Source organism: Shimia aestuarii (assembly GCF_022814865.1).
In the GTDB taxonomy this organism is placed as follows: Bacteria; Pseudomonadota; Alphaproteobacteria; order Rhodobacterales; family Rhodobacteraceae; genus Shimia; species Shimia aestuarii_A.
In genome coordinates this window covers 1-56768 of the sequence record NZ_JAKVRD010000009.1, presented here as the reverse complement: position 1 = coordinate 56768, position 56768 = coordinate 1, and the positions used below count along the sequence as shown (strand labels likewise).

General features: G+C 61.8%; 54 protein-coding genes, 4 tRNA genes, 1 other RNA gene and 1 pseudogene (1 of these 60 running past the window's edge). 37 read left to right on the top strand and 23 right to left on the bottom strand.

Annotated features, from left to right (window positions below):
- Positions 1-77 (bottom strand) — tRNA-Ser (locus MK745_RS10915); it reaches 13 nt to the left of the window's first position.
- Positions 78-327: 250 nt separating this feature from the next.
- On the opposite strand from MK745_RS10915, the gene MK745_RS10910 reads away from it, so the two are divergent.
- From MK745_RS10910 to MK745_RS10880, 7 genes are read left to right on the top strand one after another with little or no spacing between them, the layout of a single operon-like run.
- The gene (locus tag MK745_RS10910) at positions 328-1188 is read left to right on the top strand and encodes an SPOR domain-containing protein (RefSeq protein ID WP_243613323.1); all 861 of its coding nucleotides are present in this window, start codon (positions 328-330) and stop codon (positions 1186-1188) included.
- A 21-nt stretch (positions 1189-1209) separates the two neighbouring features.
- Complete coding sequence (locus MK745_RS10905; protein ID WP_243613322.1) at positions 1210-2379, top strand: D-alanyl-D-alanine carboxypeptidase family protein; 1170 nt, start codon at positions 1210-1212, stop codon at positions 2377-2379.
- The gene (tmk, locus tag MK745_RS10900) at positions 2376-3002 is read left to right on the top strand and encodes a dTMP kinase (protein ID WP_243613321.1); all 627 of its coding nucleotides are present in this window, start codon (positions 2376-2378) and stop codon (positions 3000-3002) included. Before MK745_RS10905 ends, tmk begins: the two co-directional genes overlap by 4 nt.
- On the top strand, positions 2999-4126 hold the full coding sequence (locus MK745_RS10895) for a DNA polymerase III subunit delta' (protein ID WP_243613320.1): 1128 nt from the start codon (positions 2999-3001) through the stop codon (positions 4124-4126). Before tmk ends, MK745_RS10895 begins: the two co-directional genes overlap by 4 nt.
- Before the next feature lie 3 nt (positions 4127-4129).
- The gene (locus MK745_RS10890; protein ID WP_243613319.1) at positions 4130-4936 is read left to right on the top strand and encodes a TatD family hydrolase; all 807 of its coding nucleotides are present in this window, start codon (positions 4130-4132) and stop codon (positions 4934-4936) included.
- Positions 4933-5733: an MBL fold metallo-hydrolase gene (locus tag MK745_RS10885; RefSeq protein WP_243613318.1), complete on the top strand. Its 801-nt coding sequence runs from the start codon at positions 4933-4935 to the stop codon at positions 5731-5733. The genes MK745_RS10890 and MK745_RS10885 overlap by 4 nt, the downstream gene beginning before the upstream one ends.
- A 5-nt stretch (positions 5734-5738) precedes the next feature.
- Positions 5739-6668, top strand: coding sequence for an AEC family transporter (locus tag MK745_RS10880; protein WP_243613317.1), 930 nt, complete (start codon positions 5739-5741; stop codon positions 6666-6668).
- Positions 6669-6670: 2 nt separating this feature from the next.
- On the opposite strand, the gene MK745_RS10875 is transcribed toward MK745_RS10880, so the two are convergent.
- From MK745_RS10875 to MK745_RS10865, 3 genes are all read right to left on the bottom strand, one after another.
- A complete protein-coding gene (locus MK745_RS10875) occupies positions 6671-7726 on the bottom strand; it encodes a phosphatase PAP2 family protein (protein ID WP_243613316.1) in 1056 nt (351 codons plus the stop codon).
- Positions 7727-7877: 151 nt separating this feature from the next.
- A tRNA-Leu gene (locus MK745_RS10870) sits at positions 7878-7964 on the bottom strand.
- Between the two features lie 147 nt (positions 7965-8111).
- Positions 8112-9725: a peptidoglycan-binding domain-containing protein gene (locus MK745_RS10865; RefSeq protein ID WP_243613315.1), complete on the bottom strand. Its 1614-nt coding sequence runs from the start codon at positions 9723-9725 to the stop codon at positions 8112-8114.
- Between the two features lie 181 nt (positions 9726-9906).
- Here MK745_RS10865 and lipB point away from each other — a divergent pair, with 181 nt between their 5' ends.
- Positions 9907-10581: a lipoyl(octanoyl) transferase LipB gene (lipB, locus tag MK745_RS10860; RefSeq protein WP_243613314.1), complete on the top strand. Its 675-nt coding sequence runs from the start codon at positions 9907-9909 to the stop codon at positions 10579-10581.
- Here the strand turns inward: lipB and MK745_RS10855 are convergent.
- Positions 10572-11240, bottom strand: a complete 669-nt coding sequence (locus MK745_RS10855; protein WP_243613399.1) for an outer membrane protein — start codon at positions 11238-11240, stop codon at positions 10572-10574. The two genes, lipB and MK745_RS10855, sit on opposite strands and share 10 nt — an antisense overlap.
- 307 nt (positions 11241-11547) lie before the next feature.
- On the opposite strand from MK745_RS10855, the gene MK745_RS10850 reads away from it, so the two are divergent.
- From MK745_RS10850 to MK745_RS10830, 5 genes are all read left to right on the top strand, one after another.
- Positions 11548-11976, top strand: a complete 429-nt coding sequence (locus MK745_RS10850) for a c-type cytochrome (RefSeq protein WP_243613313.1) — start codon at positions 11548-11550, stop codon at positions 11974-11976.
- 260 nt (positions 11977-12236) lie between these two features.
- The gene (locus MK745_RS10845; RefSeq protein ID WP_243613312.1) at positions 12237-13910 is read left to right on the top strand and encodes a cytochrome c oxidase subunit I; all 1674 of its coding nucleotides are present in this window, start codon (positions 12237-12239) and stop codon (positions 13908-13910) included.
- Positions 13911-14025: 115 nt separating this feature from the next.
- On the top strand, positions 14026-14589 hold the full coding sequence (locus MK745_RS10840) for a hypothetical protein (protein WP_243613311.1): 564 nt from the start codon (positions 14026-14028) through the stop codon (positions 14587-14589).
- Entirely contained in the window at positions 14586-15257 is a 672-nt protein-coding gene (locus MK745_RS10835; RefSeq protein ID WP_243613310.1) for a class I SAM-dependent methyltransferase, read from the top strand. Before MK745_RS10840 ends, MK745_RS10835 begins: the two co-directional genes overlap by 4 nt.
- 9 nt (positions 15258-15266) lie before the next feature.
- Positions 15267-15752 (top strand): DUF2244 domain-containing protein, encoded by a 486-nt coding sequence (locus MK745_RS10830; protein WP_243613309.1) that lies wholly within the window; start codon positions 15267-15269, stop codon positions 15750-15752.
- Positions 15753-15845: 93 nt separating this feature from the next.
- On the opposite strand, the gene MK745_RS10825 is transcribed toward MK745_RS10830, so the two are convergent.
- Positions 15846-16919, bottom strand: a complete 1074-nt coding sequence (locus tag MK745_RS10825; protein WP_243613308.1) for an Mrp/NBP35 family ATP-binding protein — start codon at positions 16917-16919, stop codon at positions 15846-15848.
- A 247-nt stretch (positions 16920-17166) separates the two neighbouring features.
- On the opposite strand from MK745_RS10825, the gene MK745_RS10820 reads away from it, so the two are divergent.
- Positions 17167-17382, top strand: a complete 216-nt coding sequence (locus MK745_RS10820; protein ID WP_243613307.1) for a DUF1127 domain-containing protein — start codon at positions 17167-17169, stop codon at positions 17380-17382.
- Between the two features lie 489 nt (positions 17383-17871).
- Here the strand turns inward: MK745_RS10820 and MK745_RS10815 are convergent, their stop codons facing one another.
- Positions 17872-20223 (bottom strand): ATP-dependent helicase, encoded by a 2352-nt coding sequence (locus MK745_RS10815; protein WP_243613306.1) that lies wholly within the window; start codon positions 20221-20223, stop codon positions 17872-17874.
- 119 nt (positions 20224-20342) lie between these two features.
- Here MK745_RS10815 and MK745_RS10810 point away from each other — a divergent pair.
- Positions 20343-21472, top strand: a pseudogene (locus MK745_RS10810) (alpha-hydroxy acid oxidase).
- 175 nt (positions 21473-21647) lie between these two features.
- Complete coding sequence (locus tag MK745_RS10805; RefSeq protein WP_243613305.1) at positions 21648-25088, top strand: pyruvate carboxylase; 3441 nt, start codon at positions 21648-21650, stop codon at positions 25086-25088.
- Positions 25089-25196: 108 nt separating this feature from the next.
- Here the strand turns inward: MK745_RS10805 and MK745_RS10800 are convergent, their stop codons facing one another.
- From MK745_RS10800 to MK745_RS10785, 4 genes are all read right to left on the bottom strand, one after another.
- On the bottom strand, positions 25197-26822 hold the full coding sequence (locus MK745_RS10800) for a Hint domain-containing protein (RefSeq protein ID WP_243613304.1): 1626 nt from the start codon (positions 26820-26822) through the stop codon (positions 25197-25199).
- A 415-nt stretch (positions 26823-27237) separates the two neighbouring features.
- A complete protein-coding gene (locus MK745_RS10795; protein WP_243613303.1) occupies positions 27238-28065 on the bottom strand; it encodes a glycosyltransferase family A protein in 828 nt (275 codons plus the stop codon).
- The gene (locus MK745_RS10790) at positions 28062-28922 is read right to left on the bottom strand and encodes a glycosyltransferase family A protein (RefSeq protein WP_243613302.1); all 861 of its coding nucleotides are present in this window, start codon (positions 28920-28922) and stop codon (positions 28062-28064) included. Before MK745_RS10790 ends, MK745_RS10795 begins: the two co-directional genes overlap by 4 nt.
- A gap of 54 nt (positions 28923-28976) precedes the next feature.
- Positions 28977-29144, bottom strand: coding sequence for a hypothetical protein (locus MK745_RS10785; protein WP_243613301.1), 168 nt, complete (start codon positions 29142-29144; stop codon positions 28977-28979).
- A gap of 161 nt (positions 29145-29305) precedes the next feature.
- Between MK745_RS10785 and MK745_RS10780 the strand changes: the two genes are divergently transcribed.
- Together MK745_RS10780 and MK745_RS10775 are read left to right on the top strand one after the other, a co-directional pair.
- Positions 29306-29380, top strand: a tRNA-Gly gene (locus tag MK745_RS10780).
- Between the two features lie 22 nt (positions 29381-29402).
- Positions 29403-29477, top strand: a tRNA-Gly gene (locus tag MK745_RS10775).
- Between the two features lie 67 nt (positions 29478-29544).
- Here the strand turns inward: MK745_RS10775 and MK745_RS10770 are convergent.
- From MK745_RS10770 to MK745_RS10760, 3 genes are all read right to left on the bottom strand, one after another.
- Positions 29545-30879, bottom strand: a complete 1335-nt coding sequence (locus MK745_RS10770; RefSeq protein WP_243613300.1) for an 8-oxoguanine deaminase — start codon at positions 30877-30879, stop codon at positions 29545-29547.
- A 120-nt stretch (positions 30880-30999) separates the two neighbouring features.
- Complete coding sequence (locus MK745_RS10765) at positions 31000-31794, bottom strand: inositol monophosphatase family protein (protein WP_431978969.1); 795 nt, start codon at positions 31792-31794, stop codon at positions 31000-31002.
- A 58-nt stretch (positions 31795-31852) separates the two neighbouring features.
- A complete protein-coding gene (locus tag MK745_RS10760; RefSeq protein WP_243613299.1) occupies positions 31853-32221 on the bottom strand; it encodes a helix-turn-helix domain-containing protein in 369 nt (122 codons plus the stop codon).
- A 303-nt stretch (positions 32222-32524) separates the two neighbouring features.
- On the opposite strand from MK745_RS10760, the gene MK745_RS10755 reads away from it, so the two are divergent.
- Positions 32525-33487 (top strand): NADPH:quinone oxidoreductase family protein, encoded by a 963-nt coding sequence (locus tag MK745_RS10755; RefSeq protein WP_243613298.1) that lies wholly within the window; start codon positions 32525-32527, stop codon positions 33485-33487.
- Here MK745_RS10755 and MK745_RS10750 read toward each other — a convergent pair.
- A complete protein-coding gene (locus tag MK745_RS10750; RefSeq protein ID WP_243613297.1) occupies positions 33484-34401 on the bottom strand; it encodes a LysR family transcriptional regulator in 918 nt (305 codons plus the stop codon). The genes MK745_RS10755 and MK745_RS10750 overlap by 4 nt on opposite strands.
- Positions 34402-34533: 132 nt before the next feature.
- Here MK745_RS10750 and MK745_RS10745 point away from each other — a divergent pair, with 132 nt between their 5' ends.
- From MK745_RS10745 to MK745_RS10735, 3 genes are all read left to right on the top strand, one after another.
- Complete coding sequence (locus MK745_RS10745) at positions 34534-34755, top strand: DUF1127 domain-containing protein (RefSeq protein WP_243613296.1); 222 nt, start codon at positions 34534-34536, stop codon at positions 34753-34755.
- Between the two features lie 142 nt (positions 34756-34897).
- On the top strand, positions 34898-35635 hold the full coding sequence (locus MK745_RS10740) for a Bax inhibitor-1/YccA family protein (RefSeq protein ID WP_243613295.1): 738 nt from the start codon (positions 34898-34900) through the stop codon (positions 35633-35635).
- Positions 35636-35789: 154 nt separating this feature from the next.
- A complete protein-coding gene (locus MK745_RS10735; protein WP_243613294.1) occupies positions 35790-36233 on the top strand; it encodes a hypothetical protein in 444 nt (147 codons plus the stop codon).
- Between the two features lie 9 nt (positions 36234-36242).
- Here the strand turns inward: MK745_RS10735 and MK745_RS10730 are convergent, their stop codons facing one another.
- Both MK745_RS10730 and rpmG read right to left on the bottom strand, forming a co-directional pair.
- Positions 36243-36749 (bottom strand): GNAT family N-acetyltransferase, encoded by a 507-nt coding sequence (locus tag MK745_RS10730; protein WP_243613293.1) that lies wholly within the window; start codon positions 36747-36749, stop codon positions 36243-36245.
- Positions 36750-36861: 112 nt separating this feature from the next.
- Positions 36862-37029 (bottom strand): 50S ribosomal protein L33, encoded by a 168-nt coding sequence (gene rpmG, locus MK745_RS10725; RefSeq protein WP_007814563.1) that lies wholly within the window; start codon positions 37027-37029, stop codon positions 36862-36864.
- Between the two features lie 208 nt (positions 37030-37237).
- Here rpmG and MK745_RS10720 point away from each other — a divergent pair, with 208 nt between their 5' ends.
- Genes MK745_RS10720 through MK745_RS10685 form a run of 8 tightly spaced genes read left to right on the top strand, consistent with a single transcriptional unit; the run spans position 37238 to position 45900 of the window.
- Positions 37238-38278 (top strand): ATP-grasp fold amidoligase family protein, encoded by a 1041-nt coding sequence (locus MK745_RS10720; RefSeq protein WP_243613292.1) that lies wholly within the window; start codon positions 37238-37240, stop codon positions 38276-38278.
- A 36-nt stretch (positions 38279-38314) separates the two neighbouring features.
- Complete coding sequence (locus MK745_RS10715) at positions 38315-39343, top strand: ATP-grasp fold amidoligase family protein (protein WP_243613291.1); 1029 nt, start codon at positions 38315-38317, stop codon at positions 39341-39343.
- 2 nt (positions 39344-39345) lie between these two features.
- Positions 39346-40428 (top strand): ATP-grasp fold amidoligase family protein, encoded by a 1083-nt coding sequence (locus tag MK745_RS10710; RefSeq protein ID WP_243613290.1) that lies wholly within the window; start codon positions 39346-39348, stop codon positions 40426-40428.
- A gap of 4 nt (positions 40429-40432) precedes the next feature.
- Positions 40433-41521 (top strand): hypothetical protein, encoded by a 1089-nt coding sequence (locus MK745_RS10705; protein ID WP_243613289.1) that lies wholly within the window; start codon positions 40433-40435, stop codon positions 41519-41521.
- Between the two features lie 14 nt (positions 41522-41535).
- Positions 41536-42639, top strand: coding sequence for an ATP-grasp fold amidoligase family protein (locus tag MK745_RS10700; protein WP_243613288.1), 1104 nt, complete (start codon positions 41536-41538; stop codon positions 42637-42639).
- Entirely contained in the window at positions 42636-43742 is a 1107-nt protein-coding gene (locus MK745_RS10695) for a hypothetical protein (protein WP_243613287.1), read from the top strand. Before MK745_RS10700 ends, MK745_RS10695 begins: the two co-directional genes overlap by 4 nt.
- The gene (locus tag MK745_RS10690; protein ID WP_243613286.1) at positions 43739-44797 is read left to right on the top strand and encodes an ATP-grasp fold amidoligase family protein; all 1059 of its coding nucleotides are present in this window, start codon (positions 43739-43741) and stop codon (positions 44795-44797) included. Before MK745_RS10695 ends, MK745_RS10690 begins: the two co-directional genes overlap by 4 nt.
- 14 nt (positions 44798-44811) lie before the next feature.
- A complete protein-coding gene (locus MK745_RS10685; protein WP_243613285.1) occupies positions 44812-45900 on the top strand; it encodes a hypothetical protein in 1089 nt (362 codons plus the stop codon).
- Here MK745_RS10685 and rnpB read toward each other — a convergent pair.
- The 5 genes from rnpB to gatC form a co-directional block, all read right to left on the bottom strand.
- An RNA gene (gene rnpB, locus MK745_RS10680) (RNase P RNA component class A) lies at positions 45901-46294 on the bottom strand.
- A gap of 77 nt (positions 46295-46371) precedes the next feature.
- Positions 46372-46980, bottom strand: a complete 609-nt coding sequence (locus MK745_RS10675; RefSeq protein ID WP_243613397.1) for an N-acetylmuramoyl-L-alanine amidase — start codon at positions 46978-46980, stop codon at positions 46372-46374.
- 71 nt (positions 46981-47051) lie between these two features.
- Positions 47052-47900, bottom strand: coding sequence for a hypothetical protein (locus MK745_RS10670; RefSeq protein ID WP_243613284.1), 849 nt, complete (start codon positions 47898-47900; stop codon positions 47052-47054).
- 34 nt (positions 47901-47934) lie between these two features.
- Positions 47935-49422 (bottom strand): Asp-tRNA(Asn)/Glu-tRNA(Gln) amidotransferase subunit GatA, encoded by a 1488-nt coding sequence (gatA, locus tag MK745_RS10665; protein WP_243613283.1) that lies wholly within the window; start codon positions 49420-49422, stop codon positions 47935-47937.
- Positions 49422-49709: an Asp-tRNA(Asn)/Glu-tRNA(Gln) amidotransferase subunit GatC gene (gatC, locus tag MK745_RS10660; protein ID WP_243613282.1), complete on the bottom strand. Its 288-nt coding sequence runs from the start codon at positions 49707-49709 to the stop codon at positions 49422-49424. The genes gatA and gatC overlap by 1 nt, the downstream gene beginning before the upstream one ends.
- 371 nt (positions 49710-50080) lie before the next feature.
- Here gatC and MK745_RS10655 point away from each other — a divergent pair, with 371 nt between their 5' ends.
- Positions 50081-50776, top strand: coding sequence for a metal-dependent hydrolase (locus MK745_RS10655; RefSeq protein WP_243613281.1), 696 nt, complete (start codon positions 50081-50083; stop codon positions 50774-50776).
- A gap of 10 nt (positions 50777-50786) precedes the next feature.
- On the opposite strand, the gene MK745_RS10650 is transcribed toward MK745_RS10655, so the two are convergent.
- Positions 50787-51236: a nucleoside deaminase gene (locus tag MK745_RS10650; RefSeq protein WP_243613280.1), complete on the bottom strand. Its 450-nt coding sequence runs from the start codon at positions 51234-51236 to the stop codon at positions 50787-50789.
- A 61-nt stretch (positions 51237-51297) separates the two neighbouring features.
- Between MK745_RS10650 and MK745_RS10645 the strand changes: the two genes are divergently transcribed.
- From MK745_RS10645 to MK745_RS10625, 6 genes are all read left to right on the top strand, one after another.
- A complete protein-coding gene (locus MK745_RS10645) occupies positions 51298-52224 on the top strand; it encodes a pseudouridine synthase (protein WP_243613279.1) in 927 nt (308 codons plus the stop codon).
- 211 nt (positions 52225-52435) lie between these two features.
- On the top strand, positions 52436-53323 hold the full coding sequence (locus MK745_RS10640) for a 5-bromo-4-chloroindolyl phosphate hydrolysis family protein (protein WP_243613278.1): 888 nt from the start codon (positions 52436-52438) through the stop codon (positions 53321-53323).
- A gap of 20 nt (positions 53324-53343) precedes the next feature.
- On the top strand, positions 53344-54543 hold the full coding sequence (locus tag MK745_RS10635; protein WP_243613277.1) for a toxic anion resistance protein: 1200 nt from the start codon (positions 53344-53346) through the stop codon (positions 54541-54543).
- Between the two features lie 6 nt (positions 54544-54549).
- Positions 54550-55476, top strand: coding sequence for a DUF2927 domain-containing protein (locus tag MK745_RS10630; protein WP_243613276.1), 927 nt, complete (start codon positions 54550-54552; stop codon positions 55474-55476).
- A 13-nt stretch (positions 55477-55489) separates the two neighbouring features.
- Positions 55490-55861 (top strand): DUF4160 domain-containing protein, encoded by a 372-nt coding sequence (locus tag MK745_RS19880; RefSeq protein ID WP_431978968.1) that lies wholly within the window; start codon positions 55490-55492, stop codon positions 55859-55861.
- 8 nt (positions 55862-55869) lie between these two features.
- A partial coding sequence (locus MK745_RS10625; protein WP_243613275.1) for an SPFH domain-containing protein occupies positions 55870-56768 on the top strand: 899 nt, incomplete at its 3' end.

Below are 56768 nucleotides of genomic sequence, written 5' to 3'. Positions count from 1 at the left end.
GGGATTCGAACCCACGGTGGGCGTTAACCCACGTCGGTTTTCAAGACCGGTGCATTCAACCACTCTGCCACTCCTCCGGTTCATCTTCCCTAAGGCCAGCCGTTTGATTCTGAAAGCCCCCTTGCGCACTGACCTAGTGGGAAATTCCGCCGACGCTGATGCGCAGACTTTTCTTGACCTGCCCTTGCAGCTACACTGCGGTCAACGTGCGGCGCAGGCAGGCCGTGCTAATCAAAGACCAAGATCAGTCCCGGGCAAGAGAGGCGGCGCAAGACACGCCCCAGAGACCCGGCAAGACAGGACCCGAGACGAGGCAAAGGGCATCGCATGACACGCATGACACTCCCGGATTTATCACCGGCGCGCAGGCTTGGCCTCGCTCTGATCACAGCCGCCGCCGTTGCGGGGTGTCAGGACGGCCAGAGCTTCTCCGAAATGTTCAAATCCGGCCCGAAACAAGAACAGACCGATAGTCGCACGACAAAACTTGTCGAACGCGATGTCGAAGCGCCCGAGGTTTTCTCGGCCACGGAGGCCGGTCTTTGGGACGGGCGGCCAAGCCTTGGCGGCATCTGGGCGGCGCATCCTGATGTGGCGGACCCCGATCGCGTCATCATCCGCAACCAGAGCAACGGCAAGTTCGTCATCGGAGCACTGTATCGCCGTGAACGCGAGATTCCCGGCCCGCGGATTCAGATCTCCGCCGATGCTGCCGCCGCGCTTGGCATGCTCGCCGGACAGCCGGCGGAACTGAACGTCACCGCCCTGCGCCGGGAAGAAGTCGCCGAAGATATTCCCGCCGCAACCGACGCGATGGCGGCAGAAGAAGTCGACACCGAGGCGCTTGATCCCGTCGCCGCGGCAACCGCCGCACTAGACGACACCGACACGGCCGTTGCTCCTCCGGCGCAGACCGTTACCTCAGAATCCGCGCCCGCACCCTCGGCCTCGTCGCTCTCCAAACCCTATATCCAGATCGGGATCTTCTCGGTGCGCGACAATGCCGACAACGCGGCAGGCACGATGCGCAACAACGGCATGGTGCCGCTGGTCAAGAAGATGACCAGCAAGGACAAGACCTTCTGGCGTGTCGTCGTCGGCCCGGCCACGAACGCCGCCGAACGCAAGACCCTTCTCAACAAGATTCACGGCACCGGCTTCACCGACGCCTATGCCGTCTCGAACTAGGCCAGCCCCAAGGACACGCGCATGACACAGGCCATCAAAGCCGCCCTGACCGCCGCCCTCTTGACCCTCCTGGGCCTTACACAGGCCCAGGCTTTCGATACCGGGGCGCGCGCCGCCTATGTCTTTGATCAGGAGACAGGCTCTGTCCTCCTATCCAAGAACGCCGATACCCCGCTCCCGCCGGCGTCCATGTCCAAGCTGATGACGGTTTACATGGCTTTCGAGGCGGTGCGGGAAGGGCGCCTAAGCCTCAAAGAAGAATTGCCCGTCTCGCAACATGCGATGAACTACGGCGGCTCGACCCTCTTCCTGCGCGCTGGCGAACGGGTCAGCGTCGAAGACCTCCTGCGCGGTATCATCGTGCTGTCCGGCAACGATGCCTGCGCGGTGATTGCCGAGGCGCTCTCGCCGGACGGGACCGAAGCGGGCTTTGCCCAGCTGATGACTCGCCGCGCGCGTCAGATCGGCATGGAGAACTCGACCTTCTCGAATTCCAATGGCTGGCCCGATCCCGGTCAACGTATGTCCATGCGTGATCTCGCCGTGCTGGCGAACCGCCTGCATCTCGACTTCCCCGATTTCTACCCGATGTTCGCCGAGAAGGAATTCCTCTTCGACGAAAAGGAAAGCCAGAACCGCTACAACCGGAACCCGCTGCTTGGGCTAGGTATCGGTGCCGACGGGCTCAAGACCGGGCACACATCCGAAGCAGGGTATGGCCTCGTTGGCTCTGCCAAACAGGGCGACCGCCGCGTCTTCTTTGCGATCACCGGCCTGCCGACGGCCAAATCCCGCGCTGAAGAAGCCGAGGCCATCGTGAACTGGGCCTTCCGTCAATTCACCCCCAAGACCCTTGTGCGGTCTGGCGATACCGTGTTTGACGCGGAGGTGACGATGGGAAACGCAAAAACCGTGCCGCTCGTCCCGGCACGGGATATCAACCTTCTGCTGCCGATCTTCGCTGACGAGAAGGTCCCCTCTGAGGTGATCTATTCCGGTCCCATCGAGGCCCCCATCGCCAAGGATCAGGAACTTGCCACATTGGTGATTTCCCCCGAGGGTCTGCCGCCCGTCACCGTGCCGCTCTTGGCTGGCAAGGATATCGGCAAAGGCGGCTTTTTCGTGCGCCTGCGCGCGGCAGCCACAACACTCCTTGGCTCTGCTGGCCTGACCGTTGGGGATGCCTTGTGACGGCCGGCGGGCGCTTTATCACATTCGAAGGGATCGACGGCTCCGGCAAATCGACCCAGATCAGAAGCCTTGCGGATTCCTTGCGCGTGGCGGGATATGACGTTGTCCTGACTCGAGAACCCGGCGGGTCGCCGGGGGCCGAGGAAATCCGCCGGCTTGTGCTCGAAGGCGATCCCGACCGCTGGTCAGCAGAAACAGAGATTCTCCTGTTCACCGCCGCACGGCGCGATCATCTCGAACGCACGATCCTGCCCGCGCTGGCTCGGGGGCAAATCGTACTCTGTGACCGCTTTGCCGACTCCACCCGCATGTATCAGGGGTTATCTCGCGGTGACCTGCGCGACGTGGTGGATCAATTGCACACCTTGATGATCGGACGCGAACCGGACCTCACGATCCTGATCGACATGGACCCCGCCGTCGGTCTCGCCCGAGCGAAATCGCGCGAAACCGCGGAAGAACGGTTTGAGGACTTCGGCCAGGCGCTTCAGGAACAGATGCGCGCAGGCTTTCTCGCGCTGGCGCGTGAATTCCCCGACCGCTTCCGCAAGATCGATGGCGCAAAGGGCATCGACGCCGTGGCCGCCGATATCCTCGCAATCGTCGAGGCCGAACTGGCATGAGCACCGACGACGACCTCCCCGAACCGGACCGCATCGAAGGCGCCCCCCACCCGCGCGAAACCGCGCGGCTTTTCGGGCAGGACACGGCCGAAGCGGGCTTTCTCGACGCCTTTAATGCGGGCCGACTGCATCACGCATGGCTCTTGACCGGGCCGCGCGGCACCGGCAAGGCGACGTTGGCATGGCGCATCGCGCGCTTCCTTCTCGCCACGCCGATGGACGCGGGCGACGGCCTCTTTGGCGACGCGCCCCCGGCGCATGAAAGCCTCGAGGTTTCTCCCGAACACCCGGTGGCGCGCCGCATCCTCGCCCGCTCTGAGCCGGGCCTCTTCACGATCAAACGCGGTATCAACGAAAAGACCGGTAAGCTGCGCGACATGATCGTCGTCGACGACATCCGTGGCCTGACCCACTTCCTGACCATGTCCGCCGCCGATGGCGGCCGCCGCGTGGTGATTGTCGACGCCGCGGATGAGATGAACGTCAATGCTGCCAACGCGCTTCTCAAGATGCTCGAGGAACCGCCCGCGAACACGACCATGCTCCTCGTCTCGCATCAGCCCTCGCGCCTGTTGCCGACCATCCGCTCGCGCTGTCGCGAACTGCGCCTGACGCCGCTTGATCTCGACGACATGCAGCGCGCCCTCGCCCAAGCCGGAGCCAGTGAGGGAAGCGAGGCGCCCGCCCTTGCTGCACTTTCTGCCGGATCGGTCGGTGAAGCGATGCGCCTGATGCGGCTTGGCGGGCTCGAGATGTATGCCGAGATCGTCGCCATCTACGGTGGCGACCGCGGCCCCGACCGGCCCCGCGCCTTGAAACTGGCTGAGGCCGCAGCGACACGCGGCGCCGAAGCGCGGTTCGATCTGCTGCTGACGATGTTCGACACGTTCCTCGCTCGCCTCGCCCGCACCGGCGCGACGGGTCAGCCCCCGACCCCCGAGGCCGCCCCTGGCGAAGCGGACCTGCTCCAGCGGCTTGCCCCCAATCCGCACAAAGCGCGCGCATGGGCCGAGATTGCCCAGACGATTTCAGACCGGACCCGCCACGGCCAAGCGGTCAACCTTGACCCTGCCGCCCTCGTCCTAGATACGGTGTTCAAGATCACTGAAACCGCATCGCGCTGAGACATGACCGACATTCCCCAGATCACCGACAGCCATTGCCACCTCGATTTCCCCGATTTCGACGGCCAACTTGACGAGATCATCGCCCGCGCCCAGCGCGCTGGAGTGACGCGGATGGTCACGATCTGCACACGCCTGCGCAACGAACCTTCCGTGCGTGCCATCGCCGAGGCCCATGCGCCGGTCTTCTACGCCGCTGGCACTCACCCGATGAGCGCCGCCGAAGAACCGCTGGCAAGCGTTGATGAACTGATCGCCCTCGCCCAGCATCCGAAGTTCGTCGGCATTGGCGAAACAGGCCTCGACTACCACTATACCGCCGAAAGCATGGACATTCAGAAAGAGTCTCTGCGCATCCATATCACGGCGGCCCGTGAAACCGGCCTGCCCCTCATCATCCATTCGCGCGACGCGGACGAGGACATGGCCGCGATCCTGTCCGACGAACATGCCAAGGGCGCCTACCCGTGCGTGATGCATTGCTATAGTTCCGGGCCTGAGCTCGCGAAAACCGCCGTGGATCTTGGCTTCTACCTCTCCATGTCCGGCATCGCGACCTTCCCGCGCTCGCAAGAGGTGCGCGATATCTTCGCCGCCGCCCCGGTCGAGCGCATCCTCGTCGAAACCGACGCGCCTTACCTCGCACCGCCCCCGCATCGCGGCAAACGCAATGAGCCCGCCTATTCCGCGCTCACCGCGCAGGTTGGCGCCGAGGTCTTCGGTATGGACTACCCGGCCTTTGCTGCCCAAACTCAGGCCAATTTCGACCGCCTCTTTTCCAAGGCTGCGGCCTACGCGGAGGCCGCATGAGCGCCCGCCTGACCTTTACCATTCTCGGCTGCGGCTCGTCCGGCGGCGTGCCACGGCTCGGCGGGCACTGGGGGGATTGCGACCCCGACAATCCCAAGAACCGCCGCCGCCGCTGCTCTATGCTGATCGAACGCGAGACCGGCGAGGGCAAGACGACGCTCCTCATCGACACCTCGCCCGACATGCGTAGCCAACTCCTTGATGCCAATGTCGGCGCGCTCGACGCGGTGATCTATACCCATTCCCACGCCGATCACGTGCACGGCATTGATGATCTGCGTATGATCGTCTTCAATATGCGCAAACGCCTCCCCGTCTGGGCCGATGGCCCGACTCAGGACGCGCTCTATTCCCGCTTTGGCTATGCCTTCGTGCAGCCTGAGGGCTCGCCCTATCCGCCGATCCTCGACATGCACACGATCAAGGGCGACGTGACGATCTCCGGCGCAGGCGGTGACATCGTCTTGACCCCGGTCAAAGTCAACCACGGCAGTATCGACGCCCTCGGCTTCCGCGTCGGCGGTCTCTGCTACATGCCCGACGTGGCCGAAATCTACGATGACGCGTGGGAGCAATTGCAGGATCTCGATTGCTGGGTCCTCGACACGCTGCGCCGCACGCCACATCCGACTCACGCCCATTTCGAAAAATCGCTTGAGTGGATCGCCCGCGCTGCCCCGCGCCGCGCCGTGCTCACCAACATGCATATCGACCTCGACCACGCCACCGTCGAGGACGAAACCCCCGATCACATCAGCGCCGCCTACGACGGGATGCAGATCACCTACGAGGTCTGACGCCTATGCAAACCCTGATCTCGGTGATCCTGCCTGTCTTCCTCGTGATCGGTTTTGGCTATGGCGCCGCTTGGCGCGGCCTCTTTTCCGAGGCCAATGTCGACGGGCTGATGCGGTTTGCAACAAACTTCGCGGTGCCGGTCCTTCTCTTCCGCGCCATCGCGGGTCTCGACCTTTCCGCCGAATTCGACCTCGCCCTCCTTGGAAGCTTCTATACCGGGGCCTTCCTGTGCTTTGTCGCGGGCCTGTTCGGAGCGCACTATTTCTTTGGCCGGGATTGGGAGGATGCCGTCGCAATCGGCTTTGTCTGCCTGTTCTCCAACTCGCTCCTCCTTGGCCTGCCAATCACTGAGCGCGCCTTCGGGGCCGACGCCATGGCAGGCAACTATGCGATCATCGCGATCCACTCGCCTTTCTGCTACGGGCTTGGCATCACGGTCATGGAAATCCTGCGCGCGCGTGGCAAATCCCCGGCGCTGATCCTGCCCACCGTACTCAAGGCAATGTTCTCCAACGCCCTGATCGTCGGCATTTCGCTCGGTTTCCTAGTGAATCTCTCCGGCACGACCCTGCCAGAACCCGTCTCAGTGGCCGTGGACCTGATGGCGCGCGCGGCGCTTCCGGCGGCGCTTTTCGGCATGGGCGGTGTGCTCTACCGCTACCGCCCCGAGGGCGATCTGCGCACCATTGCCTATTGTTGCGTGATCTCGCTCGTTCTGCACCCGGCCATCGTCTGGGCACTCGGGACTTGGAACGGGCTGGATATCGCGTCGTTCCGCTCTGCCGTCCTGACCGCCGCCATGCCCACCGGCATCAATGGCTACCTCTTCGCATCGCTCTACGGCCGTGCCCAGCGCACCGCCGCCTCGGCCGTCCTGATCGGCACGGCAAGCGCCATCGTCACGATCTGGCTCTGGCTCTTTACCCTGCCCTAAGCCTAGGCCGCGCCATCCTTGCGCACCATCCACCCGGCGAGTTTCCAGCCAAGCACCGCGATCGCCGCCCCAAGATAGCCGTCAATCGCGTAATGCCAGGCAAGCATCACCGACCCGACCATGATGACCCCTGCAAACACCGCCATGATCCGTCCGGCCCAGCGGCCATAGGTATAGGCATAAAGCATCATCAACACGCTCGACGCGACATGCATGCTCGGCATCGCGGAAATCCCCCGCGCGCGCCCCTCGGCCACATAGCCTTCCCAAAGCATCTCATGCACATCAAGCGCCCAAATGCGGCCCACCGCGTCATAGCCCTTGAGCGTCTCCGTCAGAGCGACGAAGTCTGCGCCAAAGCCAAGGCGCTCGTAATAGACCGGCCCTGCAGAGGACAGCAGCGTTGCAATCACATTGCCGCCAAGGAACCAGACCACAACGAAGGAAATCAGGTAGCGGTAATGCGTGGCCCGGTTCTCTTTCGAGAAACAGGCCAGAATGACCGAGAAATACATCAGGAAAAGCCAACCGTGATAGGCGGCGTTAACCCCGGTCGCGACCACCGGAGTCCCGATCAGGCCGAGCACGATCTTGTAAGGATCGACCCCGAAATGCAGCGCCCGGTCCCACTCGGCAAAGGTCACGTCCCATGAGAATGGGTTCACAAAGGGAATCGCGAACTTGAGATAGGCGAACGTCCCCATGAAGACCATGAAAGCCACAAGCGCCACCATCCCAAGGCTGATACGCTCGAAATCAAGAAAGACGCGTCGGGCATCCGTCATCATCTGGTGAATCGGGCGCTGTGGGCGCACCACAAAAGCGAGATGCAGGAACCGCCCCACCAAGAGCAATAGAAGGAAAGGCGGCAACATCCCCGTGAACAGAAGCATCAAAGCGCTAAACGTGCCCGTCTCGAACGGCACCCCGAGCAAGCGGCTCACATAGGTGGCCGCCGCCACTGTCACCAAGACACAGGCGATCAACAGGCGGTTCCTAAGAAGGCATTGCGGCCAAGCCCAAAGGGAACTGCGTGCATAATCTGCCTGTATCGACATGGATTCTGTCTCCTGTGCTTTCATTGCGCACCAGAAATCAGGGAAAATGGGCAAGGATGGGGCAGCATTGGGAAAGCTTTGCGGGCCAACGCCCTTCAGGGCGGTGCGAAAACCGTCCTGACAAAGATATTCTCAGTCTCTGGGAGAGAGATGGTGCGGTCGAGAAGACTCGAACTTCCACGGGTGTTACCCCACAGCGACCTCAACGCTGCGCGTCTACCAATTCCGCCACGACCGCACTGTCTGTGACTTGGTGAGGAGCCGTATAGACAAGCCGTTCGGGGATGTGAAGAGGCAAAAGAGACGTTTTTGAAAATTTTCGACCCCGGCGATTTTTCCCGCCGGGGCCGTTGATTTCGGACTGCAACCTGCGCAACGCCGTGGCTTAGTCGCCGAGGTTGAAGCTCGGCAGCGCGGCGGCCGGTTGCGGGCTAGCCATGGGCGTTTCGCCCGCCGTCACAGCAGCGCGCAAAAGCTGAACCCGCTCCGGCTGACCGGGGGCAAAGACCGGCTCTGCGCCGCCCTCCATCGCCTCGATTGCCATCATGTACCAATCCTGCGCGCGATCCTGCGACGCGCCAACGCCAAAGCCCTGAGCAAGGTGATGACCGATCAGTTCCGCATAGGGTTTCTGCCCCATCGCCACCATCAAGAGCGCCGAGCCAAGTGCCACAGGCATCGCGTCGCGACGATAGCCCGAGAAGAGACAGATCTTCGCGGTGCCCGAAAGCTGCTCAATCGACATATTCGACTTGAGCACAAAGTTCTGCGCTTCCGAAACGACACCAGCCGCCGGGGTGGTCGAAAGCTTCGCAAGGAACGGCTCAAGCGCCGGGCCGAAGGCATCGCATTGCGCATCAACCTGTGCCGGGGTGACTCCCTGGAGCCCATCGACCAGCGTCTCGCCGGCGCCAATCGCATAGGTCCGCGCGAGACAGAACTGTTCGTTAAGCGCAAACTCCGGATCGCTGATATTCGACACCGTGGTGAAACCGCCGTTCGAGTTGGTCAAGAGAGACACCTTGCTGCAAAGCGAGGCCAGCGACGGTCCCGCCGTCTCTGCGGGCCCTGTGTTGAACAAGGTAATTCCGCCAAGCGGCGCGGCCTGCGTCGCCTGCCCCGAGGCCATCACCGTACCGCCTTGCTGTGGCACAGGCTGCGGTGTCGGCTGCGGCGCGGGTGCCGCCGCCATCTGCGGTTGGCTCGCGGCGCCGCCCATTCGGCACACGCCCTGATGACAGGAGAACAGCGCCGGCGTCGCATCATGGCTGAGGAAGTCATTGCGCGCATAGCCCTGCGGTGTCGATGCGAACACCATCACGGTACAGCTTTGCGCCCCGCACCAGAAGGAACTCCCCGACTTGGAGGTGTCGAGAATATAGTCGGTCTTGCCGTCGCCGTTGAGATCGGCAAGCTGGATAAACCCGGAGCGCTGCAAGAGCTGCTCTGCACTCGGGTCGGAACTCGCAGCAACCTCGTCCACTGCTGCGGACACGTCGACCGGCATCCCGTTATAGGTATTGCCCGCCATGCGCCCGCCGGTCGCTTCGCCGTACCACGTCTTCAAAAGGCTACGCGTGCCATCCGGCCCTTGCATCGCCTTGATGACCTGCGGTCCTCCAACCTGAGCACGGTTATAGGACGACACAAGGAAGTCCCGCTCATATTGCGTGAGGCGGCCCGTTGCCGGAAAACCGACATAGATCTGGTATTGCGTGATGGCGGCGCGGCTGCGCGATCCCATAACGCCATCGGGCGTGCCCGCGTTGAACCCGAAATAGTTTAGCGAAGCTTGCGTTTCGCGATTATGGGCGCGGGTCGCGGAATAGCGACTGCTGGTCGTGGAGCTGCGCTTCTTGCTCTTGTTGTGCTCGTTCATCAGCGCCCCGCCAATGATCCCGCCAACAATGGCTGCGCCAAGATTATCCGCCATCGCGGCTGTGCTGGACGTCGCCATGAAAGCGGCGATCAACCCGGTTTTCAAAGACCGTGAAAACATTTGTACTCTCCCTGAGAAAACACCTTTGGAATGAACTTATGCAGGCAAGATTACGCTGATTCGTGAGAATCGGGTGATGTTTTTTGCCAACCCATCTTGACCTTGACCTCTGGACAGTGCGCCTCGGCTCGCCCTATGTCTGCGCCAAAGGGCGCGCGGCTAAGCTGAAGGGGACTTCGCCATGGTGGAATGGATCACGCATGAGGGGCTGCTCCCCTATGACGACGCCGTGGCGTTCATGGAGGCCCGCGCCGAGGCAATCTCTAAGGGCGAAGCCGAGGAATGCATCTGGCTTGTCGAACATCCGCCGCTCTATACCGCCGGCACCTCTGCCAAACCCGCCGACCTGACCGATCCCGACCGCTTCCCTGTCTACGAGAGCAAGCGCGGCGGGCAATATACCTATCACGGCCCCGGCCAGCGCGTCGCCTATGTCATGCTCGATGTCGGCAAACGCGGGCGCGACGTGCGCAAATTCGTCGAACAGCTTGAGACCTGGGTCATTGAAACGCTGGCCGAGTTCAACCTGACTGGTGAAATCCGCGACGGCCGCGTCGGCGTCTGGATCGCCCGGCCCGACAAACCCCGGACCGCCACGGGTGCGCCCGCCGAAGACAAGATCGCCGCCATTGGTATCCGTCTGCGCAAATGGGTGAGCTTCCACGGCATCTCGATCAATGTCGAACCCGAGCTTGAGCATTTCAACGGCATCGTGCCCTGCGGCATTACCGACTACGGCGTCACATCGCTGGTCGATCTCGGCCTGCCCGTGACCATGACCGATGTCGACGTGGCCCTGCGGCGCACATTCGACACGGTCTTTGGCCCCCTCGATCAGAACCCGGATCAGAAATAACGCGTCAACGTGATCGCGAAGACCCCGAAATCATAGTCGCGCCGCCCGCTGCTCAAAGTCGATAGGCTTGCAGGATAGGCTGTCGCGGGGTTCGTAGTCGTCACATTGAAGTAGTGCCGGTATTCGCCCCGGATCGACCATCCCTCCGCAACCGCATGCTCCACCCCAAGCCCGAGATAGGGTACTGTGTCACTGTTCTTCATATTGATCGCATTCGGGGTTGAGATCGTGGTGTAACGCTCTTGAAAACTCAGATGCGCAGCACCGAGCGCGCCATAAAAAAGCGTGTCGCCACTCACCCAACCGCCGCGCAGCCCAATTTCAATCGCCCGATCAAAGCTCAGCTGCATGCTGCTACAGGCACAGCTATGGTTGAACACGCTGCCATCTGAAACCCCGGCCGAAAGCCCGAACTCAACCCCGTAGACGAAATCCCCGGCTCGCTGGTTCCAACCGAACACGCCGCCAACAAGCGCCGTATCCGGCGACGCAGTGCCGTAGGCTGTCGCCGAGCCGGTCGCGTAATGCGTCCCATCCCCAAAGGCTTTACCGGCGCTTAGACCGCCATAAATCCCGCTGAAATCGGTGGCTGCTGCGGTCGTCGCCGAAGATGCAAGAACGATAGCGGTAACAACCGCAGCCCCAGTCTTTGAAATCATACGCTTCAAGTCATCTCTCCTTCTTCCAGATGCCCCCTTCGAATCAGGAAGGCCGTCCACGGTCATATGATCTCACGCCCGCACCGCGGTACATAGCGACTGGATCAAACCACTGAAAAAATTCAGGGTTTGGTTGAATAATTCAAACAAAGCAATATGTTAATGATTGTCTCGTGAAGCCAGCCGCATAGCGAACCGGCGGAACCCGGCCTGCGGTGTCCTGACGCAATTTCAGGTATCGCTTTTGAAGCCGTGAAACACTATGTTTCGCTCCAGCAAGGAAAAACACTAAGCCAAGGGAAATCTCATGAAGAACCTTTTTGTTGCCACCGCAGCTCTGATCGCTCTTTCCGCCCCCGCATTCGCCGAAGGCGATGCAGAAGCAGGCGAGAAAGCCTTCAAGAAATGCAAATCCTGCCACATGATCGAATCGCCGGAAGGTGAGACCATCTTCAAAGGCGGCAAGACCGGTCCGAACCTCTACGGTGTTGTTGGCCGTGTGGCTGGCTCCGTCGAAGGCTTCCGCTACAAGGACGGCCTCGAAGAAGCCGCCGAAGCTGGCTTCGTCTGGACCGAAGAAGCGATCGCCGCATACGTCCAAGATCCCAAGGCATGGCTCGGCGACAACGATTTCGCAGCGAAATCCGGCATGAGCTTCAAACTCCGCAAAGGCGGCGAAGACGTGGCGGCCTATCTCGCCTCCGTCGCCCCGGCACCGGAAGCCGCGTCCGAGTAATCGACGCTCTGTTTCACCGGGTCCGCCCGGCTCCAAGACCCCCGCGCAACACCCTGTTGTGCGGGGGTTTTCCATTCTGCGCCCCCACCCCGCGAAACCCCGGTCGGATTTGACCCAAATCAACTGGGGTGCGACACTTTTTTTTGATCTGTGTCAAATAGGGTGATTGCGGCCTGCCCCCGACACATCTAAAAAAGACGATGAACCTGGGCGCGGGAAGAATCCCCCGTGTCCTTAACCCACCATAAGGGAGGCAAAAAATGGCAGACGCAGCCATTCACGGCCACGACCATGAAGACGAGCGCGGTTTCTTTACCCGCTGGTTCATGTCGACCAACCACAAGGACATTGGTCTTCTCTACCTGATCGTCTCGGCTTTCGTCGGTCTGATCGCAGTTCTCTTCACCGTTTACATGCGCCTCGAGCTCATGGAACCCGGTGTGCAATACATGTGCCTCGAAGGTGCGCGCTTTATCGCAGACGCCTCCGCGGAATGTACCCCGAACGGACACCTCTGGAACGTGATGATTACCTATCACGGCGTCCTGATGATGTTCTTCGTGGTGATCCCGGCCCTGTTCGGCGGCTTTGGCAACTACTTCATGCCGCTGCAGATCGGCGCGCCGGACATGGCGTTCCCGCGCATGAACAACCTGTCCTTCTGGATGTATGTGACCGGCGTCTCCCTTGGTGTTGCCTCGCTCCTGAGCCCCGGCGGCAACGGCCAGCTGGGGTCCGGCGTGGGCTGGGTGCTTTACCCGCCGCTCTCGACCTCGGAAGCGGGCTATTCGATGGACCTCGCGATCTTCGCGGTGCACGTCTCGGGTGCCTCGTCGATCCTCGGCGCGATCAACATGATCACCACCTTCCTGAACATGCGTGCCCCCGGCATGACCCTGTTCAAGGTGCCGCTCTTCTCTTGGTCGATCTTCGTCACCGCTTGGCTGATCCTTCTGTCGCTGCCCGTTCTGGCCGGCGCGATCACCATGCTGCTGACCGACCGTAACTTCGGCACGACCTTCTTTGACCCCGCCGGCGGCGGTGACCCGATCCTGTACCAGCACATTCTCTGGTTCTTCGGCCACCCCGAGGTTTACATCGTGATCCTGCCCGGCTTCGGCCTCGTCAGCCACGTGTTCGCCACCTTCTCGCGCAAACCCGTCTTCGGCTACCTGCCGATGGTCTGGGCCATCATCGCGATCGGCGCACTCGGCTTCGTCGTCTGGGCGCACCACATGTACACCGTCGGCATGTCCCTGACCCAGCAGAGCTACTTCATGCTCGCGACAATGGTCATCGCGGTGCCCACAGGGGTGAAGATCTTCTCGTGGATCGCAACCATGTGGGGCGGCTCGCTCGAGTTCAAGGCACCGATGCTCTTTGGCCTCGGCTTCCTGATCCTCTTCACCATCGGTGGTGTGACCGGCATCGTGCTTTCGCAGGCGGGTGTCGACCGTGCCTACCACGATACCTACTACGTCGTGGCGCACTTCCACTACACCATGTCGATGGGGGCCGCCTTCACCATCTTTGCCGGGATTTATTTCTACTTCGGCAAGATGACGGGCCGTCAGTACCCCGAAGTCGCGGCAAAGCTCCACTTCTGGATGTTCTTCATCGGCGTCAACCTGACCTTCTTCCCCCAGCACTTCCTGGGCCGTCAGGGCATGCCGCGTCGCTACATCGACTATCCGGAGGCCTTCGCCTACTTCAACAAGATCAGCTCCTACGGCGCGCTGCTCTCGTTTGCCTCCTTCGTTCTGTTCTTCGGTATCGTGATCTACGCGCTGACGCGTGGCGCCCGCGTGACCGAAAACAACTACTGGAACGAATACGCGGATACTCTGGAATGGACCCTGCCCTCCCCGCCGCCCGAACACACGTTCGAGCAGCTTCCGAAACAGGAAGACTGGGACAAGGGCCACGCGCACTAAGCGCTGTCCGCCTCTGAAACGCCAAAGAGGCCCCGGTTTTCCGCCGGGGCCTTTTTCTTACACGAGTAGTCTTCCCGAACAGCGCTCGGCTGTGAGGCGAGCGGAGAACACGACCATGTCGACGAATACGTCTCAGGCAGACGCCCTCAATATCATGATCGTTACCGTAGCCTTCTGCCTTGTCGCCTATACGATCTGTCACCGAACGTCTCCGTCCCGTAGCTATGCGCTAATTGGTGCATCACTTATCGCCCCAACTCTCGGTCTCTTCGTTCTGAATTGGCTCGACGCACCTCTGCCAACATCGATGGCACCAAGCGATGATCGCGCGTATCCGAGTGATGCCTTTCATCACGTGACCTGGCGGCTTCTCCTGATTACTGGAGGCGTCTTTCTTGGGTTTGCCGTATCGGCCTATTGGGTCAATAGAACCAGACAGCTCTGGTTTCCCGTCGCACTAAAGACACTCGCAATTCTGGTTCTAATTCCAGCCTTGAATCAGGTCTTTCCAAAGGCGACGCCAAGAAGGCTTATCGACTTCGAAGCTACAATAGCGCAAAGCCAGAACCTCCAAGAGCTTGTAAATGGGGCGGCTCTTGTCGCGGTCCTCTCGATACTCGGTCTGCTCTTGCTGAGTTACCTGTTCGGCCGCAGACGAACCGGAGCAGGCCTAGAATGACCGCACGCCCTCCCCGTCTCGACGAGATCAAGTCCCAGACCCAAGCTGTCTACGCGCGACAGGCCGCGGCATGGGACAGGTCACGGCAAGAGCACCACGACACACTTGGTCTCTATGAACAGCCTTGGCTGCAGCGCTGGCTCGACACTCTTCCTCGCCCCGCGCGCCTTCTCGATCTCGGTTGTGGCTCGGGACGCCCTATCGCCCCCTTTCTCCTCCAGCAGGGCCACCATCTGACGGGCTATGACTACAGCCCCGAGATGATTGCCCTCGCCAAACAACATTTCCCCACAGAGGACTGGCCCAACGCAAACTGGCAGGTGGCCGATATGCGCGCCCTCCCCGAAGGCCCGCGCTTTGATGGGATCCTAAGTTGGGACGGGGTCTTTCATCTCAGCCCCGAGGAACAGCGTGCCGCGCTGCCCCGCATGGCCGCCCTGCTTCGCCCCGGCGGCGCGATGATGCTCACAGTGGGATATGGCGAAGGCGCCGTGACGGGCACGGTCAATAGCGAAACCGTCTATCACGCAAGCCTGTCCACCCCGGACTATATCGCAACCCTGAAAGCCACCGGCTTTCAGCACGTATCGATCACGCCGAATGACGCTTCTGTCCTTGGAAGATGTGTCCTTCTGGCGACCGGATTTCGCCCGGATCAACAAGGCTAGACCCGCACCATGCCCCACACCTGGACCCAGAACGCCCCTGACACCAAGGTCGTGTTGACCCTCTGGCCCTATCGCTCGCTCCCTCGCAAGGGGTTCGCCGCGATGGTATTGATGGCATTCTTGCTTGGCACGGTGCCGCTCTACGGACTCTTGGGCACTGTGTTCCTCTGGGGTCTCCTGCCCTTCATCATGTTGATGGTTGCGGCGCTTTGGTGGGGGTTGGAGCGCTCCTACAAGGATGGCGACATCCTCGAGGAACTGCGCCTTGACGATGACATCCTGACCCTGACCCACCGCCCCGCGCGCGGACAAACCCAATCATGGGACTGCAATATCTACTGGGCCCGGCCCGAGATGCATATTCATGGGGGACCGGTGCCGCACTACGTGACGCTGACCGGCAATGGCCGCACCGTCGAAATCGGGCGTTTTCTCTCCGAGGACGAGCGCAAGGTGCTCTACGGCGAGTTGCAGGACTTCCTCAAAAACGCATGAGGCGGCTCGAACCACCGCTCGAGCCGCCTCAGAGTTCGCACCACCGCGATACAGACGCAATACCGACGTGATACCGACGTTGGTTTTTCGCCCCTAAACGAGCCCCCCCGCGATCAATCCCTCCGCGATTCGACCATAGGCTTCGGCCATTGGCCCGTCTCCAGCGGCCACCGGCACCCCCGAATCCCCGGCGAGTCGCGTCTCTAGGTCGATCGGCAACGCGCCCAGAAGCGGCGCTCCAAGGCTCTCGGCCTCCTTCGCAACGCCGCCATGACCGAAGATATGCTCCTCGTGCCCACATTTCGGGCAGACATAGGACGACATGTTCTCGATCAGTCCCAGAACAGGCGTCTTCAAAAGCTCGAACATTCCCAGTGCCTTGCGCGCATCAATAAGCGCCACATCCTGCGGCGTGGAGACAACGATGGCCCCGCTCAACTCGGTCTTCTGACAGAGGGTCAGTTGCACATCGCCCGTCCCCGGCGGCAGGTCCACGAGCAAGACATCCAACTCGCCCCACTGCACTTGGCCAAGCATCTGCTGCAACGCCCCCATGAGCATCGGGCCACGCCAGACCACGGGCTTGTTCTCATCGACCATGAACCCGATCGACATGATCGTCACCCCATGCGCCTCGAGCGGGATGATCGTCTCTCCATCCGGCGACGCCGGTCGCTTGTTGACCCCCATCATCCGCGGCTGCGAAGGCCCATAGATATCCGCATCAAGAAGCCCAACGCGCTTGCCCTTGCGTGCCAAGGCGACGGCCAAGTTGCTGGAAACGGTGGATTTTCCGACGCCACCCTTACCCGATCCAATGGCGATGATACGTTTGACGCCTTTGACCTTCAGAGGCCCCTGCTGCGGCTTCGGGTGGCCACCAACCTTGAGGCTCGGCGGGGCTTTTTGCGCCGGTGCCGGGCCATGTGCCGTAAGCGCGACCGACACATTCTCGACCCCCGGAAGGGCCGCCACAGCGCTCTCCGCCGCCTGTCGCACAGGTTCCATCTTGCGCGCCACATCGGGGTTGGGCGCTTCGATCACAAAGCGCACGGTGGCCCCATCAATATGTAATGCGCGCACCATATCCCGGTCCACGAGCGAGCCACCATCCGGCAGGGTCAGACGCGCCAAAGCGCCGAGAACGTCATTTTCTTTCACGGTCATTCTTGTCTCCTCATACCCTTCGAGATGGGGCGAACCTCTTGGCTGAACACGGTCCAATGCGCCCTTTTGAACATGAATTCAGTCAGTTGCACAATCCCTGTGCAGGTGGCGGTTGACGTAGCTTCCCCTATTCCATTGCTGCATAGCAGCATTGCAGAGCTATCCATTGTGCACCTGCAGCATGACCCTATATCCCTTTCATAACAGCGACACAGTCTCGCTCACGACGACAAACCGAGGATACATCATGGCACTCGCCACTGACTTCATCGCAAGCAAGCACGGTTTCACCGACCGTCTTTCCGCCCTGGCCACCGATCTGGTCGAGCGCCTTCGCAAGGCCCGCGCCTTTAGCCGCGCCTACAACGAACTGGCTGCGCTCCCGGATGCACAACTGCGCGACATGGGCCTGAACCGGTCGATGATCCGTCGGATCGCCTATCAGGCGGCCTACGAAAACTAAGGAATAGCTCCGGGAAACGCCTCCTCCCTTTTGTTTCCCGGAACTGCGACGGCAACTCTCCTCCTCCCTGTTGCCGTCGCCAAAAACACCGGACCGCAAGGTCCAACCGGAACAAGCCGCCCTCTCCTCCTCCCTGGGCGACTTGGACTAGCGGCGGCACCCTCTCCTCCTCCCTGGGTGTCGCCGCACAAGAACAACGGGCTCCGATAGCCCAAAGAGATCAAGGCGCTCTCCTCCTCCCATGCGCCTTGTAAAGACGCGGCGATCTCCTCTCCTCCTCCCTGGAGAGCGTCGTGAACATCGGCCCTCGGGCCACCAAAGATCAGGGCGCCCCTCCTCCCATTGGCGCTTCTGTGACAAAGAACGGCGGTGCCTTCCTCCTCCCTGGCACCGTCGTTTTTTCTTTTTGGGAGACTGTTTTCTCAGGACATGCCAAACCCCGCCGCACCCAATCGGGCGCAGCGCACTGCCTGTTTCAAAGAGAGGGCTCTAGAAGGGGATGTCGTCCGAAGGCGATACGAACTTGGCCACGACCTTCTTCACCCCGGCTTTGTCGAACGCGATCTCGAGCTTGTCACCCTCGATATCCTGCACGATCCCATAGCCGAATTTCTGATGAAAGACGCGCTCGCCAAGGGTAAAGCTCGACACGGCCTCAAGGTCGATGATCGTGTTGCGGCTCTCGCGCGGCTGCGACAGTCCCCGCTCTGCGCTGCGCGATTGCATCCGCTTCCAGCCCGGCGAGTTATAGGTGTTCGCCTGCGCGACGCGCTCATCCACGCGCGTGCTCGAGACCTGCCCGCTGGCAGCCCCATATCCCCCGCCATATAGTCCCGGCGGCGTAAGCACCTCGACATGATCCTCGGGCAGCTCGTCAATGAACCGCGACGGCATCTGCGACTGCCATTGCCCATAGACCCGCCGGTTGCCCGCGAAAGAAATCGTGCAGATCTCCTCGGCCCGTGTGATCCCCACATAAGCCAACCGCCGCTCTTCCTCGAGGCCCTTGAGGCCGCTCTCGTCCATGCTGCGCTGCGACGGGAACAACCCGTCTTCCCAGCCCGGCAGGAACACCGCCGGAAACTCGAGCCCCTTGGCCGCGTGCAGCGTCATGATCGAGACCTTGGCCTCCGCATCGTCGCTCTCATTGTCCATAATGAGGCTGACATGCTCGAGGAACCCTTGCAGATTTTCAAAGCTTTCCAGCGCCTTAACCAATTCCTTCAGGTTCTCGAGCCGCCCCGGCGCCTCCGGCGTCTTGTCGTTCTGCCACATGGTCGTGTAGCCGGACTCATCAAGGATGATCTCGGCCAGTTCCATATGGGTGAGGTCATCATCGCCCGCCATACGGCCCCAGCGCGCAAGCCCTTCGACAAGAAGGCCCAACTCCTTCGCACCCTTGCCGCCGATCCCCTTTTCCTCAAGCAGGATGCGCGCGCCTTCGAGGAGCGACACCCCGTTGGCCCGTGCGCAGGTCTGAATCTTCTGCTGCGCCACATTGCCGAGCCCGCGTTTGGGTGTGTTCACGATCCGCTCGAAGGCAAGATCGTCATCCGGGCTGACCACAAGGCGAAAATAGGCCATCGCATCGCGGATTTCCAAACGCTCGTAGAATCGCGGCCCGCCGATCACGCGATAGGGCAAGCCGATGGTCAGAAACCGATCTTCGAACGCCCGCATCTGGTGCGAGGCGCGCACGAGAATCGCCATATCGTCAAGCGACAGCGCCCGCATGCCCCGTGTGCCGCGCTGCATCGCCTCGATCTCTTCGCCGATCCAGCGCGCCTCTTCCTCACCGTCCCAATGACCGATCAGGCGCACCTTTTCGCCGTCCTCGGCAGCGGTCCACAACTCTTTTCCCAAGCGTTTCTCATTGCCCCGAATGACATTCGACGCAGCCGCAAGGATATGCTTTGTCGAGCGGTAATTCTGCTCAAGCCGCACCACATGCGCGCCGGGAAAATCCTTTTCAAACCGCAGGATGTTGCCAACTTCGGCCCCACGCCAGCCATAGATCGACTGGTCATCGTCTCCAACACAACAGATATTCTTATGCCCGCTCGCAAGGAGGCGGAGCCACAAATACTGCGCCACGTTGGTATCTTGGTATTCGTCGACAAGGATGTATTTGAACCAACGCTGATACTGCGCAAGCACGTCTTCATGACGCTGAAAAATCGTCACCATGTGCAAGAGGAGGTCGCCGAAATCGACCGCGTTCAACTCCCGCAGGCGGGTCTGGTATTGCTCATAAAGCTCCCCGCCACGATGGTTGAACGCCGCCGCATCCGCAGCCGGGAGGCGATCCGGCGTCAGCGCCTTGTTCTTCCAACCGTCGATTAGCCCCGAGAGCATCCGCGCGGGCCAGCGTTTGTCGTCGATATTGTTCGCTGCGATGAGTTGTTTCAAAAGGCGGATCTGATCATCCGTATCGAGGATCGTGAAGTTCGACTTCAGGTCGACCAATTCCGCATGCCGCCGCAAAAGCTTGACACAGATCGCATGGAAGGTGCCGAGCCACGGCATCCCCTCGACTGTCTCGCCAAGCATCCGGCCCACCCGGTTTTTCATCTCCCGCGCGGCCTTGTTGGTAAAGGTCACGGCAAGGATTTCATTGGGTCGCGCCCGCCCGGTGTTGAGCAAATGCACGATCCGCGCCGTGAGAGCCTTGGTTTTCCCTGTGCCCGCCCCGGCCAGCATGAGCACCGGCCCGTCCATCTTTTCCACCGCCTCACGCTGTGCGGGGTTCAACTCGTCAAGATAAGGCATCGGCCGCGCGGCCATCGCGCGGGCGGCGAGAGAGGCGCTCTCGAAAGCGTCGGATTCGTCAAAACTGCTCATGGCGGGCAATCTAGCCTGCCCGTTCCGCGTTGAAAAGTTCGCTTTATGTTCCAAGCCTACGTTTCTTGCCAGGAAATCGGTGTCTGGACAAATCCCAGCCCGCGCCCAACAAATACATCATGGACCTGCACGCGAAATATCCCGCCCTCTCCGACCTGCGCACCCGCGCGCAGAGGCGCTTGCCGAAATTCGTCTGGGAATTCCTCGACAGCGCAACAGGCACCGAGGCCACAAAGGCGCGCAACCGGGCGAAACTCGACGAGATTCTCTTTGCCCCTCGATCCTGCATGGCGAGTTCGAGCCCGACCTCTCGACCCGGCTTTTCGGTGAGGACTACCCCCTGCCCCTCGGCATCGCGCCCGTTGGCATGTCTGGCCTGATCTGGCCCGACGCCGAACGCCTCCTCGCCGCCGCCGGAAAACGGCTCGGCATTCCCTATACGCTCTCCACCGTCGCGAGCCAGACGCCCGAGACCGTCGCACCCCATCTCGGCACCCATGGCTGGTTTCAGATGTATCCGCCCCGCGATCCCGAAATTCGCGCCGACATGCTCTCCCGCGCGAAAGCCGCCGGATTCAAGGCGCTCGTCCTGACCGTCGATGTCCCGGTGGCGAGCCGCCGCGAACGTCAGGTGCGCTCAGGCCTCACAACACCGCCCCGCCTGACCCCGCGCCTCATGGCTCAGGTGGCATTGCGCCCCGCATGGGCGCTTGGCACCGCGCGCATGGGTATGCCCCGCATGCGCCTGATCGACGAATACGCGGGCAACCTCACGGGGATGAGTTCGACCGCCCACGCCGGATACCTCCTGCGCACCTCACCTGACTGGGACTATCTCCACTGGCTGCGCGACAATTGGGACGGCCCCTTTATCGTCAAAGGCGTCTTGCGCGCCTCGGACGCCGTCAAGCTTGAAGAGGCCGGGGTGGACGCGCTCTGGGTCTCGAACCATGCCGGACGCCAATTCGACGCCGCCCCCGCCAGCATCGAGGCCCTGCCCGCCATCCGCGCCGCAACCTCCCTGCCCCTGATCCTCGATAGCGGCATCGAGACCGGCCTCGACATTCTGCGCGCCCGTGCGCGCGGCGCGGATTTCGTGATGATGGGACGTGGGTTCCACATCGCTCTCGCCGCCTTGGGCGCGCGCGGACCGGATCATCTCGTGGACATCTTGGCCAAGGACATGGCCGCCAATATGGGCCAGATCGGCGCGCGCGATCTACGCGAGATTTCGAAGACTTTCCCCTGATTGCGCAAACATGTCGCAACCGCAGAAAGATTGGACGCAAAGCGCGTTAAAAAAAGGAACAAATCCTTTCACAAAAGTTACAGATTTACGCAGTCCTTGGTATTGCGCAGGCACTCGCCGGTGCCTTACCCCGTGACTACACTTTGGACAGAGCACGAAAGAGGGGAGCCTGCCCATGCCTGACTTCAAGAAAATCCTGATCGCCAACCGGGGCGAAATCGCCATCCGCGTGATGCGCGCCGCCAACGAGATGGGGAAACGCACCGTCGCGGTCTTTGCCGAAGAGGACAAGCTGTCGCTCCATCGGTTCAAGGCGGACGAGGCCTATCGCATTGGCGAGGGCATGGGGCCGGTCGCGGCCTACCTGTCGATTGACGAGATCATTCGCGTCGCCAAGGAATGTGGTGCAGACGCGATCCATCCGGGCTATGGGCTTCTGTCCGAGAACCCCGATTTCGTCGATGCCTGTGCCGCAAACGGCATTACTTTCATCGGCCCCAAGGCCGCAACCATGCGTGCGCTTGGTGACAAGGCCAGCGCCCGCAAGGTCGCGATCGAGGCTGGCGTGCCGGTGATCCCGGCGACCGAAGTCCTCGGAGACGACATGGCCGCAATCAAGGCCGAGGCCGCAGAGATCGGCTATCCCTTGATGCTCAAGGCGTCTTGGGGCGGCGGCGGGCGTGGGATGCGCCCGATCCTGTCGGAGGACGAGGTTGAGGAGAAAGTGCTCGAAGGCCGCCGCGAGGCCGAAGCGGCCTTTGGCAATGGCGAGGGCTATCTCGAAAAGATGATCATCCGCGCCCGTCACGTCGAGGTGCAGATCCTCGGCGACACGCAGGGCAATATCTATCACCTCTACGAACGCGACTGCTCGGTTCAGCGCCGCAACCAGAAGGTCGTAGAGCGCGCGCCCGCGCCCTACCTCTCCGAGGCCCAGCGCGAAGAGCTTTGCGAGCTTGGCCGCAAGATCTGCGCCCATGTGAACTATGAATGCGCGGGCACCGTCGAATTCCTGATGGATATGGAAACCGGCAAGTTCTATTTCATCGAGGTGAACCCGCGCGTGCAGGTCGAACATACCGTCACCGAAGAAGTGACCGGCATCGACATCGTGCAGGCCCAGATCCTCATCGCAGAAGGCAAGAGCATTGCCGAGGCGACCGGCAAGGCCTCGCAATATGATATCCGCCTCAACGGCCATGCCCTGCAAACCCGGATCACCACCGAAGATCCGCAGAACAACTTCATCCCCGACTATGGCCGCATCACGGCCTATCGCTCGGCGACAGGCATGGGGATCCGTCTCGATGGCGGCACGGCTTATGCAGGCGGCGTCATCACGCGCTACTACGACTCGCTTCTGACCAAGGTGACCGCTTGGGCGCCCACGCCCGAAAAGGCCATCGCCCGCATGGACCGCGCCCTGCGCGAATTCCGCATTCGTGGCGTGAGCACCAATATCGCCTTCGTCGAGAACCTGCTCAAGCACCCGACCTTCCTCAACAACCAGTACACGACCAAGTTCATCGACGAGACGCCCGAGCTGTTCCAGTTCGCCAAGCGCAAGGACCGCGGCACCAAAGTCTTGACCTACATCGCGGACATTACCGTCAACGGTCACCCCGAGACCGCCGACCGCCCCGAGCCGCCTGCCGATCTCAAGGCCCCGGTCGCGCCCGCGCGGCGCGGCGAGGCGTCCTACGGCTCGCGCAACCTGCTCGAGGACAAAGGCGCCAAGGCCGTGGCCGACTGGATGAAGGACCAGAAACAACTCCTTCTGACCGACACGACCATGCGTGACGGGCACCAATCGCTTTTGGCAACGCGGATGCGCTCCATCGACATGATTAAGGTTGCGCCCGCCTACGCCGCCAATATCCCACAGCTCTTCTCGGTCGAATGCTGGGGCGGCGCGACCTTCGATGTCGCCTATCGCTTCTTGCAGGAATGTCCGTGGCAGCGCCTGCGCGACCTGCGCGCCGCGATGCCGAACCTCCTGACCCAGATGCTCCTGCGCGCCTCAAACGGTGTCGGCTATACGAACTACCCCGACAACGTGGTGCAAGCCTTCGTGCGCCAAGCCGCCGAGACCGGCGTCGACGTGTTCCGCGTCTTTGATAGCCTGAACTGGGTCGAAAACATGCGCGTCGCGATGGATGCGGTGGTCGAGAGCGGCAAGATCTGCGAGGGCACGATCTGCTACACGGGCGATCTCCTGGATCCCGACCGCGCCAAATATGACCTCAAATACTATGTTGGCATGGCCAAGGAACTCGAGGCCGCAGGCGCCCATGTGCTTGGCCTCAAGGATATGGCCGGACTGCTCAAGCCCGCCTCCGCCCGCATCCTCGTCAAGGCGCTCAAGGAAGAAATCGACCTCCCGGTCCACTTCCACACCCACGACACCTCTGGCATCGCCGGGGCGACGATCCTTGCCGCCGCCGACGCCGGTGTCGACGCGGTCGATGCTGCCATGGACGCCTTCTCAGGCGGCACCTCGCAGGCCTGCCTCGGCTCTATCGTCGAAGCGCTGCGTCACACCGATCGCGACACCGGCCTCGATATCGATGCCATCCGCGAGATCTCGGATTACTGGGAAGGCGTGCGCGCGCAATATACTGCCTTCGAATCCGGCCTCGCCGCCCCCGCCTCCGAAGTCTACCTGCACGAGATGCCCGGCGGCCAGTTCACCAACCTGAAGGCCCAGGCCCGGAGCCTCGGCCTCGAAGAGAAGTGGACCCAAGTTGCGCGCACTTATGCGGACGTGAACCAGATGTTCGGCGATATCGTCAAGGTGACGCCGTCTTCCAAGGTTGTGGGCGACATGGCGTTGATGATGGTCTCCCAAGGCCTCACCCGCGCGCAAGTCGAAGACCCAAAGACCGACGTCGCCTTCCCCGATTCCGTGATCGACATGATGCGCGGCAATCTCGGCCAACCACCCGGCGGCTTCCCCGCGGGGATCGTCAAGAAAGTGCTGAAGGACGAAGCGCCCAATACCGAACGCCCGGGCAAGCACCTCGACCCGGTCGACCTCGACGCAACCCGCACCGAGCTCAGCCAACAGCTCGAAGGGCTTGCGATCGACGATGAGGATCTCAACGGCTACCTGATGTATCCCAAGGTCTTCCTCGACTACATGGGGCGCCACCGCCAATACGGCCCCGTGCGCACCCTGCCAACGCGCACCTTCTTCTATGGGATGGAGCCCGGCGACGAGATCACCGCCGAGATTGACCCCGGCAAGACGCTGGAAATCCGGCTTCAGGCCGTGGGCGAGACCGGTGAGGATGGCGAAGTAAAGGTGTTCTTCGAACTGAACGGCCAGCCGCGTGTGATCCGCGTGCCGAACCGTTTGGTGAAATCCTCGACGGCCCAGCGTCCCAAAGCCGAAGCCGGCAACCCGAACCACATCGGCGCGCCGATGCCGGGCGTGGTGGCCTCTGTGGCGGTCTCTGCGGGCCAAAGCGTCAAGGAGGGTGACCTCCTCCTCACCATCGAGGCGATGAAGATGGAAACCGGTATCCACGCCGAGCGCGATGCGACCATCAAGGCCGTCCATACCCACCCCGGCGGCCAGATCGACGCCAAAGACCTCCTTGTCGAGCTTGAGTAATTGATGGGAAAGGCGTCACACCCGTGACGCCTTTCCCTGCCCCCACCCTAGCGTTTCGATTGGCCGTGACTGGCCGCCGTCTCTTGCGGCCAAGGCACTATGGCCCCGTCAGCGGGTGGATTCTCTGCAAACGCTTCCTCGCTCTGCCTTCTCGGCTGGCACAGACAAAGGCTTGTCGTTTTTCAAAGAGCGGCGCACGAAACTGCGCGCAGTGCGGGGCTTGAGGAACGGGCGCGCCGCACGCATGACTGGTGGCACCTCCTCGGCTCCAAGCCGCAATTCCGGAAAAAGCGTCACGATCTCCTCATAGGCCTCGGCGTCCAGCGTGCTGACACCGTAGGCACCGACATAGAAACTCTCGGCCAAGGCACCATTGGCGTGCACGATCTCGTGGCGGGCGCACATGAAATGCCAATAGCGCACCCCCATCATGTCCTGCATCTCCGAGATTCCATTGACCCCGACCAGAGACTTCGCATGCACCAACGCCTCTTTGCTTTCGATCATCCGCATGAGGATCGGAGAGTGCACGTGAATGCGATGTTGTGGCGAGACCACAAGCATCTCGGTTGGCATCCCCTCGCCAAGCGCCCCTGCTGGAATATGGATCGGCTTGAGGTTCGGTCGCAACACAAGATCAAGCGGCGACAGCGCGCGCATGTTGATCCAACGCACCTCCTGAAAGCCGTTGTCCAAAGTCAGAACCCTATCCCCAACCCCGAGCTGTTCAACCGGTCGCAACCCCTGATCCGTCTCGATCATCGTCCCTTCTGCGAAACAAACGACGTTGGTGTTCTCAATATCAAGAAGCGCCGGGTTGACCGAAATACCACCATCCTCGATCCGCACACCACCGGCCTGTTCGAGAATACCATTGTCGGCAAGGTCCGCCCGCAACCATTCCAAAGGGTGATCATAGGTCTGCCCCGGATTGGCCGCGTTCCAGGCATCCAGAGAGGTTTGATTATAGAATTCCGAGAGGTCAACGAAATCATTGTTGGAACTATCGCCGTCCCCGACGCCCGTGCTGGTGTCGAAATCCGCAATGAGCTCGCCTTCGCCCTCGACCACGAACACATCCGCACCCGCGCCACCATAAAGCGCATCGACACCGGAATCGGCATAAAGCGTGTCGTCGCCGTCACCGCCAAAGATGAGGTCGCCCCCGTCGCCACCATGGACAACATCATCCCCGTCGCCTGCGATGATCACATCGGCGCCACCATTGCCATAAATCGTATCGTCGCCGTCGGTGATCAGATCGCCTTGTTCGTCGGCATAACCGACATCCATGACTTCCCCGGTCTCAAGCCCATCGACCTTTCCATCTGGCAACTGGCTGTCGGGCGGAAGGACACCCGGCTCAAGCACATCCACGTCAATCCCGAACGATACAGCGCTCAGGATCGGAAGACCGTCTTCTGCATAGAAATAAATCTCGTCATCGACTTGAAAGGCAATGACCGGCCTCGGGTCCACGCGAAGCCCCAAAATGCCAAGCGTGTAAATCTCTCCCGAGCCAAGATAGGTGATCGGGCTTGCCGTGCCCGAGCCATCGAAAGAGAACGTGGTCGTCCCGCTATCGCCGAGATCAAGTTGACCGTCGTCATCATTGAATACGCCGCTCTGCTCGCTCCCAAGATTCAACAGATTGGTATCGAGCAAAGACCCGAGGTTGAGAGAGGCAAGACTGCCGTCGTACCGATACACATTTGAAATCGCAAATTCAGGCATTCTTACCCTCTACCACTCGTACCAAAGCCAACAGTCACTCGTTGAATTGGATGTTCACTCGTTCTCTTTCTCCTCTTCCAATCTGGCGAAAAGAATATGTCTTAAATACGGCAGGGAAATACATGTTATCGCAATTACCGGAATATTATCGTTCTGTTTCAGATACTTAAAACATATCAGTAAACCGCATCTTTTTCCAAAAGCACGCGATCGAGCCGGATTTGGGGAAGTTCCAAAGCCGAAATAAACGCGACAAATGGAAAGGAGTGACCGCGCCATATCGCAATAAGGAAAAGAATACCGAGAACCGGAATTACTACGGCAGAGAAACGAATCACTATGGGTATATGGAAAACTGCAAGGCGCGCGCCTTTGTGGAATACGCGCGGGTCTCACCAGGGAATAGATCGACGCCCTAGGACCAGATCCCGAATTCACGCTGGAGATAAGTGACGGCCGCCAAATTCGACTCGTCACGCCCCGCGCCTTCGATCACCGTCGTGAGCAACGCTGCGCGACCGGATCCCGGACCTGCGCTTGGCTGTGGTGCATGGGCCATTGCCCATGTCGGATGTCCCGAAACCATCGCCATGCCCGATAGCCAGACATCATCGACCGCAAAGGCCTCGGCCGGGATATCGAACACCCTGTCACCAAAGAAATCCGGCCGCACCATAACCCCACCGAAGCCTTCAAAGACGTCGATATGGCCACCCTTTCGAAACTGATAGCGCCCAATGAAACCGCGCTCCGCCCCCATCTTGAGAGCGGTCCAGCGTATCATCCAGCGCAGATGGTAGAGCATGTCGAACGTCACCGGATTGCGCTCGGCACGAGGCATGGGACGGTCGGCGCCCGCACTTTCGGGCGTGTCCCAGCCACAAACACAAAGACAAGCATCAGGCTGCGCCTCGCGCTCCCTCAGGAACCGACGCGCCCAGTGTTTCGGCGCGATCATGTCATCGTCGCAAAACAGGATCTCCACATCCTCGCCTGCGAACTCTTTCAAGGCAGGAAGAAGCTTGGTCGCTGGCCCGAAATCTTCTTCAACCCGGCGGATCTCGACACCGTCCGGCACCTCGGGCAAACGCCCGTCCCAGTCAGGGAAGCGTCGATAGCGCATCGGGATATAGAGCCGGATCGCCTCGGCGGGCACAGATTGGCGCAGGAGAGAGCGCAGCGCCGGTCCAAGCCGGTCAAACCGCGGCGGGATCGCCGTAAGGGTGATGATGTGCCGCCTCATCTCCAGATCCCATAGGTCTCCTGAAAATATCGCACGGCTTTCACGTTGGAATCGTCCCGGCCCGCACCGCTGAAGACCTGATTGTGCAGGGCCGAGTCGCTGAAATGCGACTCTTGGTTCTCGGGCATCAAGATCGGCTCGAAAAAGCCGCCGATGATCCAGGCCGGGTGCCCCATCCGTGTCGCTTGGCCAGACAGCCAGACATCATCCACGGGCCAGGCGAAATCTGGAATATCAAAAACCTCCTCGGGAAAGAACTCGGGCCGCACAAGAACGCCCATCCACCCCTCGAACGCATCCCCATATCCAGACCGCATCAAGAGCCTGCGCGGCGGGTCTTTGTAAGGCGCACCAGTGATCCAACACACAAGGCCGCGCCAATGCCGACGGATATGGAACGGCACATGCGTCACCTTCCATAGGCGCAAGAGTTTCGGCCTTTTGACATCCTGACGCTTGTGCGCGCCCTCGGGCGGCTCAAAATCCGCCATGGGGTTGATCGCGATACAATCGTTGGGCCGCTTCGCACGGGCCGCCAAGAGGCGCTCGGCAATACAGGGGCGATAGACCTGATCGTCATCACAAAACAGGATATCAATATCCTGCCCCGCGAAATCCCGCAGCGCGGGCAACACCTTGGTCGCCGGCCCGAAATCTTCGTCCACAAGGCGTATTTCAACGCCGTCCGGCACCTCTGGCAACGTGCCGTCCCAGTCCGGAAACCGGCGGTACTCTCGGCTCAGATAAAGAATGACTCGTGCGGGTTTGACACTCTGAGCCAACAGGCTCTCCAATGTTCGACCCAACCCTGCAAACCGCGGCGGAATAGACGACAGGGTAATGACATAATCGCCCATGCAGGGTCTCCTCGGCACTTCTCCGAATGTCCTCTAGCACGGCAGCCACGAAGGTCAAAGCGAAGGCAGCGCCTCGACCTCAATCGAGGGAACAGCACTCAGATCAAGCGTCTCGCCCACAAAGCCGCGCTCAAGCGAAATCTCCTGTTTGGCGGCAAAACCGCCCGCAATCAGCAGCACAAGAACCGCAATCCGCAAGGTCTCTCGCTTCGCAAACACCATCTGTCCTCCCATCTTCGCCACATTCTCTGGGGTGGGCGCATGTCTCTTCTACGGATGGGCCTGCAATTCCCGTCGCATTGCTTGGATTTTTTTACCGGCAGGGGCGTTTTTCCTCTTGCGGCTGCGCACGAGTCTTTATATCTCACGCCTCACTCAATGACGCGGGCGTAGCTCAGGGGTAGAGCATAACCTTGCCAAGGTTAGGGTCGTGAGTTCGAATCTCATCGCCCGCTCCATTGAAGACATAACCTTTCCGGTGCGGGCGTAGCTCAGGGGTAGAGCATAACCTTGCCAAGGTTAGGGTCGTGAGTTCGAATCTCATCGCCCGCTCCAGAAGGTCACACGAAAAAGCGCAGGGTCTTCCCTGCGCTTTTCGCGTTTTCGGGGAGGTGTCTTTACCCTATCCCGCCAAGACCTTCGCCATCGCATTCTGCCGTTCGATCACGCGCGGCAGGTCGATCGTCGTCACGCGCCCATCGCGCACCGTCTGACGTCCTTCGATGAACAGATGCCGGACCTGTACCGGACCTGCCAGCAAGAGCGCCGCCGGATCCCAGCTCCCGGCGCTTTCGATGCCACGCGCGTCCCAGATGGCAATATCGGCCCGCTTGCCGACCGCGATCTGCCCGCAATCGCTGCGCCCAAGAACCTCGGCCCCGCCCCGCGTCGCGATCTCAAGCGCCTCACGCGCACTCATCGCATCCGCCCCGCGCGCCACCCGTTGCAAAAGCATCGCCTGTCGCGCCTCAAGAACAAGGTTGCCCGCGTCGTTGCTCGCCGACCCGTCAACGCCAAGCCCCACAGGCACACCCGCATCGCGCATCGCCCGCACCGGCGCGATACCGCTCCCAAGCCGACAGTTGGAGCACGGACAATGCGCGACACCCGTCTTGGTGCGCGCGAAAAGGTCGATCTCCTGCCCATCCAGCTTGACACAATGCGCGTGCCAAACATCGTCCCCGGTCCAGCCAAGGTCTTCCGCGTATTGCCCCGGACGACAGCCGAATTTCTCGAGACTATAGGCAATATCCTCATCATTTTCGGCCAAATGGGTATGCAGCATGACGCCCTGCTCTCGGGCAAGAAACGCCGCATCCCGCATCAGCTCGCGACTGACCGAGAAGGGCGAGCAGGGCGCGATCCCGACCCGGCACATAGACCCCTCGCCCGCATCATGAAACGCATCCACGACCCGTGCCGCGTCTTTGAGGATGTCCTCCTCGCGCTCGACAAGGCTGTCGGGCGGCAAGCCGCCATCGCTTTCGCCAATGCTCATCGCGCCGCGCGTCGGATGGAACCGCATGCCAATCTCGTGCGCTGCGTGGATGGTATCGTCGAGCGTCGCACCGTTGGGATACAGATAGAGATGATCCGAGGTCAGCGTGCAGCCCGAGAGCATCAGCTCCGCCATCCCGACCTGCGCCGAGGTGAACATCTCCTCCGGCCCAAACCGGCTCCAAATCGGATAAAGCGTCTGAAGCCAGCCAAACAAGAGCGCATCCTGCCCCCCCGGCACGGCCCGCGTCAGGGTCTGGTAAAGGTGGTGATGCGTGTTGACGAGGCCCGGCGTGACAACGCACCCCGCCGCCTCGACCACCTCGCCATCGCTCCGAAGGCCTGCGCCGATCTCGACGATCTGGCCGTCTTTCAGGCGAAGATCGGCACCGCCGAGTTCACGGCGCGCATCGTCCATCGTCAGAACATGGCTGGCATTGCGGATAAGAATTTCGGGCATGTCGCTGTCCTTTCACACTTCCCAAGGGCCCGTTTCGGTCTGATGAAGTGTGAACGCGCCGACAGAAGACGGGCAAAGGACTCGACGCAGGGCAAGGTTTACCCGCCCCGCGCCATGCGATCAATACTGCCGCAAAATCTCAAGCGCCTCGGCATGAACCTGCGGATTCGCCGCCGCGAGGACGCGCCCACCCTCATGCGCCTTGCCGCCTTGCCAGTCGGTGACGATACCGCCTGCCGCTTCGATCACGGCAATCGGCGCCTGCACGTCATAATCGTTGAGGCCCGCCTCGATCACGAGGTCCACCTGCCCCGCCGCGACAAGCGCATAGGCATAGCAATCCATGCCATAGCGCGTAAGCCGCGCCTTTTCCGACACCGCGCGGAACCCGGCGGCGTCCTCAGCGCTGCCAACTTCCGGAAAAGTGGTGAAGACCGTCGCCTCTGCAAGGCAGCTGCCCTTGCGGGTCTGCAAGGCGCGGCGACCCTGCGGCCCCTCGACCTGTGCGAGCCCAAGCCCCCCGGCAAAGCGCTCACCGATGAACGGCTGGTCAATGATGCCAAAGATCGGCCCGGTCTCATCAGAGAGCGCGATCAATACGCCCCAGGTCGGTGTGCCGCTCATGAACCCGCGCGTGCCATCAATCGGATCAAGCACCCAGGTCAGGCCGCTCGTCCCGGTACTCCGCCCCATTTCTTCGCCGAAAATCCCGTCCTCGGGGCGCCTCTCGGCCAGCACGGCGCGCATCGCGGCTTCGCCTGCCCGGTCGCCTTCGGTCACCGGGTCAAACCCGCTGGCGAGCTTGTTCTCGGCGACAAGGCCATCTGCACGAAAATAGGGGAGAATCGCAAAACGGGCCGCATCTGCCATGGCAAACGCGACCTGTTGAATGTCTTTATGAAAATTTCCCGTCACCCGAGACCTCCGGCCACTACTCGCTTGCATCAACCGCTAGCGTAGGGCCGCGTGGAACTCAAGCGACGTCAGATAAGACCCGGGCCAGCTCGAACAGGCGACGGCGTTGGTTTTCAGGGATCGAGTAATACGACCGGACGAGATCAAGGGCTTCCTTGTCTCCCATGATATCGGCAGGAACACTTGCTGTGCTCTCTTCGGTTTCTTCCGCTTCGATACCTTCGAAGAAGAAGCTCACCGGCACATCAAGGGCATCTGCAATATCCCAGAGGCGGGACGCGCTGACGCGGTTGGCGCCGGTTTCATATTTCTGAATCTGTTGGAACTTAATTCCGACCTTCTGGGCCAGCTGCTGTTGGGTCATACCCGTAAGCCAACGCCTTTGGCGAATACGCTTACCGACATGCACGTCCACTGGATGGGCCATAGAACGTCTCCTTTTCTCAATTGGCTACGGTTCACTTGCTTCACGCAACGCTCAGTCAGCGAACCGTTCCGGACAATGTCCGTAACCATAGGGTGACTACCTTGGTGCCTCAACACTAGTGCTTTCCGCCCTTTAATCAAGAATATTTGCACAAGTGAGCGGCTAATCGAATAGAGAAGATTTCAATCAAAAGCTGATCTGTGTCCATACCTTCCCCTACGGAAACTAACTGACTGCCATGGATTTTTTGACAAAAATCCGTTTCTCGGTAAACCAACCCTTAAGGTTGCCACGGAGGAAGATATGCGCGCTTACCAGATCACGTCCCACGACACGCCCCCTGCCCTTGCAGACTTGCCGATGCCGGAACCGCGCACCGGAGAGATTCGGGTGCGAATCCACGCTTGTGGTCTGAATTTCGCCGATCTTCTGATGCAGAAAGGCACGTATCAGGATACGCCCGCCCTGCCTTTCGTGGGCGGCATGGAAATCGCTGGTGTCGTAGATGCGCTTGGCCCCGACACGGACGGCCCGGCACCAGGCACACGCGTTGCGGTCTTTGCCGGGCATGGCGGCCTCGCGGAATATGGCTGTTTCGAAGCCCGCCGCGCGGTGCCTCTCCCCGATGACATGCCCTATGCGGACGCCGCCGCCTTCATGGTCGCCTATGGCACAAGCCACGTCGCGCTCGACTACCGCGCCCGCCTACAACCGGGAGAGACGCTCCTCGTCCTTGGTGCGGCCGGAGGCGTGGGCCTGACGGCGGTGGAGATCGGCAAGCTCATGGGCGCCAATGTGATCGCCTGCGCGCGCGGTGCGGACAAGCTCGCCGTGGCAGAAAAGGCCGGTGCCGACCACCTGCTCGATGCCACGACCGCCGACATCCGCGCCGAGGTCAAAGCGCTTGGCGGGGCCGACGTGGTCTATGATCCAGTAGGCGGCGAACAATGGAAGGCCGCCTTCCGCGCCTGCAACCCCGAGGCCCGCCTGCTGCCCATCGGCTTTGCAAGCGGCGATGTCCCGCAAGTGCCTGCGAACCACCTGCTTGTGAAAAACCTGACGGTCATGGGGCTTTACTGGGGCGGCTACCTCGCCTTCAAACCCTCGGTCATCACCGAGAGCCTTGCCACGCTCCTGTCCTGGTACGCAGACGGGCGCCTCAAGCCCCACGTCAGCCACGCCCTGCCGCTGGAACAGGCGGGCGAGGCGATGAACCTCCTGCGCACCCGCAAATCGACCGGCAAAGTCGTTGTGACGATCGACTAGATCGCACCGACCCCCGCGCCTGCGACAAGGCGCTTCTCGGCTGTCGAAAGCTCATAGCGCCCCCGCATCGGCTTGAACCCGGTGCGCAGCAGCCCCGCGAGGAAGTTGACCAACTCGCCCTTACTCGGGTCGGCGCCATACATGTTGATATGCTGCTCGCCAAGATCCGGCAGCGTGCCGCCATGCTCGATGACTTCGAAATAGGGCGCCTGCGTGCCCTCGATCATCGCCATCACCCCGAGATCGGCGCTCACCGTTGCCTCGACCGTGCGCTCCGAGGAGGTGGCAACAGCCATCTCCCATTCAATCCCCGCATCATCAAGCGCCCGGATCGCCTTGGCCCGGAAGAGGCAATTGTCTCCCGAGGCAAAGCGGAACGGACGCCGCCGCCATGTCGCCCCGCCCGGCGCCCCGATCCAGGCCAGCGGCAAGGAACAAAGACCTTCCGCCCCCGCACCGGTTTCGCCTTCGGTGGTGAGGATGATATCCATCTCGCCCTTGTCGAACCGCGGCTTGAGATCGCGCGTGTACGACGAGATCAGATGGACTTTGACACGCGGATAGGCGGCTGCGAACTGCTGCATCGCACGCGGAATCACCGGGTAAACGATGTCATGCGGCACCCCAAGCGTGATCTCGCCCTCGAATTCTTCATGGGTGAGCCGTCGAATCACCTCGTCGTTGAGCGTCACCATCCGCCGGGCATACCCCAGAAGCTGTTCGCCTTCGGCGGTCAGGGCAATGCCGCGCCCGGATCGGTCAAGAAGGCCGACACCGATCAATTCCTCAAGCCTTTTCAACTGCATGGAGACCGCCGATTGGGTCAGATGCAGAAACCCGGCTGCCTTCGTGACCCCGCCGAGATCGGCTACGGCCACAAAACTGCGCAGGGTGGTGACGTCAAGATTTCGCATATCATCAATTTCCGTGATGCTTTATGTCACAAACATTCGCCTTCAATATACACCACGAATTGGCATATGCATCAAGCATACTGATGGAAGCAAAGAAATCCATCGCAAATACATCGAAGAAAGGACCAGACGATGACTATTCTTACCAGCCTGGGTCGCCAAGTCGGCCTCTCTTTCCGCTCCACCGCGCGCAAAAGCCTCTCGCTGACCGATTTTGCCGAGCTCTCCCGCCAGCGCCGTGCGCTCGCCAAGCTCGACAGCCGCAGCCTTGAAGATATGGGCATTTCGCGCCGCGCCGCCGACGCAGAAGCCCGTCGCCCGGTCTGGGACGTTCCCGCCGCTTGGCGCTGCTGATCAAGCCACGGATCCTCTCGCAGAATTTCGCACGATTTTGCATGAGCGTGACTTGAAAAAGGGGCCAACCTCCCCGATATTTTCCTTGAAGGCCGCCCGATGCGTTCGGGCGGCTCGAAAAGTTTAACCATCGGAGGCTTGAATGGCTGACTTTAATACGATCCGGACCGCTGCGGGCACCCGCACGGCTGCGATTGATGAAGGGCTTCGCGCCCATATGAACAAGGTCTACGGCACGATGTCCGTGGGCACTTTCGTGACCTTCCTCGTGGCTTGGGCCGTGGGCACGTCGCCGGCGCTTCTGTCGGTCTTCCGTGATCCCGCCACGCTGCAGCCGAACATCCTCGGCTGGATCGTCATGTTTGCCCCGCTGATCATGGTCTTTGCCTTCGGCGCTGCGATCAACCGCCTCTCCGCCGCTGGCGCCCAGCTCTTCTTCTGGGTTTTCGCGGCCGTGATGGGCCTGTCGATGTCGTGGATTTTCGTGGCCTTCACCGGCTACTCCATCGCGCAAGTGTTCCTCGTGACCTCGATCGCCTTTGCGGGTCTCTCGCTCTGGGGCTACACCACGAAAAAAGACATCTCTGGCTGGGGGTCGTTCCTCATCATGGGTGTGATCGGTATCCTCGTCGCCTCGATCATCAACATCTTCCTTGGTTCGCCCGCGATTGCTTTCGCCGTGTCGATCCTCGGTGTGCTGATCTTCGCTGGCCTGACCGCCTATGACACTCAACAGATCAAGAACACCTACCTGCAGCACGCCCACTCGGGCGATCAGGAATGGCTTGGGAAGGCCGCCATCATGGGCGCGCTGAGCCTCTACCTGGACTTCATCAACATGTTCATGTTCCTGCTGCAGCTCTTCGGCAATCGCGAATAACCTTCGCAACATGACCTAAGACATCGGGCCGGTCCTTCGGGATCGGCCCTTTTCTTTGCATCGGCAGATTCCCGCAACCGCGTCGAAATAGGGGATTCCCATCTCCGTCCCCCAAAGGCATAGTGCGCGCGACGTATGTTTCGGGAGCCTCTCCATGACCATCACCCGCCTCGCCCTCGCCGCGACCTTTGCAAGCACCGCCCATGGCGCCACGGCAGAAACCGCCGCGCCCAAGGATGTGTGGCAGGTCCTCGACCAGATCGAGATCGAAGAGATCGTGACCGAAAACTCCTACGAAGTGCGCAAATCCTTCCCCGAGGCGCTGCGCAAAGGCGCGCTCGAGGTCGAGATCACTGGCTATGCCGTGCCCGCGCTCCCCGGTGAAACCATCCGCGAATTGATCCTCGTCTCCGACATGGGCCTCTGCCCCCTCTGCGGCAGCGCCGACCACGGTGCCTCCCTTCAGGTCGCGCTCAACGACACTATCCCGAGCTTCGAAGAAAGCCGCCGCGTGACCCTGCGCGGCACCCTGACCCCGGTGACCGATCCCGAGACATGGCAAGCTGCCATCCTCGAGAACGCCACCATCGTCGACTAAGCCCCCCGTCTATAGGCCGCGCTGCATCTGCACCGCCGGGAAATACACCCCCGGCGCCAGTGTCAATTCGATCTCGCCCACAGGTTCGAACCCCATCGCGTGATAGAAACTCTGCGCCGTGCGGGTGCTCATGCAGTGAAGGCGCTCCATGCCAAACTCCCGCGCCGACGCGAGCGACGTCTCGACAAGCCGCCGCGCCACGCCTTGACGCAACCGCCCGGGATCGGTCGCCACGTGGCGCACATGCCCTTGCCGCTCTGCCCCCACGCCGCGCGCCGGGCTGACATCGGTCCATCCGCCCGCCCCCACAACACGCCCAGCCGCGTCCTCGGCGACAAAATAGGTGCCGCAATCCAAGAGCGCAGGTTGCGCCGTGGTGATGAGCGGCAAGGCCGCACGCAACACGCCAGGATCATAATCCGGGGCAAGGAGCGGCGGATAGGCGCGGCGAAAGAGCTGCGTGACCGCCGACCGATCGGCGGGGCGTGCAGGGCGGATATGGATTTCTGAAGACATGTGGGGCGTCCTTTGGCGTCGATCTTGGGGAGAGTCGGCGCGACTGGATGCCCTCTAAAGCAAAAAGCCGCGCCAGGGTGGCGCGGCTTTTGCATGTGTCTGAAGGGGGATCTTACTTGATCTTGCCTTCTTTATACTCGACATGCTTGCGCACCACCGGGTCGTACTTTCGTACGACCATCTTTTCGGTCATGGTGCGCGCGTTCTTTTTGGTCACGTAGAAATGGCCCGTGCCCGCGGTCGAGTTCAGACGGATCTTGATGGTCGTCGGCTTCGCCATTGTTCTTCTCCTGCGCCGGGCAGCAGATGTGCCCGTGAAAATCTCATGAAGCCTGCCTTTTAAGGATGCTAGGCTGCGAGTCAATGGGCCTCTTCGCGGAAAAGCGGCGAAATGCAAAAAATCCGTGACGGAAAAGGCGATTTGGCTGTTCTCCGAGGTGTATACAGGAGAAAATGCTGCTGCAGAAGAACCGAAAGAAGGGGTCGCAATGCCGACCGATATGACCCCAGCCTGCGCGAAAGTCCTCTCTGACGTGCGTCGTCGGGCGCTGCGGGCTCATCTGCGCGCCGCCTTGCGCCCCCGCGCTGAACGCGATCGGTTCATCTATGACCAGACCTTCCACAACGATATCGAGGCCGTGGCCTTCTTTCTGGCCGAAAAGACCGGCGAGATTCCCGACTTCGCCACCCCCAAGACCTACACCGAAAAGCTGCGCGGCCAATTCCTTACGCACCCCAACCCGCTCATGGCCATCGCGGCCGACAAGGTCGCCATGCGCGACTACTGCGCCCTGTTCGACCTGCCCATCCAGCCCCCAAGGCTGCTTGCGGTGCATGATTCCCCGCATACGCTCGATCCCCGTGACTTGCCCGAGGCGGCGATGATCAAGATCTCCGACGGCTGTGCCATGAACCTGCTGCATAGCCCCAAGACCCCGGTCACCCGCCGCCGCTACCGCCGATTTCTGAGAACGTTCTGGCATATCGACCATTGGCGCCGCCACGCAGAGCTGCATTACCGCGACATCCCCAAGCGTCTCCTCGTCGAAGAAGCCCTTTTGCCAGCCGAGGACATCCCCCAGCTTGGCGTCTATTGTGTGACGGGCACGCCCTACATGATCTTCGCCCCACCCTCGCGCATGGCCGCCCTACGCCCCGAGCTCGCTCCACTCGAACGACAGAACGGCCGTGTCTCGACCCCGCTTAGCGATCTCGCAAGCCCCGAGGAACTCGAGCGCATGCTCGACACCGCTCGCAAGCTCTCCGCCGCGCTGTTCCATTGCCGCGTCGATTTCATGCGCGTCGGCGGGCGCCTCTACCTCGGAGAGATCACCCTCTCGCCCCGCGGCCACCATGATTGGCTCGAGCCTTTTGCCCTCGAAAGGATGCGCGGCGATCTCCTCGATATGTCACGCCTGCCTGAATACGTGGAAAAGGGTCGCACCATCGCCAAGGCTCTCAATCTTTCCGCCGATACAAGTTATGGTCATTTCGCAGGAGAGCCGCGCTTGACGACCGCGGGGCAATAAAGAAGGCCGAAGATGACGACGCAGGATCCCCCAACTATGACACCCGAATGCCGCGCATTTCTGGAGCGCATCGGCACGCGCCGCCAACAGGCAGAGAAGCGCGCCAAATGGATGCCCCGCGCGGATCAACACCGCTATATCTACGAACAAAGCTTTGAGAACGAGATCGAAGCCGTCGCCTTCTTCCTTGCCGAAAGCCTCGGCAGACTCCCGGATTTCGCAAACCCGACCGCCTATTCCGAACACCTGCGCGCACAGTTCCTCACCCATCCGAACCCGCTCATGGCGATCGCGGCCGACAAAATCGCCATGCGTGAGTATTGCGACTTGTTCGACCTTCCGATCCGCCCGCTCCGCCTCTTCGAGGTGTTTGATGATCCCGATGATCTGGTGCCGGACGACCTGCCTCAGAACGCGATGATCAAGATCGCGGATGGCTGCAAGATGAACCTGCTGCACGGCCCCGGCATGCCTGTGACCCGTTTTGCCTATCGGCGCTTTCTGCGCCAGTTCTGGCATGTCGACCACTGGCGCCGCCACGCTGAATTGCACTACCGCGACATCCCCAAACGCATCCTCGTCGAAGAAGCGCTTCTACCGGCTGAGACGATCAAGGATCCTTGCATCTTCTGCGTCATGGGCGAGCCCTATATCATTCTCGACGAAACCCACCGCACGGCGCTCAAGGACGGCCTTAGGCCGCTTGAAACGCTCAACGGGAAATACTTTTCCGCGCCCCGTTCTGCCTTTGGCACCGATGCTGAGGTCGACGCCATGATTCAGACCGCACGACTCTTGTCGCAGAACTTCTACCATTGCCGGATTGATTTCATGCGCAACGGTGATCGCCTTGCGCTCTGCGAGATCACGCTCTCGCCGGGGGGATATTACCACATGCTCGACACGCCCGAACATGAACGCGTGCGCACAGCGCTGCTCGACCCATCCCGCATGCCGGAGTTCGTCGAGCGCGGTCGCAAGATTGCGCAGGAGCTTGGCTACTCCACCGAGACCAGCTTTGGCCATTTCACTGGCGACCCAAGGCTTTCCACCGGCGGACAGTAGATATGACCACCTGCCTTCCCTCCGACACTGCGTTCCACGCCCTTGTCGACGGTGTGGCACGGCGCAAGGCTCTGGCAGAGAAACAGGCGCGCTCCCTGCCCCGCACCGCACGGCAAGCCTTCCTCTACGACGCGACATTCCAGAACGAGATCGAGGCCGTCGCCTATCCACTCGCCTTGGCGATAGGCCGGGTGCCGAACTTCGCCACCCCGACAACCTACTGCGAAAAGATGCGGAGCCTCTACCTCATCCATCCCAATCCGCTGATGTCGCTGGTCGCCGACAAGGTCGAGATGCACCGCTACTGCGATCTCATGGACGCGCCAATCCGCCCGCCCAAGCTCTATGCCGCCTTTGACGACCCGTCAGAGCTTGACCTCTCGGACCTGCCGCAGACGGCCATGCTGAAGATCTCCGATGGCTGCAAGATGAATATCCTGCACGGCCCCGGTATGCCGGTCACACCCTTCGCCTTGCGCCGCTTTCTGAACCGCTATTGGCATGTCGATCACTGGCGGCGCCACGCCGAGCTGCATTACCGCGACATCCCGCGCCGCCTCCTCGTCGAAGAGGCGCTGCTGCCGATCGAAAGCCTGACCGAAACCTGTGTCTTCTGCGCCTTTGGCACGCCCTACATGTCTCTCAACAAGACCGGCTATAGCGCGGATGTGCATGCCGGTAGGAACGGCGGCTACATCGCCCTCGAAGAGCGCCTGAAACCACTCGAACGCTATGCCGATTTCGTCACGCCCCCCTATGAGGTCGCCTGGCCCGAGCGCCACCGCGCGGCAATGCTCGAAACCGCGCGCCGCCTCTCTGCACCGCTGCCCAACTGTCGAATTGATTTCATGTTCATCGACGATCGCTGCTACCTTGGCGAGATCACCATCTCCTCTGCGGCGTTCACCAAACCCTACGACAGCCTCGATCAGGAAAACCTCCTCGGAAGCCTCTATGACCTCACCCGCCTGCCAGACTTCCTCGAGAAAGGCCGCGCCATTGCCCACTCCCTTGGCTGGCCGGTCGATACGAGCTTCGGACACATCGCCCCGGACGACCCGCGCCTCCTGACGGGCGGGCAGTAAGACCATGGCCTCACGCACCACCACCGACATGACCGCGGACTGCCGCGACTACATCGCCGAGATCGAAGCCCGCGCGCGTGCCGCCGAACGCGCCGCCCGCACACTGCCCCGCACTGAGCGGCAGGCGTTCATCTACGACAACACCTTCCGCAACGATATCGAGGCCGTGGCCTTTCCCTTGGCCCAAGCCTTGGGCCGCATTCCCGATTTCATCAACCCCACCGCCTATTGCGAAATGATGCGCGGGCTTTACCTCACCCATCCAAACCCGCTCATGCCCTTGGCCGCCGACAAGGTCGACATGCATCATCTTTGCGACTACCTCGATACGCCAATCAAGCCCACGGCGCTTTATGGTGCAACGGACGATCCTTGGTCCCTCGATCTCTCCGACCTGCCGGAAACCGCGATGCTGAAGGTCGCGGACGGCTGTAAGATGAATATTCTGCACGGTCCCGGCATGCCTGTGACCCCCTTCGCCTATCGCCGTTTCCTGCGTCAAAACTGGCACCTCGCACATTGGCGCCGCCACGGCGAATTGCACTATCGCGACATCCCCCGCCGCCTCGTCATCGAAGAAGCCATCCTGCCTATTGAACGCATCACCGGGACATGTCTCATGTGCGCTTTTGGCAAGCCACATATGATCCTGACCAAGGCCGGATATGCCCCAAATCGCCCCGAAGCCACGATCGGCGGCTACCGCGCGATGGAAGATCGCCTGCAACTCCTTGAGCGCGACAAACACCTTGGACGGCCGCGCTACACCGACGCGATGCCAGCCCGCTTTGAAAAAGATATGCTGGAAACAGCGCGGCTTATCGGTCATTCTTTACCCAATTACAGGGTCGATTTCATGATCCTTGACGATCGTTGTTTCCTTGGCGAGATCACCGTCTCCTCTGCGGCCCTCGCCAGCCCCTATGAAACCCAGGCTCAGGAGGATCTACGCATGTCCTTGTTCGATTTCTCCAAACTGCCGGACTGTCTGGAACAGGGACGCAAGATCGCCGCCGACCTCGGATGGCCGACGGAAACGAGCTTTAGCCACTACGCGCCAGACGATCCCCGCTTGGCCACGGGCGGGCGCTAGGACGAAGATAGACCATGTCGAAAAGCCCACCGCCCGCCACCAAGATGACCGACGCCTGCCGCGCCTTTGTCCAAGGCGTCGAGACACGCAGGCGGCGCGCCCGGCGCAGGGCGCAGTGGCTGCCGCGGGTCAAACGAGGGGCCTATATCCATGACGCGAGTTTTCGCAACGACATCGAGGCCGTCGCCTACCCCCTCGCTCGCGTGCTCGGGCGTATCCCGGATTTCGCCAATCCCGGCACCTACCTCGAAAAACTGCGCAGCCTCTACCTGACCCACCCCAACCCGTTGATGCCCCTCGTTGCCGATAAGATCGGCCTGCGCGCCTATTGCGACCTGTTCGACCTGCCGCTTGCCCCGCTCGATCTCCTCGCCACCTACGAAGATCCCCGCGAGGTCGATCTCGCGACCCTGCCACCGGCGTGCTTTCTGAAGGTGAACGACGGCTGCAAGATGCATCTGCAACAAGGCCCCGGCATGCCGATCACCCCATTCGCACTGCGTCATTTCCGTTGGGAGTTGTGGCACTACGACCATTGGCGCCGCCACGGCGAATTGCACTATCGCGACATTCCCCGCCGCTTGCTTCTGGAAGAGGCCATGCTCCCGTCCCACGAGCTTCGCGATTGCGGCGTCTATTGCGCCATGGGCAAGCCCTATATGTTCTTCACCAAGACCCACGATAGGTACGGACGGCTTCAGGACCGCGCCTATATTCCGCTCGAGGACGGCCTCGATTGCCTTGTGGGCGGTGCTCGCGAAACCCGCGCTCTTTACGATCTCGGCCCACCCGATCAAATCGACGCCATCATCGAAACGTCGCGCCTCCTCTCCCAACCCTTCCTCGATTGCCGTATCGACTTCATGCGCCTCGGCAACCGCACAGTCGTGGGCGAAATCACCCTCTCGCCCGGCGCACTGATGCTCCTGCCCGATGACCCCGAGGTCGAGATCATCCGCGGCAACCTCCTCGATATGTCGCGCCTCGACGACCTCCTCGCAGAGGGCAAGCGCATTGCCGCCAACCTTGGTTGGCCGACCGAGACCAGCTTTGGCCATATCTCGCCCGACGATCCGCGTCTGGCAACGGCTGGGCAAGACGAGGCCCTCTCAGGGTGAAATCCTACGTCCCGGATAGGCCAACAGCGGACTGCCGCGCGCTGATTGAGGCGGTCGAAACCCGCGCACGGACCGCCGAGAAAGAGGCCCGCGCCCTGCCCCGCACCGCGCGACAGGCCTACATCTATGACCATACCTTCACCAACGAGATTGAGGCCGTCGCCTATCACCTCGCAACCGCGATCAACCGGGTGCCGGATTTCCGCGATCCCTTCCTCTATGCCGAAAAACTCCGCAGCCTCTACCTCACGCACCCCAACCCCTTGATGTCGCTGGTCGCCGACAAGGTGTTCCTGCCCCGCTACTGCGCCCATTTCGACACGCCGATCCGCCCGCCCAAGATCCATGCCGTGCATGACGACCCCGCGGATCTCGACCTCTCATCGCTGCCACAAACCGCGATGCTCAAGATTTCCGACGGCTGCAAGATGAACCTGCTGCACGGCCCCGGCATGCCTGTGACTCGCTTTGCCTACCGCCGTTTTCTGCGCCAGTTCTGGCATATCGACCACTGGCGCCGTCACGCCGAACTACACTACCGCGATATTCCCCGCCGCCTCATGGTGGAAGAGGCGCTCCTGCCCATCGAGCGCCTCTCGGAGACAGGCGTTTTCTGTGCGTTTGGGCGGCCCTATATGGCGATTACCAAATCGGGCTACGCCGCCGACCGGTTCTATGGCGCGGTGGACGGCATCCTTGCCCTCGAAGACAGTCTCAAACCGCTCGAACGCTACGAAGACATGCGCCCGCCCCCATTCGAGACCGCCTTCCCCGACCCGTTCCGAGACGCCATGCTCGAGACCACGCGCCGTCTCGCCGCGCCTTTACCGCATTGCCGGGTCGATTTTATGCTCTCGGAAGGGCGCTGTTTCCTCGGCGAAATCACCATTTCGCCCGTCGCCCTGCGCGATTTCTTCCATGAACCGGAGCAACAGAAGATGGATAGCGATCTCTTCGACCTCTCCAAGCTCCCCGACTGCCTTGCCCAAGGGCGTGCCATCGCTGCCAAACTCGGCTGGCCGACCGAGACCAGCTTTGGCCATGTCTCGCCCGACGATCCCCGTCTGGCGACAGGTGGGCACGAGGAGCGACACGCAACATGATGACCACATCCGCCACGACAATGACCCCGGATTGCGCGCTCTTTCTCGAAAGGATCAAAGCCCGCGCAAACAAGGCGCGTCGGCGGGCACGGTTCCTGCCACGGCAGCAACGACAGGCCTTCATCTACGACCAGACGTTCCAGAACGACATCGAATCCGTCGCACATCCGTTGGCCGAAGGCCTTGGCCGCATACCGGACTTCCGCAATCCCTCGACCTATAGCGAGAAACTGCGCAGCCTGTATCTGACCTATCCCAACCCCCTGATGTCGCTGGCGGCCGACAAGATCGAGATGCGCCGCTACTGCGACTACATGGACACCCCGATCAAGCCCCCGCGCCTAGTCGCCGTGCATAACGATCCGCACGACCTCGACCTCTCGGACCTGCCGCAAACCGCAATGATCAAGGTTTCCGATGGCTGCAAGATGAATATCCTGCACGGTCCCGGCATGCCCGTGACCCCCTTCGCCTACCGCCGCTTCCTGCGCGAACAATGGCATATTGACCATTGGCGCCGCCACGGAGAGCTGCACTACCGCGATATTCCCAAGCGTATCCTCGTCGAAGAGGCACTTCTTCCCGCAAACACCATCCGCGAACCCGGCATCCATTGCGCCTTTGGGAAACCCTATCTCGTGCGCTCCTTCCCCGAGCGCCGCTTCACCCCACTACAGGACGAGATACTCCCCTTCGCACGCGATTATGACCGCCCCATCGCACCCCTCTGCGAAGTCCTCCCCGAGCCGTGGCGCGAGGCAATGCTCGAAACCGCTCGCCGTCTTTCCGCCCCGCTGCCACATTGCCGCATCGACTTCATGCTGATTGGTGATCGCTGCTACCTAAGCGAACTGACGCTATCGCCCTCGGGGTTTTTCAAACTGCACAAGACACCCAGCCTCGAACGCCGCCGCGCAGAACTCTACGATTTCGGCTTGCTGCCCGACACGCTCGCACAAGGCCGCCGCATCGCCGCCAAACTCGGCTGGCCGACCGAGACCAGCTTTGGCCATGTCTCGCCCGACGATCCCCGTCTGGCGACGGGTGGGCAATAAGGAAAAGTTCTGGCATGACCCAAACTATGACGCCTGACATGACCGCGGACTGCCGCGACTACATCGCCGAGATCGAAGCCCGCGCGCGTGCCGCCGAACGCGCCGCCCGCACACTGCCCCGCACTGAGCGGCAGGCGTTTATCTACGACAACACCTTCCGCAACGATATCGAGGCCGTGGCCTTTCCCTTGGCCCAAGCCTTGGGCCGCATTCCCGATTTCATCAACCCCACCGCCTATTGCGAAATGATGCGCGGGCTTTACCTCACCCACCCAAACCCGCTCATGCCCTTGGCCGCCGACAAGGTCGATATGCATCATCTTTGCGACTACCTCGATACGCCGATCAAGCCCCCGGCGCTCATCGTTGGCTACGACGATCCTTGGGCGGCTGATCTCTCCGACCTTCCGCAGACCGCGATGCTGAAGGTCGCGGACGGCTGTAAGATGAATATCCTGCACGGTCCCGGCATGCCCGTCACCCCCTTCGCCTATCGCCGTTTCCTGCGTCGCTATTGGCATATCGAACATTGGCGCCGCCATGGAGAGCTGCACTATCGCGACATTCCCCGCCGCCTCGTGGTGGAAGAAGCGGTGCTGCCAGTGGAGACGATCACCGAAACCGACATTTTTTGCGCCTTCGGCGAGCCCTATATGATCCTCACCACGCATGGCTATAGCGCGTCGAACCCGATCGCGACCCTCGGTGGTTTCCGCGTTCTGGACGATGACCTCAAACCAATCGAACGCAAGGTCAGCGACCACACCCCCTCCCTTGAACAGGCCCTGCCGGACAGGCATCGCGACGCCATGTTTGAAACCACGCGCCGTCTCGCGGCGCACCTTCCCAGTTGCCGGGTTGATTTCATGTTCCAAGGCGACCGCATCTTTCTTGGGGAAATCACCATATCGTCTGGCGCCCTGATCATTCACTATGACTCGCCCGCCAAGGAAGCCCTGCGCATGAACCTGCATGATTTCTCGAAGCTGCCAGACGGTCTTGAGAACGGCCGCCGTATCGCCGCCGATCTTGGCTGGCCCACAGAGACCAGCTTTGGCCACTACGCGCCAGACGATCCCCGCTTGGCGACGGGTGGGCAATAAACGCGCAGGGAGCCTATAAGCCGGATTCTGTCCAAGGGGTTGCCCCCTCTGGATGACCATTCTTCTAAAGAGCGCGTTACCGCGCCCCCTCTAGCTGCCAACCCGGACCTCTGGGCCAAAGCATCCCTGCGGTGATATCCCGAAGGATCAATCCCGCGCGAGGTCCCTATTCGGCATTGCTCCCGGTGGGGCTTGCCATGCCGCCCCTGTTACCAGCGGCGCGGTGGGCTCTTACCCCACCTTTTCACCCTTGCCCCCGCAAACGGAGGCGGTTTGTTCTCTGTGGCGCTTTCCCTCGGGTTTCCCCGGCCGGGCATTACCCGGCACCGTTGCCTTGTGGAGTCCGGACTTTCCTCGCGAACCTTGCGGCCCCCGCGGCCATCCAGCCCCCTGCGCGCCCCCGACTTAGGCGCTTGCGCCCGGCCCGTCAATCGACGGCGCGCGCGGCACGGTTCGGAGTTTTGAGTATTTTCACAGAGAAGAAGAGCAGACCTGCGCCATGGCGGCGGCGAGGCGCATATCCTCGGGCGCAAGATCACCGCGCCCCCAAGGGCGGAACCGAAGCCGCACCGCCTGCAACAACAGATCATCCGCCACATCAGGAAAGCCAAAGCCCCGCGCCGCGGAGCGAAACGCCTCCGCGTCCGGTTCGGACCTCGCCGCCTCGGGCAATGCCAAGGCCAGCCCCTCCCGCGCCAGCCGCGCCCAATCAAAGCGCGGGCCCGGATCGCATTTGCGCGCGGGCGCCATGTCGGAATGGCCAATGACATCCTCCGGCGCGATAGCCCAGCGTGCCATGATGCCCCGCATCAACGCCTCGAGCGCCGCCATCTGCGGCTCGGCAAAGGGATGATCGCCCCGGTTGACGAGCTCGATCCCAATGGAGCGGGAATTGACGTCCGTGATCCCGCGCCACTCCCCCGCGCCCGCGTGCCACGCGCGCGCCGCTTCGTCGACCATCTGCCAGATGCGTCCATCCTCGGCGATCATGTAATGCGCCGAAACCTCGACCTCCGGATCGCACAGCCGCTCAAGCGCCGCCTCGGCGTTTTCCATACCTGTGTAATGCAGGACAATCATGTCGGGCCGTGCGCCCTCTCGGCGCGGCCCATGGCTCTCGCAAGGATGCTGCCGGATATCCGGCCCGCCGCTCACCCGCCGCGCGCCGCACGCCGGTAGGGTTCCGGGTTCCAGCCGCAGGCATAGCCGTCACCATCGGGATCAAGCCCCTTGCGGTCGCGTTTCGGCCCGCCACTGGCAAGAAAAGCCGCCTGCGCATCGTTTGACGATGGGAACCCCGCGCAGGCCTTGGCGGTATGCGACTTGGGCAAGAGATTGATCCGGCGATACATCTTGGTGCCGACCGGGTGTGTCAGGCTCAGCGCATAGGCGACAATATTCGGCCCTGTATCCGTGCGCTTGGGCACGGCTGTGGGCTGGATCACCTGATAGCTGTCGCGATTGGCCTGAAGCCGTGCCGCATCGTCCTGAATCGACCGCCGCGATCCGACCGCTTCAAAGTCGTTCTCGTCGGAGATGCCGGGGTTGTCCATCAGCGTCGGCGCCGGGTTGCTCGGGCTGGCGTGCACGATGCCGTCCGGCGTGGTTTGGGCCTGTCCGGGGGCGCGCACGCGCGGCGCGGCGGGTTCTCCGGCCTCTTGTGCCTCCAACGCACCCAGCGCCGCTGCCGCAGCGGCGGTCGCCTCGGATCCGGGTTGTGGGGTTGGACGGGCCTGAGTGGGACGGGTTTGGGCGCTCGGCGTTGCGGCCAGTGCGGTCGTTGCCATCGGCGCCCCGACAGCCTGTCCTGCAGGCGCGTCCAACCGCTCGCCCGAAACCGACGAGGCCGGTGGCAACGCCGCCGTCACGGTATCGTTGTTCGGCGCCGGACGCGGCGAAAGATTGGCGTTGTCGAACCCGACCCCCGCAGCACTGTCGGGGATCGCCGGTTGGCACGCGGCCAGCGCCACCAAGGCGCAGCCGGTCAGAAATGCTCGCATGACGCGGACCTGCTCAGTTTTGTTTTGAGCGGTTTTACCACCATTTTCCCGGTTTGGCTACAAACCCGGCGGCGGACTCCAGCGCATAGGCGGTATTGAGCAGATCGCCTTCTTCCCACGGACGCCCGATGAGCTGCAGCCCGAGCGGCAGCCCCTGATGGTCGACACCGGTCGGCACCGAGATGCCCGGCAGACCGGCAAGGTTCACAGTCACGGTGAAGACGTCGTTGAGGTACATCTTGACCGGATCTTCGTCGTTCATCTCGCCAAGACCAAAGGCCGAAGACGGCGTTGCAGGCGTCAGGATCGCATCGATCCCGGCGGCAAAGGCGTCGTCAAAGTCCTTCTTGATGAGCGCGCGCACCTTGCGGGCGCGGTTGTAATAGGCGTCGTAGAACCCGGCCGAGAGCACATAAGTCCCCACCATCACCCGGCGTTTGACCTCGTCGCCGAAACCTTCGGCGCGGGTCTTTTCATACATCTCGGTGATGCCGTCACCCGCCGCGAGGCTGGCGCGATGGCCAAAGCGCACCCCGTCATAGCGCGCGAGGTTCGACGATGCCTCGGCGGGCGCGATCACGTAGTAGGTCGGCAGGGCGTATTTCGTATGCGGCAGCGAGATATCGACGATCTCGGCTCCAGCCGCCTTGAGCATCGCCCGTCCCTCGGCCCAAAGCGCCTCGATCTCATCGGGCATACCGTCCATATGGTATTCCTTGGGGATACCGATCTTCTTGCCCTTGATATCACCGGTCAGCATGGCCTCAAAATTCGGCACGGCAAGCTCGGCGCTCGTGCTGTCCTTCGGGTCATGGCCGCACATCGCCTCGAGCATGATCGCCGCGTCGCGGACCGATTTCGTCATCGGCCCGGCTTGGTCGAGCGACGATGCGAAGGCGACAATGCCCCAGCGCGAGCAACGGCCATAGGTCGGCTTGATGCCGACAATGCCGGTAAAGGCGGCAGGCTGGCGGATCGAGCCGCCGGTATCGGTGCCGGTCGCAGCAAGGCAGAGATCGGCCGCCACGGCCGAAGCCGAGCCACCGGACGAGCCGCCCGGCGTCAGCGCGGCGTCATCATTGCCACGCCGCCACGGGCTGATCGCGTTGCCATAGACAGAGGTCTCGTTCGACGAGCCCATCGCGAACTCGTCCATGTTGAGCTTGCCGAGCATGACCGCGCCCGCATCGAACAGGTTCTGGGTCACGGTCGATTCGTATTGTGGCTTGAACCCCTCAAGGATGCCGGAGGCCGCCTGAGAGGGCACGCCCTTGGTGCAGAAGAGATCCTTGATGCCAAGCGGCAGACCGCACATCGCCGGCGCATCGCCCGCCGCGATCCGCGCATCGGCGGCCTTGGCCTGCTCCAGCGCGATCTCGGGGGTGTGATGCACGAAAGCATTGAGCGCGCCTGCGCCCTCTGCCGCCTTGAGGCAGGCTTCGGTCAACTCGACCGAGGTCACATCCTTGCTGCGCAGCTTGTCGCGTGCGTCGGCCAGGGTCAGCGTATTCAGTTCAGTCATTATTCCACCACCTTCGGCACCGCAAAGAACCCCTCGCGCGCATCCGGCGCGTTGGCGAGAACCTTGTCCTGTTGATCCCCGTCGGTGACCACATCCTCACGACGCTTGAGACGCATCGGCGTCACCGAGGTCATCGGCTCGACGCCGTCGACATCAACCTCGTTCAGCTGTTCGATAAAGCCGAGGATGGTGTTGAATTCCTGCGCCAGCGCGGGCAGCGCATCTTCTTCGACCTTGATCCGCGCGAGCTTGGCCACGCGGGCGGCGGTGTCCTTGTCAATCGACATGGGGCTTCTCCGGTTGCAACTTGGCCCCAGCGTTTAGCGCCCTCCTTGGAGTGGTGCAAGCACTGACCCGGCACGGACGCTGGCAAGGGCGTGCTCTCGCCCCTTCCAGAGGCAGCAAAGCTGCCCCCAGACCTCGCCTTAGATTGGGGGGCAACTGGGGGGCCAGCCCCCCCAGACCTCATCTTCAACTGGGGGGCCAGCCCCCCAGACCCCCCGGGATATTTCCGGCAAGAGGAAGACGGAAGCGCAGCCCCGGCGTCTTCTCTGCTCAAATACGCCAAACCCGTGAAGGCGCAGACGCCACGGCCTCTTTCTTTATGTCGCGCGCGTGCTAGTCTCCTCTTTCCAACACGAAAAAACGGGAGGCTCACATGAAAATCATCTGGCTCGGACATGGCTCTTTTCGCATCGAGGTCTCGGATCTCGTGCTTCTTGTCGATCCCTGGCTGACCGGTAACCCCGTCTTGCCGGAGGAACACCACGACACCGCCACCGCCGGCGCAACGCATTTGATCCTGACGCATGCCCATTTCGACCATGTCGCCGACATGCTGCCGCTGGCGCGCAAACTCGGTGTGCCGATTGTCGGACAATATGACCTGATGTCCTTCTGGAACGAGCATGAGCATCTCGACACCGTCGGCTTCAACAAGGGCGGCACCGTGTCCCTTGGCGAAGGCGTCTCGCTCGCCATGGTGCCCGCCTCGCATAGCTCGACCTTCGGCACGCCCGATGGCCCCAAGGCCGCCGGCTCCGAGGTCGGCTTCATGCTCATGGCAGAAGGCCACACGGTCTATATCTCCGGCGACACCGCGATCATGGCCGACATGGATTGGATGGGAGACTATTACAAACCCGATATCGGCATTCTCTCGGCAGGCGGCCATTTCACCATGGACATGAAAGGCGCGGCCTATGCCGCCAAACGCTATTTCGATTTCAAGACGGTGATCCCCTGCCACTACCGCACCTTCCCGATCCTCGAACAGGACGCCAAGGCGCTGGCCGAGGGCTTGCCCGGCGTCGATGTGATCGAGCCGCAAATCATGGAAGCGATCGAGATCTAGGGTCCTGACCCTAACGCCGCTCGGCAAAGAAATCCTTGAGCAGCGCCTCGGCCTCCGGGGCGCTGATCCCGTCATAGACCTCGGGGACGTGATGGCTCTGGGGGTGGGCAAAGACCCGCGGTCCCTGCGCCACGCCGCCCGACTTGGGGTCCGCCGCGCCATAGTAAACCCGCGCGATCCGCGCCTGCGAGATCAGGCTCGCGCACATCGGACAGGGCTCCAGCGTCACATAGAGATCATGCCCCGGCAGCCGCTCGCTCCCCGCCGCCTTGCAAGCCGCCCGGATCGCGAGCACTTCGGCATGGCCCGTCGGGTCTGAGAGTTCCCGCGTGCGGTTCCCGGCCCGCGCCACCACCGCGCCCTCGGGCGAGACGATGACGGCCCCAACCGGCACCTCGCCGCGCTCTGCGGCGGCGCGCGCCTCATCCAGCGCGATATCCATGTAGCTGCGAAACACCATACCTCTTCCTGCCTGTGCCATTGCCCTTTCGCAATCCCCCAAACCGCGCTAGGAGCAGTCTATGAGCCAAGACACACCCAAAGACGCCCCCAAGGGCGACCGGATCGCCAAGGTCCTTGCCCGCGCTGGCCTTGCAAGCCGCCGCGAAGCCGAACGTATGATCGAAGCGGGCCGCGTGACGGTCAATGGCAAGAAAATCAACAGCCCGGCGCTGAACGTGACCGAAAAGGACCGGATCACGGTCGATGGCAAACCGCTTGCCGAACCAGAGCCGGAACGCCTCTGGCTCTACCACAAGCCCACCGGCCTCGTGACAAGCCACAAGGATGAACAGGGCCGCGAGACGATCTTTGACGCCCTGCCCGAGGGCATGCCCCGCGTGATGAGCGTCGGACGGCTCGACCTCAACTCCGAAGGGCTCTTGCTTCTGACCAATGATGGCGGTGTGAAACGTCAGCTCGAATTGCCCTCAACAGGGTGGCTGCGGAAATATCGCGTGCGCGTCAATGGCCGCCCCGAGGAAAAAACCCTCGCGCCGCTGCGCAAGGGGATCATCCTCGAGGGCGAAAAGTTTCAGCCGATGGACGTGAGTCTCGACCGCCAACAGGGCGCGAATGCCTGGCTGACCGTCGGCATCCGCGAAGGGCGCAACCGCGAAATCCGCCGCGCGATGGAGGCCGTGGGCCTTTCGGTGAACCGCCTGATCCGCGTCTCCTACGGCCCGTTCCAGCTTGGCAATCTGAAATCCGGCGAGGTCGAGGAAGTGCGCCGCCGCGTGGTGCGCGACCAGCTTGGCCTCGACGGCGCCAAACCGGCCGAGACCCGCCCCAAGCCGACCCGAAGCCGCAACCCTGGTCCGCCCAAAGGCAAACCAACGGCGAAGCCCGCCGGGAAACCGTCGGGGAAGGCCACAGGTAAACCCACAGGCAAACCTATGGCCAAAGCGACCGGCAAACCAACCGGCAAACCCGGCTCCCGTCGCCGCTAGACCCCGCACCAGCGCGCCCGCGCCCGGCAAAACCGGCGAATTGACGCGCGTGGCCCCTTCTTCCCCCTAGCGCCCCGCCGATAAAAACCCTAGATTTTTGGCAGGTTTCGCAGGAAAGAACGCCAAATGTCCGGCACCGGATTGCAAAAACTGGCCTTTGGGCTGCTTGTCATATTGATCGTCTACGTCTCCATCGCAGGAGGCGTGTGACATGGCACAACGATATGGCGGCAAGTTTAGCCCCGATGGCACATCCGACACCACGACGCCCAGCACGTCCTTTCAGGGCGCGCGCCGGACCCGTGCGGGCGGACGCGTCAATCTCCTCTTTCTCGCGCCCCTACCCCTGATCTGGCAGGCGTTCGGCAATGGCCCGGTGCAAATGGCGCTGAACCTCTCCGCCCTTGGCCTCCTGCTGCTCGCGGCATGGCTGACACGCGAAGGGCTGCTTGCCGAAGAGGCGTATGAGGCGCGCAAAGTCGCCCGCCGCCCCACTCTGCCGCGCAAGATGCTTGGCTCCGTGCTGACCGGCGCAGGCTTGGCGCTTGCAGGCTGGGCCGCGACCGGCGGGATCGGCGCGCCTGTGATCTACGCCGTGGTCGGCACCGCATTGCACGGGCTGGCTTTTGGCCTCGACCCGCTCAAGGATAAGGGGCTTGAAGGCGTCGACCTCTATCAGACCGACCGCGTGGCCCGCGCCGTGGACGAGGCCGAAAAACACCTCACCGCCATGAATGACGCCATCCTGCGCTGTGGCGATCGCGGCCTCGAGGCCCGCGTTGGCCGTTTCCAACAGGCCGCACGCACACTCTTCCGCACGGTCGAGAACGACCCCCGCGACCTCACCGCCGCGCGCAAATACTTGAGCGTCTATCTCCTTGGCGCACGCGACGCGACGGCCAAGTTTGCCGATATCTACGCCCACAACCGAAGCCCCGAGGCCCGCGCTGACTACGAAGCGCTGCTTGACGACCTCGAACAGAATTTTGCCGCCCGCACCGAGAAACTGCTGCTTGACGACCATAGCGACCTGACCGTCGAAATCGACGTGCTGCGCGACCGTCTTGCGCGTGAGGGCATTCACCGCCAATCCCTTTGACCCCCAAGAGGTATACTGCCATGTCCGACACCATCCGCCAGAAGGCCGAAGCCGCGCTTGCCGAAGCGGACAAGGTCACCGCCGTGATCCTGCCCGAACCGACCGAGGCCACCGCTGTGGTGCCGCTTGCCGAGGCCGACGCCCCCCTGAGCGCCGAGATCACCAAACGCATGGCCGAACTCGACATGTCGGATACCGGCTCAATCGTGCATTTCGGCTCCGCCGCTCAGGCAGAGCTACAGGAAATCTCGCAAGCCATGCTGCAGGACGTGCGCAACAAGGATGTCGGCCCGGCGGGTGACTCGCTGCGCAACATCGTCACCACGATCCGCGGCTTTTCCGTCTCCGAACTGGACGTGCGCCGCGAGCGCTCCTTCTGGGAGAAACTCTTGGGCCGCGCCGCGCCGTTTGCAAAATTCACCGCGCGTTTCGAAGAAGTCCAGAGCCAGATCGACCGCATCACCGACAATCTCCTGACCCACGAGCACACGCTCCTGAAGGACATCAAATCGCTTGATCTGCTCTACGAGAAGACCCTCTCTTTCTATGACGAGCTGGCCCTCTACATCGCTGCCGGCGAAGCCAAGATCGCCGAACTCGACGAAAAGGACATCCCCGCCAAGGAGGCCGAAGTCGAAGCGGCCGCCGAGAACGATCAGGTGATGAAAGCGCAGGAACTGCGCGACCTGCGCGCCGCGCGCGACGATCTCGAGCGCCGGGTGCATGACCTGAAACTCACCCGTCAGGTGACGATGCAATCCCTGCCCTCGATCCGCTTGGTACAGGAAAACGACAAATCGCTGGTGACCAAGATCAACTCGACGCTGGTCAACACCGTGCCGCTCTGGGAAACCCAATTGGCTCAGGCTGTCACCATCCAGCGCTCTGCCGAGGCCGCCGCCGCCGTGCGTGACGCCAATGACCTCACCAACGAACTTCTGACGTCCAACGCCAAGAACCTGCGCGAAAGCAACAAGATGATCCGCGAAGAAATGGAACGCGGCGTCTTTGACATCGAAGCCGTGAAACAGGCCAATGCCGACCTCATCGGCACGATCGAGGAAAGCCTCCAGATCGCCGACGAAGGCAAGGCCAAACGCGCCGCCGCCGAGGAAGACCTCAAGAAGATGGAGGCCGATCTGCGCGACACGCTCGCCGCGGCCAAGGCGAAACAAACCGGTCTCGGCGACACCGCCGGCACCGCTGTACCGAAAGGCTGAACCACGATGACGCGCCTGCGGGGTCTCCTATGTCTGGCTGCCGTGACGCTGGTTGCGGCCTGCGAAGGCCTTATGCCGCCTGCGCAGGAGAAACCCGCGCCTGATCTGGCCCCGCGCCCCTCTGCGCGCTCCGAAGCCTTGGCCGACTACTACTCGGGCGTGCAGGCCGACCTGATCGCCCGTGGTCTGCTGCGTCAGGATGGCGGCGGGCCGGATACGCCCGTGACCCCCGACATGCTCGCACGCAACTTCGAAAATATCGTTTTCTACGATGAATACGCGCGCGGCGGTGGCTTGCGCCGCTCCAATGGCCGCGCCGGGGGGCTGCGCCGCTGGGATGTGCCGGTCCGTGTCGGGGTCGAATTCGGCGCCAGCGTGCCTGCCGCAATGCGCAGCGCCGATACCGCGACCGTCAAGGACTACGTCGCCCGCCTCGCCTCTGCCTCGGGCCATTCGATCTCTGTCACCGCCGCGCGCCGCGCGAACTTTCATGTGCTCGTCATGGGCGCCGATGACCGTGCCGAGATGCTCGCCCGCGTGCGCGAGATCATCCCCGGTGCAAGCCACGCGACCCTGAGCCTCTTCCGTCATACCCCGCGCGAGATTCACTGCCTTGTGGTGGCCTTCTCTGACGAGACCAATACCAACGCCTACCGCACTGCCATTGCCATGGTGCGCGCAGAACACCCCGATCTCTTGCGCAAATCCTGCTACCACGAGGAAATCGCCCAAGGCCTTGGCCTCGCCAATGACAGCCCCGAGGCCCGGCCCTCGATCTTCAACGACGATGACGAGTTCGCGCTCCTGACCTCGCATGACGAGGCGCTGCTGAAAATGCTCTACAACCCCGCGCTCTCTATTGGCATGTCCCTCGACGCCGCGCGCCCGACGATCAAAACCCTCGCCCGCTCCCTCGCGGGCCGCTATTACTAAAAGGATTTTGCACGTGACGCAGACTATCCTTGAAGTTCCTGAGAAAATTGTCGCGAAGCTACGTTCAAGCTTAGAGGGCAGTGTAACGCGACAGCTAGTGATAGAGAACGTTGTATGCTTGCAGCGCGGTTTCAAATTCGAGATATTTGCGAATGAACATCCTCCACCACACTTTCATGTATCAAATTCAGGAGCATCCGCTCGATTCGATCTGACTACAGGCGCACCCCTATCAGGGCGAAATGATCGAAAAGTCGTAAAACACGTCAGACGGCATTTCCCGGCAATGCAGAACGATCTGATAGAATTCTGGAACAACTCAAGACCATCCGATTGCACTGTAGGCAAGGTAAAGCTTGCCAAGTCAATTCAAACAAAAAACTAGGAAAAGACATGGGTATCTTCGATTTCCTCACCGGCGAATTCATCGACGTCATCCACTGGGTCGACGACACGCGCGACACGATGGTCTGGCGTTTCGAACGTGAAGGCCACGAGATCAAATATGGCGCCAAGCTGACCGTGCGCGAAGGGCAATCCGCCGTCTTCGTCCATGAGGGTCAACTGGCGGATGTCTTCACCCCCGGTCTCTACATGCTCGAGACCAACAACATGCCGGTGCTGACGACGCTGAACCATTGGGATCACGGCTTCAAATCGCCCTTCAAATCGGAAATCTACTTCGTCAACACGACGCGCTTTGCCGATCTGAAATGGGGCACCAAGAACCCGATCATCTGCCGTGACCCGGAATTCGGCCCCGTGCGCCTGCGCGCCTATGGCACCTACGCGATCCGCGTCACCGATCCTGCCCGCTTCCTGACCGAGATCGTCGGCACCGATGGCGAATTCACCATGGACGAGATCTCCTACCAGATCCGCAACATCATCGTGCAGGAATTCTCCCGCGTCATCGCCTCGTCCGGCATCCCGGTTCTCGACATGGCCGCCAACACCGCCGACCTCGGCAAGCTCGTCGCCGCCGAAATCTCAGGCACGCTCGCGGAATACGGCCTGTCAATGCCCGAGCTTTACATCGAGAACATCTCCCTGCCCCCCGCGGTCGAGGAAGCGATGGACAAACGCACCTCCATGGGCGTCGTGGGCGACCTCGGCAAATATACCCAGTTCTCCGCCGCCGAAGCCATGACCGCCGCCGCTGCCACCCCCAATTCCGGCATGGGCGCAGGCATGGGCATGGGCGTCGGCATGGCCATGGCGCAACAAATGGCGAACCAAGGCCCCGGGGGGGCCCGCCCCGCACCGCAGCCCAGCGCCGCCGCAGTCCCGCC

Coding starts and splice junctions, on each gene's coding strand:
- MK745_RS10770 (WP_243613300.1), bottom strand. CDS start 30,879: ATGCCCGAAATTCTTATCCGCAATGCCAGCCATGTTCTGACGATGGAC.
- rpmG (WP_007814563.1), bottom strand. CDS start 37,029: ATGGCGAAGCCGACGACCATCAAGATCCGTCTGAACTCGACCGCGGGC.
- MK745_RS10740 (WP_243613295.1), top strand. CDS start 34,898: ATGGCTGACTTTAATACGATCCGGACCGCTGCGGGCACCCGCACGGCT.
- MK745_RS10800 (WP_243613304.1), bottom strand. CDS start 26,822: ATGCCTGAATTTGCGATTTCAAATGTGTATCGGTACGACGGCAGTCTT.
- MK745_RS10635 (WP_243613277.1), top strand. CDS start 53,344: ATGTCCGACACCATCCGCCAGAAGGCCGAAGCCGCGCTTGCCGAAGCG.
- MK745_RS10650 (WP_243613280.1), bottom strand. CDS start 51,236: ATGGTGTTTCGCAGCTACATGGATATCGCGCTGGATGAGGCGCGCGCC.
- MK745_RS10640 (WP_243613278.1), top strand. CDS start 52,436: ATGGCACAACGATATGGCGGCAAGTTTAGCCCCGATGGCACATCCGAC.
- MK745_RS10875 (WP_243613316.1), bottom strand. CDS start 7,726: ATGTCGATACAGGCAGATTATGCACGCAGTTCCCTTTGGGCTTGGCCG.
- lipB (WP_243613314.1), top strand. CDS start 9,907: ATGGTGGAATGGATCACGCATGAGGGGCTGCTCCCCTATGACGACGCC.
- MK745_RS10865 (WP_243613315.1), bottom strand. CDS start 9,725: ATGTTTTCACGGTCTTTGAAAACCGGGTTGATCGCCGCTTTCATGGCG.
- MK745_RS10745 (WP_243613296.1), top strand. CDS start 34,534: ATGACTATTCTTACCAGCCTGGGTCGCCAAGTCGGCCTCTCTTTCCGC.
- MK745_RS10795 (WP_243613303.1), bottom strand. CDS start 28,065: ATGAGGCGGCACATCATCACCCTTACGGCGATCCCGCCGCGGTTTGAC.
- MK745_RS10720 (WP_243613292.1), top strand. CDS start 37,238: ATGCCGACCGATATGACCCCAGCCTGCGCGAAAGTCCTCTCTGACGTG.
- MK745_RS10855 (WP_243613399.1), bottom strand. CDS start 11,240: ATGATTTCAAAGACTGGGGCTGCGGTTGTTACCGCTATCGTTCTTGCA.
- MK745_RS10835 (WP_243613310.1), top strand. CDS start 14,586: ATGACCGCACGCCCTCCCCGTCTCGACGAGATCAAGTCCCAGACCCAA.
- MK745_RS10840 (WP_243613311.1), top strand. CDS start 14,026: ATGTCGACGAATACGTCTCAGGCAGACGCCCTCAATATCATGATCGTT.
- MK745_RS10710 (WP_243613290.1), top strand. CDS start 39,346: ATGACCACCTGCCTTCCCTCCGACACTGCGTTCCACGCCCTTGTCGAC.
- MK745_RS10830 (WP_243613309.1), top strand. CDS start 15,267: ATGCCCCACACCTGGACCCAGAACGCCCCTGACACCAAGGTCGTGTTG.
- MK745_RS10910 (WP_243613323.1), top strand. CDS start 328: ATGACACGCATGACACTCCCGGATTTATCACCGGCGCGCAGGCTTGGC.
- MK745_RS10630 (WP_243613276.1), top strand. CDS start 54,550: ATGACGCGCCTGCGGGGTCTCCTATGTCTGGCTGCCGTGACGCTGGTT.
- MK745_RS10760 (WP_243613299.1), bottom strand. CDS start 32,221: ATGGCCCATCCAGTGGACGTGCATGTCGGTAAGCGTATTCGCCAAAGG.
- MK745_RS10755 (WP_243613298.1), top strand. CDS start 32,525: ATGCGCGCTTACCAGATCACGTCCCACGACACGCCCCCTGCCCTTGCA.
- MK745_RS10850 (WP_243613313.1), top strand. CDS start 11,548: ATGAAGAACCTTTTTGTTGCCACCGCAGCTCTGATCGCTCTTTCCGCC.
- MK745_RS10670 (WP_243613284.1), bottom strand. CDS start 47,900: ATGCGAGCATTTCTGACCGGCTGCGCCTTGGTGGCGCTGGCCGCGTGC.
- MK745_RS10715 (WP_243613291.1), top strand. CDS start 38,315: ATGACACCCGAATGCCGCGCATTTCTGGAGCGCATCGGCACGCGCCGC.
- MK745_RS10735 (WP_243613294.1), top strand. CDS start 35,790: ATGACCATCACCCGCCTCGCCCTCGCCGCGACCTTTGCAAGCACCGCC.
- MK745_RS10700 (WP_243613288.1), top strand. CDS start 41,536: ATGTCGAAAAGCCCACCGCCCGCCACCAAGATGACCGACGCCTGCCGC.
- MK745_RS10690 (WP_243613286.1), top strand. CDS start 43,739: ATGATGACCACATCCGCCACGACAATGACCCCGGATTGCGCGCTCTTT.
- MK745_RS10645 (WP_243613279.1), top strand. CDS start 51,298: ATGAGCCAAGACACACCCAAAGACGCCCCCAAGGGCGACCGGATCGCC.
- gatC (WP_243613282.1), bottom strand. CDS start 49,709: ATGTCGATTGACAAGGACACCGCCGCCCGCGTGGCCAAGCTCGCGCGG.
- MK745_RS10805 (WP_243613305.1), top strand. CDS start 21,648: ATGCCTGACTTCAAGAAAATCCTGATCGCCAACCGGGGCGAAATCGCC.
- MK745_RS10895 (WP_243613320.1), top strand. CDS start 2,999: ATGAGCACCGACGACGACCTCCCCGAACCGGACCGCATCGAAGGCGCC.
- MK745_RS10675 (WP_243613397.1), bottom strand. CDS start 46,980: ATGATTGTCCTGCATTACACAGGTATGGAAAACGCCGAGGCGGCGCTT.
- MK745_RS10730 (WP_243613293.1), bottom strand. CDS start 36,749: ATGTCTTCAGAAATCCATATCCGCCCTGCACGCCCCGCCGATCGGTCG.
- gatA (WP_243613283.1), bottom strand. CDS start 49,422: ATGACTGAACTGAATACGCTGACCCTGGCCGACGCACGCGACAAGCTG.
- MK745_RS10880 (WP_243613317.1), top strand. CDS start 5,739: ATGCAAACCCTGATCTCGGTGATCCTGCCTGTCTTCCTCGTGATCGGT.
- MK745_RS10790 (WP_243613302.1), bottom strand. CDS start 28,922: ATGGGCGATTATGTCATTACCCTGTCGTCTATTCCGCCGCGGTTTGCA.
- MK745_RS10685 (WP_243613285.1), top strand. CDS start 44,812: ATGACCCAAACTATGACGCCTGACATGACCGCGGACTGCCGCGACTAC.
- MK745_RS10655 (WP_243613281.1), top strand. CDS start 50,081: ATGAAAATCATCTGGCTCGGACATGGCTCTTTTCGCATCGAGGTCTCG.
- MK745_RS10825 (WP_243613308.1), bottom strand. CDS start 16,919: ATGACCGTGAAAGAAAATGACGTTCTCGGCGCTTTGGCGCGTCTGACC.
- MK745_RS10750 (WP_243613297.1), bottom strand. CDS start 34,401: ATGCGAAATCTTGACGTCACCACCCTGCGCAGTTTTGTGGCCGTAGCC.
- MK745_RS10820 (WP_243613307.1), top strand. CDS start 17,167: ATGGCACTCGCCACTGACTTCATCGCAAGCAAGCACGGTTTCACCGAC.
- MK745_RS10905 (WP_243613322.1), top strand. CDS start 1,210: ATGACACAGGCCATCAAAGCCGCCCTGACCGCCGCCCTCTTGACCCTC.
- MK745_RS10890 (WP_243613319.1), top strand. CDS start 4,130: ATGACCGACATTCCCCAGATCACCGACAGCCATTGCCACCTCGATTTC.
- MK745_RS10785 (WP_243613301.1), bottom strand. CDS start 29,144: ATGGTGTTTGCGAAGCGAGAGACCTTGCGGATTGCGGTTCTTGTGCTG.
- MK745_RS10885 (WP_243613318.1), top strand. CDS start 4,933: ATGAGCGCCCGCCTGACCTTTACCATTCTCGGCTGCGGCTCGTCCGGC.
- MK745_RS10705 (WP_243613289.1), top strand. CDS start 40,433: ATGGCCTCACGCACCACCACCGACATGACCGCGGACTGCCGCGACTAC.
- MK745_RS10845 (WP_243613312.1), top strand. CDS start 12,237: ATGGCAGACGCAGCCATTCACGGCCACGACCATGAAGACGAGCGCGGT.
- MK745_RS10815 (WP_243613306.1), bottom strand. CDS start 20,223: ATGAGCAGTTTTGACGAATCCGACGCTTTCGAGAGCGCCTCTCTCGCC.